This window comes from Paenibacillus sp. FSL R7-0189 (genome assembly GCF_037969925.1).
Classification (GTDB): domain Bacteria; phylum Bacillota; class Bacilli; order Paenibacillales; family Paenibacillaceae; genus Paenibacillus_AQ; species Paenibacillus_AQ odorifer.
Genome location: NZ_CP150223.1, coordinates 1,211,100 through 1,268,770, shown reverse-complemented (window position 1 = coordinate 1,268,770; position 57,671 = coordinate 1,211,100). Strand labels below are relative to the sequence as shown.

At 44.9% G+C, this 57,671-nt stretch carries 58 protein-coding genes, 1 pseudogene and 2 other annotated features (2 of these 61 cut by a window edge); of the genes and pseudogenes, 39 read left to right on the top strand and 20 right to left on the bottom strand.

Annotated elements, in window-relative coordinates:
* Positions 1–257, bottom strand: partial view of a non-homologous end-joining DNA ligase gene (gene ligD, locus MKY63_RS05520; RefSeq protein WP_036676536.1) — the start only. Its footprint begins 628 nt before the window's first position; the window shows 257 of its 885 coding nt (coding positions 1–257); its start codon is at positions 255–257; the stop codon falls past the left edge of the window.
* Positions 258–380: 123 nt separating this feature from the next.
* Here ligD and MKY63_RS05515 point away from each other — a divergent pair, with 123 nt between their 5' ends.
* From MKY63_RS05515 to MKY63_RS05500, 4 genes are all read left to right on the top strand, one after another.
* Positions 381–983: a sigma-70 family RNA polymerase sigma factor gene (locus MKY63_RS05515; RefSeq protein ID WP_254857077.1), complete on the top strand. Its 603-nt coding sequence runs from the start codon at positions 381–383 to the stop codon at positions 981–983.
* Entirely contained in the window at positions 947–2,131 is a 1,185-nt protein-coding gene (locus MKY63_RS05510; RefSeq protein ID WP_339811909.1) for a hypothetical protein, read from the top strand. Before MKY63_RS05515 ends, MKY63_RS05510 begins: the two co-directional genes overlap by 37 nt.
* Before the next feature lie 690 nt (positions 2,132–2,821).
* Positions 2,822–3,637 (top strand): hypothetical protein, encoded by an 816-nt coding sequence (locus tag MKY63_RS05505; protein WP_076214102.1) that lies wholly within the window; start codon positions 2,822–2,824, stop codon positions 3,635–3,637.
* Between the two features lie 26 nt (positions 3,638–3,663).
* A complete protein-coding gene (locus MKY63_RS05500) occupies positions 3,664–4,470 on the top strand; it encodes a hypothetical protein (RefSeq protein WP_076104239.1) in 807 nt (268 codons plus the stop codon).
* Positions 4,471–4,515: 45 nt separating this feature from the next.
* Here MKY63_RS05500 and MKY63_RS05495 read toward each other — a convergent pair whose 3' ends face one another.
* Entirely contained in the window at positions 4,516–5,463 is a 948-nt protein-coding gene (locus tag MKY63_RS05495; protein WP_038568937.1) for an RNA ligase family protein, read from the bottom strand.
* A gap of 12 nt (positions 5,464–5,475) precedes the next feature.
* Positions 5,476–6,447 carry a Ku protein gene (locus MKY63_RS05490; protein ID WP_038568938.1) on the bottom strand — a complete coding sequence of 324 codons (972 nt, stop codon included), beginning with the start codon at positions 6,445–6,447 and terminating at the stop codon, positions 5,476–5,478.
* A gap of 139 nt (positions 6,448–6,586) precedes the next feature.
* Here MKY63_RS05490 and MKY63_RS05485 point away from each other — a divergent pair, with 139 nt between their 5' ends.
* From MKY63_RS05485 to MKY63_RS05450, 8 genes and pseudogenes are all read left to right on the top strand, one after another.
* Positions 6,587–6,757, top strand: coding sequence for a hypothetical protein (locus MKY63_RS05485; protein ID WP_155288087.1), 171 nt, complete (start codon positions 6,587–6,589; stop codon positions 6,755–6,757).
* Between the two features lie 31 nt (positions 6,758–6,788).
* Complete coding sequence (locus MKY63_RS05480; RefSeq protein WP_036676525.1) at positions 6,789–6,974, top strand: H-type small acid-soluble spore protein; 186 nt, start codon at positions 6,789–6,791, stop codon at positions 6,972–6,974.
* A 159-nt stretch (positions 6,975–7,133) separates the two neighbouring features.
* Positions 7,134–7,444: pseudogene (locus MKY63_RS05475) on the top strand (multidrug resistance efflux transporter family protein); the annotation flags it as partial.
* A gap of 119 nt (positions 7,445–7,563) precedes the next feature.
* Positions 7,564–8,025, top strand: a complete 462-nt coding sequence (tsaE, locus tag MKY63_RS05470; protein ID WP_235219385.1) for a tRNA (adenosine(37)-N6)-threonylcarbamoyltransferase complex ATPase subunit type 1 TsaE — start codon at positions 7,564–7,566, stop codon at positions 8,023–8,025.
* A 5-nt stretch (positions 8,026–8,030) separates the two neighbouring features.
* Complete coding sequence (gene tsaB, locus MKY63_RS05465) at positions 8,031–8,861, top strand: tRNA (adenosine(37)-N6)-threonylcarbamoyltransferase complex dimerization subunit type 1 TsaB (RefSeq protein WP_076274401.1); 831 nt, start codon at positions 8,031–8,033, stop codon at positions 8,859–8,861.
* Positions 8,858–9,382 carry a ribosomal protein S18-alanine N-acetyltransferase gene (gene rimI, locus MKY63_RS05460; protein ID WP_036676521.1) on the top strand — a complete coding sequence of 175 codons (525 nt, stop codon included), beginning with the start codon at positions 8,858–8,860 and terminating at the stop codon, positions 9,380–9,382. Before tsaB ends, rimI begins: the two co-directional genes overlap by 4 nt.
* Positions 9,379–10,428, top strand: coding sequence for a tRNA (adenosine(37)-N6)-threonylcarbamoyltransferase complex transferase subunit TsaD (tsaD, locus tag MKY63_RS05455; RefSeq protein ID WP_339811904.1), 1,050 nt, complete (start codon positions 9,379–9,381; stop codon positions 10,426–10,428). The genes rimI and tsaD overlap by 4 nt, the downstream gene beginning before the upstream one ends.
* 42 nt (positions 10,429–10,470) lie before the next feature.
* Positions 10,471–10,765: a binding site (T-box leader), on the top strand.
* 52 nt (positions 10,766–10,817) lie between these two features.
* Positions 10,818–11,098: a binding site (T-box leader), on the top strand.
* A 235-nt stretch (positions 11,099–11,333) separates the two neighbouring features.
* On the top strand, positions 11,334–12,869 hold the full coding sequence (locus MKY63_RS05450; protein WP_036676518.1) for a 2-isopropylmalate synthase: 1,536 nt from the start codon (positions 11,334–11,336) through the stop codon (positions 12,867–12,869).
* 406 nt (positions 12,870–13,275) lie between these two features.
* On the opposite strand, the gene MKY63_RS05445 is transcribed toward MKY63_RS05450, so the two are convergent.
* Positions 13,276–15,216: an ABC-F family ATP-binding cassette domain-containing protein gene (locus MKY63_RS05445; protein ID WP_036676516.1), complete on the bottom strand. Its 1,941-nt coding sequence runs from the start codon at positions 15,214–15,216 to the stop codon at positions 13,276–13,278.
* A gap of 244 nt (positions 15,217–15,460) precedes the next feature.
* Here MKY63_RS05445 and MKY63_RS05440 point away from each other — a divergent pair, with 244 nt between their 5' ends.
* The 7 genes from MKY63_RS05440 to groL all read left to right on the top strand — a co-directional run bounded on the left by MKY63_RS05440 (position 15,461) and on the right by groL (position 20,938).
* The gene (locus tag MKY63_RS05440) at positions 15,461–16,096 is read left to right on the top strand and encodes a 5-formyltetrahydrofolate cyclo-ligase (RefSeq protein WP_076274398.1); all 636 of its coding nucleotides are present in this window, start codon (positions 15,461–15,463) and stop codon (positions 16,094–16,096) included.
* A 3-nt stretch (positions 16,097–16,099) separates the two neighbouring features.
* Entirely contained in the window at positions 16,100–16,570 is a 471-nt protein-coding gene (gene moaC, locus MKY63_RS05435; protein WP_036676513.1) for a cyclic pyranopterin monophosphate synthase MoaC, read from the top strand.
* Between the two features lie 85 nt (positions 16,571–16,655).
* On the top strand, positions 16,656–17,141 hold the full coding sequence (locus tag MKY63_RS05430) for a MogA/MoaB family molybdenum cofactor biosynthesis protein (RefSeq protein ID WP_036676512.1): 486 nt from the start codon (positions 16,656–16,658) through the stop codon (positions 17,139–17,141).
* A gap of 139 nt (positions 17,142–17,280) precedes the next feature.
* Entirely contained in the window at positions 17,281–17,523 is a 243-nt protein-coding gene (locus MKY63_RS05425; RefSeq protein ID WP_036676510.1) for a twin-arginine translocase TatA/TatE family subunit, read from the top strand.
* 143 nt (positions 17,524–17,666) lie between these two features.
* Positions 17,667–18,434, top strand: coding sequence for a twin-arginine translocase subunit TatC (gene tatC, locus MKY63_RS05420; RefSeq protein ID WP_339811898.1), 768 nt, complete (start codon positions 17,667–17,669; stop codon positions 18,432–18,434).
* Positions 18,435–18,946: 512 nt separating this feature from the next.
* Positions 18,947–19,228, top strand: a complete 282-nt coding sequence (gene groES, locus MKY63_RS05415) for a co-chaperone GroES (RefSeq protein WP_036676506.1) — start codon at positions 18,947–18,949, stop codon at positions 19,226–19,228.
* A gap of 78 nt (positions 19,229–19,306) precedes the next feature.
* Positions 19,307–20,938, top strand: coding sequence for a chaperonin GroEL (gene groL / locus MKY63_RS05410; RefSeq protein WP_076129222.1), 1,632 nt, complete (start codon positions 19,307–19,309; stop codon positions 20,936–20,938).
* 137 nt (positions 20,939–21,075) lie between these two features.
* Here groL and MKY63_RS05405 read toward each other — a convergent pair whose 3' ends face one another.
* Positions 21,076–22,053, bottom strand: a complete 978-nt coding sequence (locus MKY63_RS05405) for a tRNA-dihydrouridine synthase (RefSeq protein ID WP_076147082.1) — start codon at positions 22,051–22,053, stop codon at positions 21,076–21,078.
* 264 nt (positions 22,054–22,317) lie between these two features.
* On the opposite strand from MKY63_RS05405, the gene MKY63_RS05400 reads away from it, so the two are divergent.
* The 4 genes from MKY63_RS05400 to MKY63_RS05385 all read left to right on the top strand — a co-directional run bounded on the left by MKY63_RS05400 (position 22,318) and on the right by MKY63_RS05385 (position 28,148).
* Positions 22,318–24,900: an S-layer homology domain-containing protein gene (locus MKY63_RS05400; protein WP_339811893.1), complete on the top strand. Its 2,583-nt coding sequence runs from the start codon at positions 22,318–22,320 to the stop codon at positions 24,898–24,900.
* A gap of 141 nt (positions 24,901–25,041) precedes the next feature.
* Entirely contained in the window at positions 25,042–26,250 is a 1,209-nt protein-coding gene (locus tag MKY63_RS05395; RefSeq protein ID WP_036676501.1) for an MFS transporter, read from the top strand.
* Positions 26,251–26,547: 297 nt separating this feature from the next.
* Positions 26,548–27,525: a ring-cleaving dioxygenase gene (locus MKY63_RS05390; protein WP_339811890.1), complete on the top strand. Its 978-nt coding sequence runs from the start codon at positions 26,548–26,550 to the stop codon at positions 27,523–27,525.
* 17 nt (positions 27,526–27,542) lie between these two features.
* A complete protein-coding gene (locus MKY63_RS05385; protein WP_038568951.1) occupies positions 27,543–28,148 on the top strand; it encodes a flavin reductase family protein in 606 nt (201 codons plus the stop codon).
* Positions 28,149–28,215: 67 nt separating this feature from the next.
* Here the strand turns inward: MKY63_RS05385 and MKY63_RS05380 are convergent, their stop codons facing one another.
* Together MKY63_RS05380 and MKY63_RS05375 are read right to left on the bottom strand one after the other, a co-directional pair.
* Positions 28,216–29,124 carry an EamA family transporter gene (locus MKY63_RS05380; protein WP_339811887.1) on the bottom strand — a complete coding sequence of 303 codons (909 nt, stop codon included), beginning with the start codon at positions 29,122–29,124 and terminating at the stop codon, positions 28,216–28,218.
* Between the two features lie 188 nt (positions 29,125–29,312).
* Positions 29,313–29,852: an NADPH-dependent FMN reductase gene (locus MKY63_RS05375; protein ID WP_036676495.1), complete on the bottom strand. Its 540-nt coding sequence runs from the start codon at positions 29,850–29,852 to the stop codon at positions 29,313–29,315.
* Positions 29,853–30,132: 280 nt separating this feature from the next.
* On the opposite strand from MKY63_RS05375, the gene MKY63_RS05370 reads away from it, so the two are divergent.
* The 3 genes from MKY63_RS05370 to MKY63_RS05360 all read left to right on the top strand — a co-directional run bounded on the left by MKY63_RS05370 (position 30,133) and on the right by MKY63_RS05360 (position 33,802).
* Entirely contained in the window at positions 30,133–30,585 is a 453-nt protein-coding gene (locus MKY63_RS05370) for a MarR family transcriptional regulator (protein ID WP_036676493.1), read from the top strand.
* Between the two features lie 11 nt (positions 30,586–30,596).
* Positions 30,597–31,808, top strand: coding sequence for an MFS transporter (locus MKY63_RS05365; protein WP_339811882.1), 1,212 nt, complete (start codon positions 30,597–30,599; stop codon positions 31,806–31,808).
* Positions 31,809–32,032: 224 nt separating this feature from the next.
* A complete protein-coding gene (locus tag MKY63_RS05360) occupies positions 32,033–33,802 on the top strand; it encodes a M3 family oligoendopeptidase (protein WP_339811879.1) in 1,770 nt (589 codons plus the stop codon).
* On the opposite strand, the gene MKY63_RS05355 is transcribed toward MKY63_RS05360, so the two are convergent.
* Complete coding sequence (locus tag MKY63_RS05355) at positions 33,799–35,376, bottom strand: bifunctional metallophosphatase/5'-nucleotidase (protein ID WP_339811877.1); 1,578 nt, start codon at positions 35,374–35,376, stop codon at positions 33,799–33,801. The two genes, MKY63_RS05360 and MKY63_RS05355, sit on opposite strands and share 4 nt — an antisense overlap.
* A gap of 177 nt (positions 35,377–35,553) precedes the next feature.
* Between MKY63_RS05355 and MKY63_RS05350 the strand changes: the two genes are divergently transcribed.
* The 4 genes from MKY63_RS05350 (at position 35,554) to phnE (MKY63_RS05335) (ending at position 39,036) form a co-directional block, all read left to right on the top strand.
* Positions 35,554–36,531, top strand: coding sequence for a phosphate/phosphite/phosphonate ABC transporter substrate-binding protein (locus MKY63_RS05350; RefSeq protein WP_038568963.1), 978 nt, complete (start codon positions 35,554–35,556; stop codon positions 36,529–36,531).
* A gap of 129 nt (positions 36,532–36,660) precedes the next feature.
* Positions 36,661–37,443, top strand: a complete 783-nt coding sequence (gene phnC, locus MKY63_RS05345) for a phosphonate ABC transporter ATP-binding protein (protein WP_038568965.1) — start codon at positions 36,661–36,663, stop codon at positions 37,441–37,443.
* A gap of 1 nt (position 37,444) precedes the next feature.
* A complete protein-coding gene (gene phnE / locus MKY63_RS05340) occupies positions 37,445–38,236 on the top strand; it encodes a phosphonate ABC transporter, permease protein PhnE (protein WP_036676482.1) in 792 nt (263 codons plus the stop codon).
* Positions 38,233–39,036, top strand: a complete 804-nt coding sequence (gene phnE, locus MKY63_RS05335) for a phosphonate ABC transporter, permease protein PhnE (RefSeq protein WP_339811874.1) — start codon at positions 38,233–38,235, stop codon at positions 39,034–39,036. Before phnE (MKY63_RS05340) ends, phnE (MKY63_RS05335) begins: the two co-directional genes overlap by 4 nt.
* A gap of 1,212 nt (positions 39,037–40,248) precedes the next feature.
* On the opposite strand, the gene MKY63_RS05330 is transcribed toward phnE (MKY63_RS05335), so the two are convergent.
* Positions 40,249–40,617: a hypothetical protein gene (locus MKY63_RS05330; protein WP_339811873.1), complete on the bottom strand. Its 369-nt coding sequence runs from the start codon at positions 40,615–40,617 to the stop codon at positions 40,249–40,251.
* Positions 40,618–40,642: 25 nt separating this feature from the next.
* Positions 40,643–40,900 (bottom strand): hypothetical protein, encoded by a 258-nt coding sequence (locus MKY63_RS05325; protein ID WP_076100476.1) that lies wholly within the window; start codon positions 40,898–40,900, stop codon positions 40,643–40,645.
* A gap of 389 nt (positions 40,901–41,289) precedes the next feature.
* On the opposite strand from MKY63_RS05325, the gene MKY63_RS05320 reads away from it, so the two are divergent.
* The 5 genes from MKY63_RS05320 (at position 41,290) to MKY63_RS05300 (ending at position 44,886) form a co-directional block, all read left to right on the top strand.
* Positions 41,290–41,454 carry a hypothetical protein gene (locus MKY63_RS05320; RefSeq protein ID WP_178420344.1) on the top strand — a complete coding sequence of 55 codons (165 nt, stop codon included), beginning with the start codon at positions 41,290–41,292 and terminating at the stop codon, positions 41,452–41,454.
* Positions 41,430–41,687, top strand: a complete 258-nt coding sequence (locus tag MKY63_RS05315; RefSeq protein WP_235219389.1) for a hypothetical protein — start codon at positions 41,430–41,432, stop codon at positions 41,685–41,687. The genes MKY63_RS05320 and MKY63_RS05315 overlap by 25 nt, the downstream gene beginning before the upstream one ends.
* Positions 41,603–42,439 carry an IS3 family transposase gene (locus MKY63_RS05310; protein WP_339813442.1) on the top strand — a complete coding sequence of 279 codons (837 nt, stop codon included), beginning with the start codon at positions 41,603–41,605 and terminating at the stop codon, positions 42,437–42,439. Before MKY63_RS05315 ends, MKY63_RS05310 begins: the two co-directional genes overlap by 85 nt.
* Before the next feature lie 155 nt (positions 42,440–42,594).
* Positions 42,595–43,326 (top strand): ZIP family metal transporter, encoded by a 732-nt coding sequence (locus tag MKY63_RS05305; protein ID WP_036676473.1) that lies wholly within the window; start codon positions 42,595–42,597, stop codon positions 43,324–43,326.
* A gap of 693 nt (positions 43,327–44,019) precedes the next feature.
* Complete coding sequence (locus tag MKY63_RS05300; protein WP_339811870.1) at positions 44,020–44,886, top strand: hypothetical protein; 867 nt, start codon at positions 44,020–44,022, stop codon at positions 44,884–44,886.
* Positions 44,887–45,116: 230 nt separating this feature from the next.
* On the opposite strand, the gene MKY63_RS05295 is transcribed toward MKY63_RS05300, so the two are convergent.
* Both MKY63_RS05295 and MKY63_RS05290 read right to left on the bottom strand, forming a co-directional pair.
* Positions 45,117–46,109, bottom strand: a complete 993-nt coding sequence (locus tag MKY63_RS05295; RefSeq protein ID WP_036676471.1) for an aldo/keto reductase — start codon at positions 46,107–46,109, stop codon at positions 45,117–45,119.
* 91 nt (positions 46,110–46,200) lie between these two features.
* Positions 46,201–47,049, bottom strand: a complete 849-nt coding sequence (locus tag MKY63_RS05290) for an AraC family transcriptional regulator (protein WP_036676452.1) — start codon at positions 47,047–47,049, stop codon at positions 46,201–46,203.
* Positions 47,050–47,250: 201 nt separating this feature from the next.
* Between MKY63_RS05290 and MKY63_RS05285 the strand changes: the two genes are divergently transcribed.
* Entirely contained in the window at positions 47,251–47,802 is a 552-nt protein-coding gene (locus MKY63_RS05285) for a general stress protein (protein ID WP_076100480.1), read from the top strand.
* An 87-nt stretch (positions 47,803–47,889) separates the two neighbouring features.
* Here MKY63_RS05285 and glpX read toward each other — a convergent pair whose 3' ends face one another.
* The 4 genes from glpX to MKY63_RS05265 form a co-directional block, all read right to left on the bottom strand.
* Positions 47,890–48,885 carry a class II fructose-bisphosphatase gene (gene glpX / locus MKY63_RS05280; RefSeq protein WP_076274196.1) on the bottom strand — a complete coding sequence of 332 codons (996 nt, stop codon included), beginning with the start codon at positions 48,883–48,885 and terminating at the stop codon, positions 47,890–47,892.
* A gap of 44 nt (positions 48,886–48,929) precedes the next feature.
* Entirely contained in the window at positions 48,930–49,730 is an 801-nt protein-coding gene (locus tag MKY63_RS05275) for a pyruvate, water dikinase regulatory protein (RefSeq protein WP_080742671.1), read from the bottom strand.
* A gap of 18 nt (positions 49,731–49,748) precedes the next feature.
* Positions 49,749–50,393 carry a helix-turn-helix transcriptional regulator gene (locus MKY63_RS05270; RefSeq protein ID WP_081383827.1) on the bottom strand — a complete coding sequence of 215 codons (645 nt, stop codon included), beginning with the start codon at positions 50,391–50,393 and terminating at the stop codon, positions 49,749–49,751.
* Positions 50,394–50,548: 155 nt separating this feature from the next.
* Entirely contained in the window at positions 50,549–51,481 is a 933-nt protein-coding gene (locus tag MKY63_RS05265) for an EamA family transporter (protein WP_036676439.1), read from the bottom strand.
* A gap of 166 nt (positions 51,482–51,647) precedes the next feature.
* Here MKY63_RS05265 and MKY63_RS05260 point away from each other — a divergent pair, with 166 nt between their 5' ends.
* The 3 genes from MKY63_RS05260 (at position 51,648) to MKY63_RS05250 (ending at position 54,260) form a co-directional block, all read left to right on the top strand.
* Positions 51,648–53,057 carry a PLP-dependent aminotransferase family protein gene (locus MKY63_RS05260; protein WP_339811864.1) on the top strand — a complete coding sequence of 470 codons (1,410 nt, stop codon included), beginning with the start codon at positions 51,648–51,650 and terminating at the stop codon, positions 53,055–53,057.
* Positions 53,058–53,263: 206 nt separating this feature from the next.
* Positions 53,264–53,959, top strand: a complete 696-nt coding sequence (locus tag MKY63_RS05255; RefSeq protein WP_339811861.1) for a hypothetical protein — start codon at positions 53,264–53,266, stop codon at positions 53,957–53,959.
* Between the two features lie 115 nt (positions 53,960–54,074).
* Positions 54,075–54,260 (top strand): hypothetical protein, encoded by a 186-nt coding sequence (locus MKY63_RS05250; RefSeq protein ID WP_339811859.1) that lies wholly within the window; start codon positions 54,075–54,077, stop codon positions 54,258–54,260.
* A 487-nt stretch (positions 54,261–54,747) separates the two neighbouring features.
* On the opposite strand, the gene MKY63_RS05245 is transcribed toward MKY63_RS05250, so the two are convergent.
* The 4 genes from MKY63_RS05245 to MKY63_RS05230 all read right to left on the bottom strand — a co-directional run.
* Positions 54,748–56,157: a nucleoside recognition domain-containing protein gene (locus tag MKY63_RS05245; protein WP_339811857.1), complete on the bottom strand. Its 1,410-nt coding sequence runs from the start codon at positions 56,155–56,157 to the stop codon at positions 54,748–54,750.
* Positions 56,135–56,866: a FeoB small GTPase domain-containing protein gene (locus MKY63_RS05240; RefSeq protein ID WP_038568974.1), complete on the bottom strand. Its 732-nt coding sequence runs from the start codon at positions 56,864–56,866 to the stop codon at positions 56,135–56,137. The genes MKY63_RS05245 and MKY63_RS05240 overlap by 23 nt, the downstream gene beginning before the upstream one ends.
* Positions 56,863–57,117, bottom strand: coding sequence for a FeoA family protein (locus MKY63_RS05235; protein WP_036679839.1), 255 nt, complete (start codon positions 57,115–57,117; stop codon positions 56,863–56,865). Before MKY63_RS05235 ends, MKY63_RS05240 begins: the two co-directional genes overlap by 4 nt.
* Positions 57,118–57,342: 225 nt before the next feature.
* A protein-coding gene (locus tag MKY63_RS05230; RefSeq protein ID WP_339811852.1) for an SRPBCC domain-containing protein crosses the window boundary here: on the bottom strand, positions 57,343–57,671 show its 3' portion. Its footprint extends 130 nt past the window's final position; 329 of the gene's 459 nt are visible here — the last part of the coding sequence; the start codon falls outside the window, past its right edge; the stop codon is at positions 57,343–57,345.

Genomic DNA, 57,671 nt, shown 5'->3' with positions numbered 1-57,671 from the left:
GCGGTTTGGACAAAGGCCGGAAGCGGATCAGGTGCATTTTTTTGATAAAAGGACATTCCAGAGATGCCGTGCGGATAACGAATGACGGTAAGCAGCCGGTCTCGGCAATAACGCAGCAGATAGGGAGAGAGTGCAGCGAGCTTTTGCAGATAAATCCGTTTGGTAATGCCACATTCGGGCCACAGCAGCTTCTCTGGGTTAGTGATGATGATTTCTTCTCCGTCTATGGTAATTGTACCTTTGATCGCTGCCGGCATCGGGGAAACTCCTTTCTGTGATAGGAATGAAGGTATTATGTGTCAGTCTGCTCCTTTTCATGAAAAAAATATTCCCATAGTGTCCCTTTTGGATGATCATAAGACTTATAAGGATATACGTTTATGAGAAAGGGGAGTTTGCTGATTTTGGACGGGATCGAGCACACCGTTGTTCGGGTACAGGCAGGCGAGGTGGATTCCTATGCCTTGATCGTCGAGGCTTTTCAAAAGCCGATTTACCGCTATTGCTGTCGGCTGCTTGGGAGCCGTACTGAAGCGGAGGATGCAGTACAGGAAATTCTGGTAAAGGCATATCAGCATATAGGCACATACCGCCCTATCGCGAGCTTCTCTTCATGGCTATATAAAATTGCCTACCATCATTGCCTCAGTCTGATCCGCAAACGTCAAAGCCAAATAAAGTTTATGGCGCTTTTTCAACCAGATCCGCCTGCAGAAAGCCCGGAACAGTTGATGGACCGTTACATATTTAACGAACATCTGACTTTTGCCCTCGCGAAGCTGAAGACAGAGGAGCGAAACCTGTTAGTACTTAGAATCTTTGAGGAACAGAGCTTTCCGGAGATTGCGGAGATTCTGGATAAGAATACTGATGCTGTGAAGAAGAAATACAGGCGAACGATTACGAAACTTGGTAAAATGCTGAATGCTCAGAAAGGGGGAACGGAATGGTGCGGCAACGAAGCTTTGTTGAAGAGAAAATGATCAAGAAAATGGATGCGGTAGGGAGCTGCGAAGAGCTGGATGTAAAAGCAGCTGTTATGAAGCGGGTAAGAGCAATTCATGAACAACAGAATAGGATTGACGGTGAAAGGACGAGCATGGTTAGCGAGCTGAAGCCGTTCCCAGAACCGGAAGATCCTATAATGCAGAAGCAAAAGGAGATGCCCCAACACCCGTCTAGGTTTAGAAAAAGAGTGCTCACTGGAGTCTCCGCGGCTGTATTGCTGGGGATTATCGGGTTGGGTGCTCTGCAGCTGTCTGAACATGGAAAGTTATCGGAACAAGGTAGCCAGTTTACAATTGATATCACAAAATCCCAAGGTGGTATTATTACACTAGTGAACAGCGGAGGGAAGGCAGTTGTGAAGACGGTGCATAATAATACGCCTGATCCGACAACCTCGCCTGCGATAGAGAAGTATCAGAGCTTATCTATGACTTATAAAGAGCAAGTGCTTGCTCGTTTAAACACTGGGGAAATGGCTGCTTATTATGTGAAGGATGCTGAATTAAATAAGCTGGAGTTAGGGTTAGGCTATGGAAATCAATTGCAGTTTGCTTTTATTTCGCCGGTGTATTCGAAATATCAAGACTTCGTAAAAGAATTAAAAAATGTTGGCGATTTCTGGCCAGGGTTGCCTTCCTCGTTAGCTGATGGTTATGAATTCGAGCAAGGAACTTTTAATGCAGCTCCCCTATACAGGTCGCTAGACACAGAATATGAAGAAATCCTTGAACAATTTCAAAAAAAGGCTACAACCGATAAAACTGGCCAAAAGTTGTTTATGGAGAAGATAGCTGTAAATTCCATAGATAATGCTGAAGTTACCTACCACAAGGGACATGAAAGAATAACACTATCCTTAAGGCAGAGTGCCTTTAGGGGTTATACCATGCAAGTGTCTATCTTGGAAGGCCAGACTGCTGAAAAATGGTCTGTGACAGGCACGGGGAAAGAGGCAGTTTTTATCGCGGCGGGTACTGGAAAAGGGAAGAAAGCTTGGTCTTCTCAGAATCGATTGTATTGGTATGATGAAGCCACCCAGATGGTTCTTTCTCTAAGCGACAAGCAGGAGAGTAAATTGACCCGTGAGCAATGGCAAAAGATTGCCACCAGTTTTATTCGCTAGCTACTTTTGTTCTAACTGTACAATATGAGAAGCTGTCTCAAAAGTAGTGAATTCTACTTGGGAGGCAGCTTTTTTTATGGAATAGGAAAAGTAATGGATATTACTGTGCCATGTGACGATATGCCACGCGTAGTGTTCTATGCTACTGATTGGGGCGGTGGGCGATGTGCTATGTGTGATTTTCGTGCGGCTTGCAGTAGATGATTTTGTGGAATTAGTGGTATATGTGACGGTGGACTATGGGCGTTACGTTCTGTGTTTGTGCAATGTATAGAGTGCTTTAAACTAATTAGGGAAAAACTCCCTGAAAATAGCCGCTATTTGCTCTAAATGAACGAAATCAGGGAATTTCTCCCTAATAATCATGGGAATTTCTTTATTCGTTGCCGAATTGGCTGAATTTCAGGGAAGTTTTCCCTAATTATAAGTCCGATGAATAGAAATCTCTGAATTTTAGGGAGAAATTCCCCAATTATTCTATAAATGCTTTACTTATTGCATCACTTGGTGCGTCACTTGTAATGTTAAGAACAAAAAAGAGGCTGTCCCCAAAGTCGTGAACTAGTTGCTTGGGACGACCTCTTTTTTTGTGAGAAAATGTCCCTTTTTCTAATGATGGATTGTTATAGAAGTGTAGTTAAAAAAAGTGGTGAAAATACATTACCATTTTGAAGGAGAGGATGTTAGAAATTGAAGCTTCATTATGATTTCAAAAAAACACTGATCGCACTCTCTGCAGCAATCTTGCTGGGAACAGGAGTGGCCGGGGGTGTGGATGTACCTGGCTTGTCCCTTACAATTGCGGTGGCATCAGGACAGCAGGCTGCATCACAAACTGATCAGAAGACTCAAAAGGAATTGCAGGCACTCGTAGCTGGAGTGAAGGAAGGTTCGCTTTTGGCCTACTACGTACGGGATAAAGTCTCCAATCCACAGGATACGATCAGCTTCTCTGGTAAAGGGTTTGTTTTTAAAGACTATAAATCCTTTGCAGCTAAGTTTAAAGCGCTAAAGGGTCCGTCTTCTCCGCAGCCCGGAAATCTTCCCAAAGGCTTCACTCTGGCGACAGCCATCATCTATCCACCGGCTGTAGCTAATGATTCAGAGCTGTACTTGCAACTAGAGCAGGAATTGAAAGCAGCAGCAGCTGCTGGTAATTCTAATAAACAGTTGTTTAGTAAAATCATCAGCTGGAACCAGACGAATTTGTCTATGCAGCTGTATGCCAAAGGAAAAGCTAATTTTAGCATTGTAACTGGGTCGCCGCCCGCCAAACTTCCAGAAGGAGCGGTACCTTTTGTACGAGCTTCGGAAACTAAGAAAGAATTAACGGTCAACGGCAGGAAAGTAGTACTTACAACTGATTCCGCTAAAGACGCAAGCTTTAACACAAAGCTAGTGTGGCTGGATAACTCAGGCACGATACAATATACCCTTTCAGACAATCGGGCTAGTACGCTGACGACAAATGAAATGTTGGCGGTAGCTAAAACCATGATCAAATAACCAAGGGGCTAAAGGAGGATATTATAATGACGATTAAGAAAAGCGCGGCGATTACAGCCTTAAGCTTATTAGTATTGATGAGTGCGGTGAGTGGAACAGCAGGCGCAGTGCCTGCGGGGAGTAATAATAAAAGTAAAGCTACCGCACCCGTTGAGCAGAATACGCCCGTATCTTCAACGATTGAAGCTTTGATTGCCAAAGAAAATACGGTTCCCTTACAAGCAGGCGAACTTAAGGTTCTGTATGTAAATGATAAGAAATCTAATCCACATGAAACCTTGAGTATAAGCTATATGCCATATAGATTCAGTTCTATAAACGAAGCGGCGCAGAAGTTTTTTTCCTTAAGCGGGAAGTCACTCCTGATACCCACTTCTCTACCAGAGGATTATAAGTTACAGGATGTCGTTTTAAATCCAGTGATTCCAATGTTTTTTAGCTCAGAGTATAAGACCCTCAGGGATCAGTTAAAAGCTAAAGCCCAAGCTGGGGGTAAAAAGGTGATTTCGCAAAGCTTGAAGTGGAGCAATACAGAAACTTCTATCACCTATCTACGAAATGGAGAGAGGGTGAATTTAAGATCTGCACCTGCATACACGCTACCGGAAGGGGTGACTTTGGCCCAGCTGCCTGGCGACCAAGATGAGAATTTGAACATCAACGGAGTTGAGGCGGTTTACACAGTTTTTGGGCCTCATCACGGAGATCTTAAAGTCCAGCTGGTATGGTCCAGTGCTGATGGAAGTGTCGATTATACGCTTACGAGTACAAAAAATACTGCGCAGACAAAGGCAGAGCTGGAGGCCCATGTAACAAGACTTACAGTGCAATAAGAAACGTCCTCCCACTTCAGATTGGGAGGACGTTTCTTTATTAATTTATCCTTTTTGCTCCATTGTGCATGACTCCGGGGGAAGATCCACTTTAGCTTGAGTAACAGGCTGACGCAGAGTGCCTGAGGTGTTCCATTCCAGAAAATGAACTTTGAAGACGAGCTCCGGCTTTATCCAAAAAGCACCCTTGCCTCGCTGTGGAACATCAGCAAAGGGCATCCGATCCAGCTTAAGGCGGTGTGCCTCCGCAGTTAAGTCGCGTTTATCCTGTACAGTCAATTTGCCCGGACCGGCATGTCCGATATAATGCAAATTTCCTTTATCATCATAAAGACCAAGAAGTAGTGCGTTGACGATACCGTCACGGAACGTCACACCCCCGGCTACAGCTGTAATGTCAGAACTGATTTTGCGTTTCTGCCAACGTTTATCTTTTCCGCCCGGAGCATAAGTACTGTTGATGTCCTTGCAGACGATTCCTTCCAAACGCTGGTTCTGAGTGGCGGCGAACAGTTCTGTAGGATCGGTATAACTTGGCACAGCTTGAACATGGGGATGGGGCAGCAGAATATCACTTAACAGCTGCTGCCGCAAGAATAATGGTTGATCCATCGTCGATTGGCCATTATAAAACAGAATATCAAAAATCATATAAATGACAGGAACCTGATGCCTAACGACGGAAATCGTGGAACCATTTTTTAAACTGTCCCTCCGCATCACCTCGTGAAATGAGGGTTTGCCGTCCTTGAGTGCGATGATCTCACCATCAAGAATAACGGAGCCAGCCTTGCAGTAAGCAGATACATCAGTAAGCTCCGGGTATTGCATGGTACGGTAATTGCCACGTCTGTTAATAAGCTGAGTAGTGCTTCCATCGTAATAGGACAACATCCGCACACCGTCCCATTTAATTTGTGCGATCCACTGGTCACCTGCTGGAAGCTGCCCAGCCAGTATAGGTTCAAAAGGAATAATGGGCTGAAGCTTCATCCGCAGAGCCTCCTAAGATACGGTTGTTTTGCTTTTTGTGCTGCGGCGTTTCGGTTTCGGCGTAATAACAGGAGTCGGCCCGGAGACCTCGTTTTGCTGCTCCGCAGGTTCCGCGGCGGTTGTTTTGGTCTTGGTTGTTTTTCTTTTGGCAGCAGGAGCCGCTTTAGTTTTGGTTTTTGTGGTGCCTGTTAATGAAGGACCAGGGTCTGAAGGAATATGCTGCACAGCTTGAATACTGGCCTGCAAGGCAGCCATTAGATCAATCACATTGCTTTCCTGTTTAGCAGGAGCGATATGAAATTCCTCGCCTGCAATTTTATGTGAAATCAGATCAAGCATACGCTGGCGATAATCATCGGTATATTTTGCCGGATCAAAAGGAGTGGATAGCTGTGAGATCAGCAGCTTAGCCATTTCCAGCTCTTTATCGTTCACTGTCCCTGCTTCGGGCAGACCGGGCACTTGTGAGATCGGCCGCACCTCATCGGGATAAAAAATGGTCTCAATCGCAAGGCAATCCTCAAGCACACGGATCGCTGCCAGACTGCTTTTTGAGCGAATTGAAATTTTGGCGATGCCAATTTTACCTGTCTGCTTCATGGCCTCCATAAGAAGTCGATAAGCATTTGATCCTGCCTGATCCGGGGATAAATAATAGGTTTTTTGAAAATAAATCGGATCGATTTCCGTCAGGTCTACAAAGTCGAGAATGGAGATGCTTTTACTGGTCTCGTCGGATAGTTGATCCAATTCCTCTTTGTCGAAGAGCACAAACTTCCCTTTTTCATACTCATATCCTTTACCGATCTCTTCCCAAGCTACTTCTTTGTCACATACCGGGCATTTGCGTACATACGACAGTGGGCTGCCACATTCCTTATGGATATAACGCAGAGAAATGTCCTTGTCTTCCGTAGCGGAGAACATTTTAACCGGAACATGCACAAGCCCGAAGCTGATGGCTCCTTTCCAAACGGTATGCATGAGAAACACCTCCTGATCTAAGTTGATTTGCTTTGGGTTAGTATGAGGCAGGAAAGGCTTTTCTAGCCGGGTGCATTTTTTGAGAAGCTTGGGAAAAAATAAATTCGGACCTGTGAAGTTGAGGAGGAGAATCTAAGGTATGGAACCAAGAGATAACGAATGGAGCGATGCGCTGAGCGAGCAGGATATTCCGGCCACAGTTGTGGATTGGGAGAGCATTATTGCGCCCACGGAGGCCAGTCAGGTATCCGATTCGGAAAAGCTGGATGCAGAACGAACCCTCGAAGATACGTCACCCTTAGAATCGTAAACTTTAGGAAAGATAAAGGAGGAGAACAGTTGTGGACGTCAAACGGGCACAGGATATTTATGCTTCTAAAGAGACTGTAAGTGTACATTTGGATGGGGAGCCTGTCTGGATTGAACATGTGGATGAAGAGAACGGAATGGCTACGGTACAAGTTGGCTCTCGACCAACCAATACGCACACTGTGGGTGTTGAACGACTCGAAGAGCAAGAGCACTAACAAAGGTCTACTTAGAGCGTACGTTAAAGCTGAATTATAGTTTTTAAAAAAAGAGACTTTTTATGCTTAAGTTTGCGTAAAGGTCTCTTTTTTGATTTGGAGCATAACTGACATCAAGGTTGACGGTGTAAGATTTAAACCAATATATTGGGTCAGGCAGGAAAGTCCATTATTGTTGCGCTGAGTTCAGGAGTTATTGCGACAGTATTATTTTTTCAAGCTACGGATATGGTAAGGAGCAGTATGAGCGGATTAGCGGTAGTCGAAGCCACTCAATCTCTGGAGGTATTATTCGCATTATTAGGTAAAATGCTGATCCTGTCTTCGCCTTCACCCTCTTTATTGTCATGGTCGGAATCTTAGTGATTATCCCTGGAATGATTCTACATAGCCTTTTCTCGCAGTGTTCATTATCGAAATCCAGCTTAACCACGCAAGCGAAGAAGAGGGCTGTACCTCCTTCGGCTTAAACAATGGGCAGGGACAGTTGTTGCGGTGGATGGACCATACCGATATAATTGAATGTAATGGTTTTCGACAGGGATATTTTAAAAGGTGGTAGTTATAGTTGGACAAAACAGTCGAAACGGTGTTCACTTACCGTTCTTACAATCTGCAGGATACGGAGCAACTGGCAAGTGCAATAGCTGCTGCTTCAACGGCAGGCATGGTTATCGGTTTGGACGGTGATCTAGGCGCAGGAAAAACGGCCTTCTCGCAAGGTTACGCTCGCCATCTTGGAGTGAAAGGGATCGTAAACAGTCCTACTTTTACTATTATTAAAGAGTACGAAGGTCGTCTGCCGTTATATCACATGGATGTATATCGAATTTCACTTCAGGAAGCAGATGAGCTTGGATTGGATGAGTATTTCTATGGTCAGGGTGTTTGTTTGGTAGAATGGAGCAGTATTATTACGGAGTTAATGCCGCCGCGGCATATGCATATATACATGGAAACAGTTGGACCGGAGGAACGAATCATTACGGTGACCGGAATCGGGGCACCTTATGGTGAGCTTTGCCGGGAGCTGATCCAGAAGTGGGGTTAATAAAAATGACGAACGAGAATACAGAGCCGCGCAAGCGGCTTTTAGCGCTGGATACATCAACTGCCGTATTGGGGGTTGCAGTGACCGAGAATGGAGAATTATTGCATGAAATTAATGCTTCCGGTGAACGGAATCATTCGGTGCATTTGCTGCCGATTATAGAGCAGGCGCTGCAAGCTTCGGGAACAAACGTTGCTAATCTGGGCGGGATTGCGGTTGGTGTGGGCCCGGGATCTTATACGGGAACACGGATCGCGGTTACGGCTGCCAAAACACTGGCTTGGGCATGGAATGTCCCGGTAGTTGGTATTTCGAGCTTGCATGCTGTGGCATGGGGTGGGTATGAAACAGCCCTTAAGAATAAGACGACAGCAGAGTCAGGACAAGCCACTGCGAACAGTGGCTACGGTCCAGACTGGATCATTCCACTGATGGATGCGCGCCGGGGACAGGTCTACACAGGATTATTCGCAGCGGATGGGAATAGTTCTCTTAGCCGCCTTGAACCAGATGCCATCCGGTTGATGGCCGACTGGGTGGAGTACTTGGCAGAACGTTTACAACAGGCTTCAGCCGAAGGAACTAAACCAGCTATTCTATGGTTTGTTGGAGAAACCGCTGTACATGGCAGCGAAGAATCACTACATCCGCTGGCGGAACTCGGCACTTCTGTAGCTGTTCCATATGAGCTGGAGGGCCGCTGGACAGGCTTCCTTGGTGAAGCCCGGCTGCAAGTAGAGAATGATGATATTCATAGCTTGATCCCTAACTATACTCAGATTTCGGAAGCGGAGGCCAATCTGCGGTTAAGTAGTAAAGGAGGCTTAAAACGATGACGGAAGTGGAATCATTGAGAGCACAAGAGGCTGACCTTGTTTTTCGTCTGATGAAGCTGGAGGATATTCCGGACATTCTTATTATTGAGCGCGAAGCCTTTACCATGCCGTGGACGGAGGAAGCTTTCCGGAATGAGCTGACGCATAATCATTTTGCTAAATACATGGTCATGGAGCTGGCAGGTCATATCATTGGCTATGCTGGAATGTGGGCTATCGTGGATGAGGCACATGTGACGAATATTGCCTTACTCGAAGCTTATCGTGGACGTAAATGGGGGGAGCGCCTGTTGGAGGAGTTAATGAATACTGCCTCTTACGTAGGCATGAAATCCATTACGCTTGAGGTGCGGGTATCCAACGAGGTAGCTCAGAATTTATATCGTAAAAAAGGCTTTCGTTCTGCCGGTACGCGCAAAGGATATTATTCCGATAATCGCGAGGATGCACTCATTATGTGGGCGGATCTACCGGAGTATAAGGAGCATGGCTATTTGGAAGGAAGCGTGGACTTGAAATGAAGACAGAAACGGGCGCAGCTCAACCTGTACTAATACTTGCTATAGAGACCAGTTGTGATGAAACCTCGGTGGCCGTGGTCAAAAACGGATCAGAAGTGTTATCCAACATCATCTCGAGTCAAATAGAGACACATCGTGCTTTTGGGGGCGTGGTGCCAGAAGTGGCTTCCCGTAAACATGTGGAGGTAATTACGCTCGTAATCGAGGAAGCGCTCGCCAAGGCAGGCGTTACACCCGAACAATTGACTGCGGTAGCGGTGACTCAAGGCCCGGGTTTGGTGGGAGCTTTACTGGTCGGGGTAGTAGCAGCTAAAAGCCTTGCTCTTGCATGGGGCAAGCCGTTAATTGGCACACATCATATTGCAGGTCACATCTATGCTAACCGCCTGGTTGCAGAGTTGCAGTATCCATGTATGACACTAGTGGTGTCAGGTGGACATACTGAACTGGTTCATATGGAGCGTGAGGGTGAGTTTCGAATTATCGGCCGCACGCGTGATGATGCTGTAGGTGAAGCATATGATAAAGTGGCTCGGGCGCTTGGGTTCCCTTATCCCGGTGGCCCCCATGTAGACCGCCTGGCACGCGAAGCGACGGAAGTTGTTGCATTGCCGCGGGTATGGCTGGAGCCGAACTCTTATGATTTCAGCTTCAGCGGTCTAAAATCGGCGGTGCTGAATGTGGTGAATCAGAGCAAAATGAAAGGTCTTGAACCCAATGTCGCAGGCATCGCCCGGGGGTTTCAAGAATCCGTAGTTGAAGTGCTGGTGGAAAAGGCGATACGCGCCGTTAAAGCCACTAACTCCAGACAGTTATTGCTCTGTGGGGGGGTCGCTGCTAATGGTGGACTCCGCTCGGCATTAATTTCGCGCTGTGAAACTGAGGGCATTGAACTTATTATTCCTCCACCGGTGTATTGCACGGATAATGCGGCGATGATTGGAGCGGCTGCATACGTGAAGTGGCAGCATGACGGTGGAATACCGCTGGATATGGTTGCTGACCCTGGATTCTCACTGGAACAATGGTCTGTATCTGCCTATTGACATCATTTGGAGCTAACGAGTATAATCAGTTCAATTAAACAAGCAAACGCGATGAGCGGAAGTAGTAAGGATACTCTGGGATAAGAGAACTGCGGGTGGGTGCAACGCAGTCGAAGGAGTCCTGAACTCGTCTGGGAGCGGAGCGGTGGAAGCATTACTGGCAATTGTCGCCGGAACGTTTGTACACCGTTTACGGGTAACCTCCGTGATAGGGTGGTCTAGTACTTAACATACTGGACCGTAGAGTGGATGTTCAATTGGAATCGGCAGTAACTTAGCCGATACAGAGCATCAACAAGAGTGGTACCGCGAAGGTTAACAGCCTGTCGTCTCTTGAATGAGATGGCAGGCTTTTTTGTATGGATTTAGAGTGGTGAATAATTTATATTACACACGCTAAGAACGGGAGTAGTAGAGTTTGACGGTGAACAGAGAGCTGCGGGTTGGTGCGACGCAGTCACCGGATTTCTTGAAGCTCGCCCGGGAGCGGAGCGGCGGAACAAGAGTACGCTGCCTACGGCTGTCCTCGTTATCGGACCTTTCCGGATTTAAGCTGGCACGCCAGATTGAACCGGGGAGAAGAGCTGGACGCAGCTTTAAGGCTTGTTATTAAGACAGCCCATGCGTCAAAAAGAGTGGTACCGCGGAGGGGTAACCCGCCGTCTCTTTATTAGAGACGGCGGGTTTTTGCGTTCTTGTAGAAGAAGTCCGGGGAATGGACTCATCGCTACATAAGACGCCAAAATTGAACGCTCTGCACATTGTGCAGAGATTCATTTGTATCAGCTGCCGGCAGCAGTGGGTGGGAAATGGGCAGAACCGCAAGTCGACGTGTGGTTCTGCGCTGAAGCATAGGATAGAGATAAGGCATCCAATTACATGAAAACAAACTAGGAGGAATTCAGATGATTATTCCAGTTAAGAAACGTATACAAATTTTCGATACGACTCTGCGCGATGGTGAGCAAGCCCCTGGGGCGAGTCTGACTCCTGAGCAAAAAATATTGCTGGCCTATAAGCTTGCTGATCTGGGTGTTGATGTAATGGAGCCGGGGTTCCCGGTATCGAGTCCTGGAGATTTTGCAGCGGTGCAGACGATTTCGCGCAAGGTGCGCAACGTGGAGATTTGTGGTTTCGCGCGGGCCGTAAAAGGAGACATCGATGCTGCAGTCCGGGCCACTCAAGACGCTGAACGTCGGCGGATTCACTTGTTTATTTCTTCTTCTGATATTCATTTGCAGCATCAACTGCGTATGAGCAGAGCTGAAGTCGTAGCTAAAGCGCGCGAGATGACGGCTTATGCGCGACAATTCTGTGATGTAGTTGAATTCACGGCCATGGACGCTGCACGGACAGGGATTGATGATCTGATTGAAATGGTTGAGGCAGTTATAGAGGAAGGGGCCTCCATTATTAACCTGCCGGATACAGTAGGATACGCATTGCCACATGAATATGGCGAGATGTTCCGGAGAGTGCGGCAGGGAGCAAGAGGTGGCGGCAAGGTCAGCTATAGTGCCCACTGTCATAATGACTTGGGGCTGGCTGTAGCTAACAGTCTGGCAGCGATTGATGGAGGGGCGACTCAGATAGAAGTCACCGTGAATGGTGTAGGCGAGCGCACAGGGAACTGCGCGCTGGAAGAGCTTGTTATGGCGCTCGAAACCCGCGGCGATGCAATCGGTGCAGAAACAGGTATCGTGCTTGATAAACTGTATGATACTTCCCGGCTGATTAGTGGAGCGATGCATTTCCCAATCGCCTATAATAAGCCGGTCGTCGGAAGAAATGCCTTCCAGCATGAATCCGGGATTCATCAGGATGGCCTGCTCAAGGATCGTAGTACCTATGAGATTATGGATCCCGAACGGCTGGGCATCCCCCGCAGCATGATCATTCTGGGCAAACATTCTGGCAGACATGCGCTGAAGGATCGGGCTGCGAAGTATGGAATAACGCTGGAGCCTGCGGAGCTGGATGCACTTTATGAGTCCTTTAAAGAGACCGCTGACCGTCAAAAGGTCGTAAGTGATGACCAGCTGCTGCAAATGGTAAGCAGTACAACCGGACAACAAGCTCAGGTCTATGAGCTGGGTGAGGTTCAGGTATTGGCGGGCAGTGCCCAGCGCCGTGTAGCCGCAGTTACGGTACGCCATCTGCAGACTGGCCGGGAAACGTCACATACCAGCACTGGCGAAGGCCCGCTTGAAGCGATTATCGCCGCTATTGGGCAAGGGATTGCTGAGGAGATAGACTTTGCAGGACTCGAGCTTCATTCGCTTGGAAGCGGAGAGAATGCTCAAGCAGAAGCAGCGGTGATGGTGGAGTGGGAGGGCCTAAAATTCAGAGGCACGGCCACTCACCAAGATATAATTATGGCGGCTGGCATCGCTTATATCGCAGCCTGTAATGCTGCCCTGCTCTCTACACAGATTGTCTAAAATACGACGTGCCCGCTGTCAGTTTAGGAGATAGCGGGTTCTTTTTTAGCATAAATTCGGTCTTGTAAAATGGGGTTACGTCTTTTGTCAAGTTGTGGACAACGTTATCCACATATTCTGCCTGAGTTGTGTAAAAAGTGCGTAAAATCAGCAATAACGGCTTTTTTCAAAATGCTCTAATAAACAATTTTGTTGGCAATGAAACACTGTGAGAATTGTGGATAATGTGGATAGATCCGTGGATAATAATTCCTTTTCCTTGAAAATACCGATTTAACGCATAAAAAAGACCCCGAAGGGTCTTTTAAAGTAGGGAGTTATACACGAAACCTGTGTATAGAGCTGTGGATAACTATTTATGAACAAATCTAGAACGATGAAAAAATATTTATAAGGAGGATTTACATTATTCGTCAGCAAGGATTTCCCATTCGCTAAAGAAATCTGCCAGCTGAGATTTTTTGTTCTTTAGGTCCTCTTCATAACCTTGAAGTGCTAAATAATCCTGATAAACTTCAGGTTTAGTCATTTCATGCTCTATAAATACGATCGATTCTTCGAGTGTGGCGATGTTCTCCTCAAGCTCTGCGATACGCCGTTTGCGGTTACGCTCTTCACGCTTAGCCTGCTTGTCTGCTTCAAAAGAGGTTACAGCGCTTTTTTCAGGTACAGCAGTGTCCTTATTGACGTTTTTAGTAGCTAGTTCAGCGGCATCTTTTGCAATCTCTTCTAATTCTCGTTTCTTCTCGACATAGTCATCGTAGTTGCCGAGGTATTGGTCGATCCCTTCGGGATGCAGCTCCAGTACGCGTTCAGCCATTTTGTTCAAAAAATAACGGTCATGGGAGATGAACAGCAGGGTGCCTTCGAAATCAATTAAAGCAGATTCCAGAACCTCACGGCTGACCAGATCCAAATGGTTGGTAGGTTCATCGAGAATTAGCATATTTGCACCGCGGAGCATTAGTTTAGATAACGAAACCCGAGCTTTTTCGCCGCCGCTGAGTGCGGAAATTTTCTTAAGAACATCCTCTCCGCTAAAAAGAAAATTGCCAAGGATCGTACGAATTCTGGCTTCCTCGATCATTGGATATTCACTCCACAGTTCTTCCATAACCGTATTTTGTGGATTAAGTCGGGTTTGTTCCTGATCATAATAAGCAATTTTTACTTTAGTGCCCCAATTCACCGTTCCGGCAGAAGGCTCACGGGTTCCGGTCATACACTGCAGCAGCGTGGATTTACCGATACCATTGGGACCAATCAGGGCAGCAGTCTCCCCGCGACGAAGCTCAAAAGAGGCGTCCTTGAATAAAGGTGAACCTTCATTAAAGGCAACCGCAACATTGCGCACTTGAAGCACCTCTTTTCCAGACATGAAGTCTGGCTCAAAGGAGAAGCTAGCTTTCTTCAGATCGCCCATTGGGCGATCTAGACGATCCATCTTTTCAAGCGCTTTGCGTCTGCTCTGTGCACGTTTTGTGGTGGATGCCCGGACAATATTTTTCTGAACGAAATCCTCCATCCGCGAAATTTCATCCTGTTGCTTCTCATATTGCTTCATCCGTGCTTCATATTCGGCAGCCTTCAAATCTACATACCGACTGTAGTTACCTGTATAACGCCGGGACTGGTGCCGCTCGATCTCTACAATAGTAGTCACGAGCCGGTCTAGGAAATAACGGTCATGGGATACAACCAGAATCCCGCCAGCATAGCTGCGGAGGTAATCCTCCAGCCACGTTAACGTTTCGATATCCAGATGGTTAGTAGGCTCATCCAGCATCAGAAGATCCGGAGCCTGAAGCAAAATACGGGCCAGCGCGAGCCGGGTCTTTTGGCCTCCACTAAGGGTAGAAATGGGTGTATCCGGTGGAAAATCACTGAAGCCCATGCCGTGTAGGACACTGCGAATCCGTGTATTCATTTCATAGCCGCCGTGGTCCTTGAACCAATCCGAACGCCGCGCATATCGTTCAAGCAGTTCTTCGTACCGCTTGGGATCTTCCGCGAGCTTAGGATCAGCAATACTTACTTCTAACTCTCTCAGCTCAGTTTCGGCTTCGATCAGCGGAGCGAAGACCGCCATCATTTCTTCATGAATGGTTTTGTCAGATTGCAGTCCGCTATTCTGAGCTAAATATCCGATTGTTGTTTCTTTTGATTTATGAATTTGACCGCTGTCATAAGACATCTCACCGGCCAGAATTTGTAGAAAAGTCGATTTGCCGGCACCATTCACACCCACTAGCCCGACACGTTCCTTTTCATTTACCTGTAGGCTTATGCCATCCAGTACGTTCTGTATACCATATGATTTAGTAATTCCTGTCGCTTGAAGAAGCATAACGATGAAACCTCCACCCTTGCATATTTCGCCTTGGTATTTATCCCTCAGCCGTATGAACAACTTATTCTATAGTTTACATGAAAAGCGTTTCCCAAGCGAGGGTTCGATCTAATGTAAGGAGGGAATAACGACCTAGTCCGATAACACAGTTCTATCCACCTTGGCGAACCGGGGAGAAGAGTGGTAAACTGGATTTACAAACAAGGATAAGCTAGGGATGAATAAGAGGGGGAAGCCGACAATGTCCAGCAAGGAGTCGGAGATCTCCAAAGTAAAGCAACAACTACGAGCGGAGAAGACCATCGCCCGAAACGAGCTGTCTTCGGACCAGAGAAGTAAACTATCATTTCAAGTCTGCCACTATGCATTGGAGTGGCTGGACACGAAGGATATAACTTCACTAATGGCCTATGTGTCTTTTCGTTCAGAGCTTGAAACCCGCCCACTTATCACACAGGCGTGGAAGGATCAGCGTAAGGTGCTGTTGCCGCGTGTAATTCCAGCAAGCGGTGAAATGAGTGTCCACGTGGTGAATGCATGGAGCGATTTAGAGCCGGGGACTTATGGTATCCATGAACCTATCGTCTCCAGCAGAGATTTATTAGAGGTTGAAGAGATTAAGCTACCTGCTGTTGTTTTCGTACCAGGGCTAGCATTTGATCTTCAAGGCGGCAGGATTGGCTACGGTCGAGGATACTATGACCGGCTACGTGCGTCTTGGGAGAACGCCGGGTACGTTAGCGCACAGCCTCCGATATGGATCGGGTTAGCTTACAGCATGCAGTTGGTTCCAAGAGTGCCGATGGATGAGCATGACGCTTTAATGGACATGCTGATTACTGAAAATGGTATAGTGCACTGCCGAAAAGGAGAGTGAGCCATGGAATTGACCCATTTCAACGAGCAGGGAAGAGCTCGTATGGTGGATGTGAGTGAGAAGGAGATCACGAAGCGGACAGCTGTCGCGCGGAGTATGATCAAGATGGCCGCTGGAACGCTGAGCGCCATTAAGAGTGGCAAGATCAGCAAAGGTGATGTCCTTGCTGTTGCACAGATTGCCGGAATTATGGCGGCTAAGAAGACGTCAGACTGGATTCCGATGTGCCACCCGCTGCCACTTACCGGTATTGATATCAGCTTCTCCGATAACAGCGAAGATGAACTTTATATAGAAGCAACAGTCCATACTACAGGAAAAACCGGAGTAGAGATGGAGGCTTTAACCGCTGTTTCTGCCTCAGCACTAACGGTGTACGACATGTGTAAGGCTATTCAGAAGGATATGATTATCGGACCGACGCTACTGGTATCTAAGAGCGGGGGCAAGAACGGAGATTACACGCTCGAATAAGTATCAGTTGCTTATGTTCGAAGCGCTGATGCGAGCAGGCTGAACTGTACAGCCAACTATACATATAGAGAGGAAGGACAAACCTATGGCGTGGAAGACAGCAATCCTAACGGCCAGTGATAAAGGGGCCAGGGGCGAACGGGAAGACACGAGCGCCCAGGTTATTCGGGAGCTGGTGGAAGAGGAACTAGGTGGCGAGATCATTGAATATCGAATCGTTCCCGATGAACAAGATGAGATTATCGCAGCATTGATTGAACTGACGGACTATTTTCAGGCAGATTTGGTACTGACCACCGGAGGCACAGATCTGGCAATTCGTGATGTGACCCCGGACGCTACTCGGCGAGTGGTAGAACGGGAAGTGCCTGGGCTCTCAGAAGCTATGCGCAGCACAGTGATGCAAAAAAACCGTGCAGCTATGCTTTTCCGTGGGATATGCGGCATTCGTGGACGCACGTTGATTGTCAATTTACCTGGAACGCCGAAGGGTGTTCATGAGAATTTGGCAGCTATTATGGATCAATTGCCGGAAGCGCTGCTCATGGTAACTGGCCAATACCGCCAATAACCCTTTGTCATCTTCTTGTCACGTCACAACGATAATCTATTTATAGAAGAAAGTGGATGTAACTGTGACATAAGTTATGGTATTATTAAATTAAAGTAAACGATACCATGAACGGACAGGTGGACAAGGAGGAATAATAATGTTTAGTGGAATTGGAACTCCTGGTATTATTTTGTTGGTCATACTGGCACTTCTGCTCTTTGGCCCAAATAAACTGCCAGAGCTAGGCCGTGCAGTTGGACGAACCTTCCGTGAATTTAAGGAAGGCGCGCGTGAAATCATCGGGGATAATGAACCGGTGAAGAAGAGCGAAGCTCCTGTGCCGACGGCCCCGCAAACGGTCGCTGCAGATATTCCTCAGGACAAACGCCTGCCGGAATAATAGAAGATCTTTCAATGGGGCAATCTCAGGAGTCTACTAGACTTGAGGAGACGCCCCTTTTTCTTTGCTTTCCGGAGCAACGGACACTGCTTTGAAGAAAGTTAGTGTTATCTTTTTTACTCTTGTCATGGGATGGTGTCTGGATGTCTCTGAAATCGGAAGAAATGTCGGTGGTGGATCATCTCACCGAGCTGCGCAAACGGATTATTTATGTGTTAATCGTATTTGTCCTTGGATTAATAGGCGGTTTATTTTGTGCAAAGCCCATTTACGATTATCTGATTAGCACGGAACTGGCGCAAGGTTTTGTTCTGCATGCATTCTCATTCTGGGATGGCATTGGGATGTACATGAAGATCGCGATGGCCGTTTCGCTAGTGATTTCTGTCCCGTTTATTGCCTACCAATTGTGGGCATTTATCAGTCCGGGCCTGCGGCCGGAGGAGCGAAGTGCGACACTGCGTTATGTTCCTTATGTGTTTGTTCTTTTTCTTATCGGTCTTTCTTTTGCTTATTATATTGTTTTTCCAATGGCACTTTCGTTCACAATCTCAATTACCCGGAGTATGGGACTGGAAGAGACCTACGGGATTGCACAGTATTTTAACTTCATGTTCAGCCTGGTATTGCCGCTGGCATTGCTGTTTGAACTTCCATTGCTGGTGATGTTTCTGACCAAACTAAGAGTTCTCAACCCGCTACGCTTGCGTAAAATGCGTCGGTATGCCTATTTCACGCTTGTATTTATCGCCGTGGTTATCACACCCCCGGATTTTATCTCAGATTTTCTGGTGACGATTCCACTGCTCATCCTGTATGAGTTCAGTGTATTTTTATCTGCATTTGTCTATCGCAAGCAACTTGCTGCGGACGCGGCACGGGATGAACGCTATGTTCAGAAGCAGGAGTGAGGAGAGAGGCTGCCGCTTAGTAGATTTTCTACGAATGTGGTAGCTTTTTTGCTATAAGTTGATTTCATTAGTTGGATTGAATACACTTAATAAGTAATTGTTATCGATCGATCAGGATCATTAGATGCAAAGGTCTAACCATTCTAGCAACGTTCATATCTATAAGGGGTGAGAGGAAAGCGCTGGAATCCTACGCATATTTTCAAAACCCGTGGATACAATGTAATAGAGTGTGTGCTTGGACAAGCATTGAAACGTATTTTTTTGCGAAAACTAATACGAATTTGTGTAAAAAGACTTGAAATCCGGGCTCAAGTTGAGTATCATAAAAATTGTTGTTAGCACTGCACGCTGTTGAGTGCTAACGCTCTTGAAAAATAGGAGATGGGCTGGAGATTAGCAGGGTTCCATTGATATTTTTCAAGAACATCACAGAATTCTAAGTTTGGCCCGTAAGTTCTAAACTATGTTTTGAAGCAAAATAACATAATTTTAAAGGAGGCTATTTTTTCATGATCAAACCATTAGGTGAACGCGTATTGGTGCTACCGAGCGAGCAGGAGGAAACAACTTCATTCGGGATTGTGCTTCCGGACTCCTCGAAAGAAAAGCCACAAGAAGGAACGATTATCGCAGTAGGCAGCGGAGCTTTGAAAGATGGAGTACGTGTAGCGCTTGAAGTTAAAGAAGGCGACCGTGTTCTTTTCTCTAAATATGCAGGAACAGAAATCAAATATGAAGGTAAAGAATATTTGATTATGAAAGAAAGCGACATTCACGCGATTCTTGACTAAGCAGGAGTCGATCATAAGCTAAATCTAAACTACTTAAAGTAATAGGATATACAAAAAATTCTAGGAGGTAATTACACAATGGCTAAAGAAATTAAATTCAGTGAAGAAGCTCGCCGCTCTATGCTTCGTGGTGTAGATGCTCTGGCAAACGCGGTAAAAGTTACACTTGGACCAAAAGGCCGCAACGTGGTGCTTGAGAAGAAATTTGGTAGCCCACTCATCACTAACGATGGTGTAACGATCGCTAAAGAAATCGAACTTGAAGATGCATTCGAGAACATGGGTGCTCAACTGGTTAAAGAAGTTGCTACTAAGACTAATGATGTAGCCGGTGACGGTACTACAACTGCAACGGTTCTGGCTCAAGCTATGATCCGCGAAGGTCTGAAGAACGTAACTGCTGGTGCTAACCCAATGGTTATCCGCAAAGGTATCGACAAAGCGGTTCGTGCAGCTGTTGAAGAATTGCAAAAAATCGCTAAGCCTATCGAAGATTCCCAAGCTATCGCTCAAGTAGCTGCTATCTCTGCTGCTGACGATGAAGTGGGTCAATTGATCGCTGAAGCTATGGAAAAAGTAGGTAAAGACGGTGTTATCACTGTTGAAGAATCCCGTGGATTCGCTACTGAGCTTGAAGTAGTAGAAGGTATGCAATTCGACCGTGGTTACATTTCCCCGTACATGATTACTGATACAGACAAAATGGAAGCTGTTCTGGAGAACCCATACATCTTGATTACTGATAAAAAAATCAGCAGCACTCAAGAAATCCTTCCATTGCTTGAAAAAATCGTTCAACAAGCTAGACCGCTTGTTATTATCGCTGAAGATATCGAAGGCGAAGCACAAGCTATGCTGATCGTGAACAAACTGCGTGGAACATTCAACGCTGTTGCTGTTAAAGCTCCTGGCTTTGGCGACCGCCGCGAAGCTATGCTGCAAGATATCGCTGCCCTGACTGGCGGCCAAGTGATCACTGAGAAGCTCGGTCTTGATCTGAAGAGCACTTCCATTGAACAACTGGGTAACGCACGTCAAGTACGCGTAACTAAAGAAAACACAACAATCGTAGACGGAAGCGGCGACAAAGCGGACATCAATGCACGCGTAAGCCAAATCCGTGCTCAACTGGAAGAAACAACTTCCGAGTTCGACAAAGAGAAATTGCAAGAGCGTCTGGCTAAATTGGCTGGCGGCGTAGCCGTTGTCAAAGTTGGCGCTGCAACTGAAACTGAACTTAAAGAGCGCAAACTTCGCATCGAAGATGCCCTGAACGCAACTCGCGCAGCGGTTGAAGAAGGTATCGTATCCGGTGGGGGTACAGCTCTTGTGAACGTATATAACGCTGTTGCTGCTGTAGACGTAACTGGCGACGAGAAAACAGGCGTTAACATCGTGCTTCGCGCGTTGGAAGAGCCAATTCGCACCATCGCAGCTAACGCTGGTCAAGAAGGTTCCGTAATCGTGGACCGCTTGAAAAAAGAAGAAGTAGGTATCGGCTACAACGCTGCTACTGGTGAATGGGTGAACATGTTCGAAGCGGGTATCGTTGACCCTGCTAAAGTAACTCGTTCCGCTCTGCAAAATGCTGCATCCGTAGCGGCTATGTTCTTGACTACTGAAGCTGTTATCGCTGACAAGCCTGAGCCTGAAAAAGGCGGCGGCATGCCAGATATGGGCGGCATGGGTGGAATGGGCGGCATGATGTAAGGAAATCATTATCGAAGCAATTCGATGATGAGTTTCCTTGAGAGGAAACACCATTTGACCACATAGTACAAAAATGAGAGACCTTTCATAAGTTCATTGAACTTTTGAGAGGTCTCTCATTTTTTTATGGGTATAATTTAATCTAAATCTTGCTCTAAAACAGTTTTTACTAAACGACGTACTTCATCAGTTGATCTTGTATCCATTAATTGGTTTCTTAGTTCACCTGCGCCTCTAAATCCACGAACATAGATTTTGAAAAAGCGAAGAAGTGGTTTAAATAAACGTGGCTCAAGTTCATTTGAATATTTATCGTGAAGATCCAGCTGTAAAAGAAGTAAATTGAGAAAATCCTTCGCGCTGTGTTCTTTAGGTTCTTTTTCAAAGGCAAATGGATTGGTGAAAATACCGCGGCCAATCATGACTCCATCAACGCCGTATTGTTCTACTAATTTTAATCCTGTTGCGCGGTCAGGAATATCTCCATTAATAGTTAACAACGTATTTGGAGCAATTTCATCGCGTAATTTTTTTATTTCAGGGATTAGTTCCCAGTGTGCCTCTACTTTACTCATCTCTTTTTTTGTACGAAGGTGAATGGAAAGGTTCGCAATATCTTGTTTCAATATATGTCCTAGCCAATCGCGCCACTCGTCAACATCAGAGTAACCCAATCTTGTTTTAACACTAACCGGCAATCCACCTGCTTTTGCTGCTTGAATAATTTCTGCTGCTACTTCAGGATGTTTTATTAATCCAGCACCTTTTCCATTCGAAGCGACGTTTTGTGCTGGGCATCCCATGTTTAAATCGATACCACGAAAACCAAGTTTTTTCATATCAATGCTCATCTGTTCAAAAAATACGGGTTTATCACCCCAAATATGAGCGACAATCGGTTGCTCATCTTCTGTGAACGTTAATCGACCACGTACGCTGTCTTTTCCTACAGGGTGACAATAGCTTTCTGTATTTGTGAATTCTGTGAAAAATACGTCGGGTTTCGCAGCTTCACTAACGACGTGACGAAATACAACATCTGTGACATCTTCCATGGGTGCTAATATAAAAAACGGCTTCGGTAAATCAAGCCAAAAGTTTTGTTCGTTACTCATATTATCTCCTCTTGTTGTAATATATAAAAACGATATAAGGATAGCAAAGTCCTATACCCATCATACATAGTATCATTTTTTCTCGTTTGATGCACAGAATCAATGATATGAGAATGTTCGTCCATGGCTATTTGTTTATAATCTGTTTATTGATACTTGTTATAATCCTGTAGATGAAAAGTTTGTAATATAAAGTCGAATCGTGTTAACGAATCGATTATAGACAAACGACATAACGCATCCAAAGAACAGGGGGATAAGCAAGTGAACAAAAAGCAATGGATAAGCTCTATATTGGCTGCTGCTGTATTATCAAGCCCTATCATTATGCCGACCAAAGGATCGGCAGCTGCTTCCTTTATTGATATTGATGGCTCATATGCAAAGAAAGCGATTGTTGAGCTATTCGATCAGGGGATAGTGACCGGTGTTGGAGAGAGTAAGTTCTATCCTACGTCGAATATTACAAGGCAGGATTTTGCAATTATTTTAGCAAAGACATTAAAGCTGGATGTTTCGAACCCTCCTGCACTGCCAACCTTTCTGGACGTTCCCACAAGTAACTACGCATACAGCTATGTGGAGGCAGCTGTCAAAGCCGGATTGATTAAGGGTACAGGCAGTAATCTTTTCGGTACGGGGCAAAATTTATCACGTCAGGATATGGTCGTCATGTTCGTGAGAGCATTGGGAGTCAATCCTACGGGTAAAGCTGGAACTTTGCAATTTGCTGATAGTAGCCAAATTGCTGATTATTCTAAGGATTTTATAGCTGCCGCTGTGGAATATGGATTGATTACCGGATATAATAATTTTTTTAATCCTGATGCCAAAGTAGATCGTCAGGCCGTAGCTCTAGTAGCTTCTAAGTTTCTGAAGTTTAAGGAGAACGGAAACACTGAGCAGCCCGCTTCCACCCCAACTGCTCAACCGAGTAAAGAGCCGGTAACAGTGCCTACTCCTGTTGTTGGAGGTTCTTCGTCTTCGCAAAGTGAGCATAGCAGTAATTCAGATACAAATGCACCTGTGGTTGAAAGTACCAAGTTCGAGGCGATCGACAACTACAACGGGACACAAGATCAGCTTCGCGGGTTAGCGGGAGCCATCGGCGAGCAAGGAGCAGCAATACAAGCCTACTTGTGGACGGATGCGAATGAGAACGGTGAAGTAGATGCCGATGAATTAGGAACAGCCATCGCATTAGGCACCAGTGCAGCAGACGGATCTGTAAGTGCGGCCAATATTGGGGATCTGAACGCAGGAACGTATCATTTCGTGATTACTGCTAAGGATTCATCCAATAATGAATCAACGAAGAACGCTGCACATGCGGTTACGGTGACCTTAAGCAAAAACGAAGTTCCGGATACGAGTGCACCGGTAGTGGACGCCGCCAAGTTCGAGGCGATCGACAACTACAACGGGACACAAGATCAGCTTCGCGGGTTAGCGGGAGCCATTGGCGAGCAAGAAGCAGCGGTACAAGCCTACCTGTGGACGGATGCGAATGAGAACGGTGAAGTAGATGCCGATGAGTTAGGAACAGCCATTGCATTAGGCACTAGTGGAGCAGAGGGATCTGTGAGTGCGGCCAATATTGGGGATCTGAACGCAGGAACGTATCGTTTCGTGATTACCGCTAAGGATTCATTCAATAATGAATCAGCGAAGAATGCTGCCCATGCGGTTACGGTGACCTTAAGCAAAAACGAAGTTCCGGATACGAGTGCACCGGTAGTGGACGCAACCAAGTTCGAGGCGATCGACAACTACAACGGGACACAAGATCAGCTTCGCGGGTTAGCGGGAGCCATTGGCGAGCAAGGAGCAGCAGTACAAGCCTACCTGTGGACGGATGCGAATGAGAACGGTGAAGTAGATGCCGATGAGTTAGGAACAGCCATCGCATTAGGCACCAGCGAAGCAGACGGATCTGTGAGTGCGGCCAATATTGGGGATCTGACCGTAGGAACGTATCGTTTCGTGATTACCGCTAAGGATTCATCCAATAATGAATCAGCGAAGAACGCTGCCCATGCGGTTACGGGAACCTTAAGCAAAAACGAAGTTCCGGATACGACTGCACCGGTAGTGGACGCAGCCAAGTTCGAGGCGATCGACAACTACAACGGGACACAAGATCAGCTTCGCGGGTTAGCGGGAGCCATTGGCGAGCAAGGAGCAGCGGTACAAGCCTACCTGTGGACGGATGCGAATGAGAATGGTGAAGTAGATGCCGACGAATTAGGAACAGCCATCGCTTTAGGCACTAGTGCAGCAGATGGATCTGTGAGTGCGGCCAATATTGGGGAACTGACCGCAGGAACGTATACTTTCGTGATTACCGCTAAGGATTCATCCAATAATGAATCGGCGAAGGACGCTGCACATGTGGTTACGATTGAGCTTGTTAATGGTGTTCTGACCACACCTACGGTTACTAGCTCTATATATGGCTTTGACGGAGGCGGCGGTTCAAAAACAAAACAACTGATAACGGGTTCTACACAATCGCGCATTCGCTTCGACTTTTTCTCCGGAGAAAGCTTTACGAATGCTGAAATTCAGGTAACGATGGAAGGCATTACCTTTACCACAAACGACTATTATACCATTAGTGGATGGACACATCCGACGAGTGATCAAATTAGCAATAATGGGCATACGTTAACTTTCACAGGAAGTAACATAGGTGTTTCGGATATTGCTTTTGAACTTCACAATAAAGTGATGCCGGCACCCGGGACCTATCTCATTAAGTTCAAAGCAGATGCGGATGGACCTGAAACAGCCAGATCTTATTCCGAGGAACAAGTCATTACCTTAATTATTTTGCCACCGGCTTAAACTAGAAGCTTCTCATGAGTTCTTTGAACTAGTGGGAAGCTTCTTTTTTATGAAAAATAGGATTGCTCAATATAGTCTAAATGAGTATTATGAGTAAGGTATGTTCATATAAAAATAGAGATAAACAGGATGGAGAGCACCATGAAAACAACACGTCAGAACGCATTGATTTTCTCGTTCACTTTTATGGCTTTTATTCTGGGTACGACGGAGTATATTATTGTTGGTTTACTCTCTGAAATATCCTCAAGCCTCGGAGTTACGCTTGCGACAGCCGGGGGATTGGTATCTGGCTTCGCGATTTCTTATGCCATTGGCACACCAATTATGATGTCCTTGTGCAGCCGTGTTCCAAAACGGATTACGATTCTTGTATCACTTGTATTGATTTTACTGCTAAATTTGTGGAGTGCTGTAACTGGAACTTACAGTATGCTGCTGGTGACTAGAATAGTTACTGCCATACTATGTGGCTTTGTTCTTTCTGTAGCCATTACTGTAGCGAATGAAGCGGTTGATCAGGAGAAGAGAGGCAAAGCGATTGCTACAATTTTGAGTGGTTTTGCTATTGCGAATGTTTTTGGTGTGCCGATCGGTACTTTTGTCGGGCAGTTTTTTAATTGGCCAGCAGCGTTTGTTCTGAATGGGATATTAGCTGGAGTTGCCATAGTCCTAAATTATATCTATATTCCACGCCAATTACCGAAACCTGTGCCTAGCTCACTCAAGGATCAGATCGGATTGCTCACAAACGGCCGCATTATTCTTGCATTTCTCATTCCGGTTACGGCAGTGGGAGCCGTATTTGTGATGTACACTTACATTACGCCTATTCTGGAGCAAGTCATGAACGTTCCTAAAAGCTCGGTTAGCGGTGTGCTGTTTGTATACGGAATTGCCACGATTGTCAGCAACTGGATTGGTGGCAAGGTTGCGACCGGGAATGCGGTTAGTAAGCTGAGATTCGTGTTCCTTATCCAAGCTGTGGTCTATGTTATCTTTAGTATGACCGCATCTGTTTCCATTCTAGGAATGATTGTGCTAATGGCTCTAGCCATGATGTCGAGTATTGTGAGCGCCCCTGCGCAGCTCTATTTGATTGACTTAGCTAAGCAGTTCTCACCAAAAACGAAGGATCTTGCTGCCTCATTGAATCCAGTAGCCTCAAACCTGGGAATTGCAGGCGGGTCCGCGATCGGTGGAGTGGTTGCCGGGCATGGAGGATTAATCTCTCTTCCTGTAGCTGCTGCCATCCTGGCGATATTGGCCTGTGTGATTACGTTGATATGTTATAAGATGGATCATCAAAGCCAAGCAGCGGTCATCACTCAGCATCATAACTTAACCTAATGAGATGATATAAAATATCCCGGCTTCATACGAGTTCATTGAACTTGTGTGGAGCTTTTTTTATATGGAAAGCTTCAAAGTGTTGACTTCCTACAGATTCAGTGCTAAACTTATCTTAAGTTAAAGATATTTAAAGTGAAGATAAAAAATCTCGATACTATCTAACAAAGAGCTTGTACAGTAGAAAAAGATTTTTTTTGAGTGATATCTTAACATTAAGATAATTAAACTAAACCTTCTTGTTCTTGGGAATTATATTAGGAGTCAAAATCAACTAAACATTAGGAGTGTATAACAATGAGAAACTTAAAAGGGATTCACCACGTTACAGCCATCACAAGCAGCGCAGAGAAAAATTACGAGTTTTTTACTTACGTGTTAGGTATGCGTTTAGTGAAGAAAACAGTTAATCAAGATGATATTCAGACGTATCATTTGTTTTTTGCAGATGATAAGGGCAGCGCCGGAACAGATATGACCTTCTTTGATTTTCCTAACATCCCTAAAGGGGTTCATGGAACTAACGAGATTGCGAAGACATCCTTCCGGGTACCAACAGATGCTGCATTAGACTACTGGGTTAAGCGTTTTGATCGGCTTGCAGTGAAGCATACCGGCATTAAAGAGCAATTCGGCAAAAAGACATTATCCTTCGTAGATTTCGATGATCAACAGTATCAACTTATTTCAGATGAATTGAATAAAGGTGTCGTATCAGGTACACCGTGGCAAAAAGGACCTATCCCTTTGGAGTATGCAATAACTGGCTTGGGACCGATCTTTGTACGAATTGCTGATTTCAACTACTTCAAAGAAGTATTGGAGAAAGTGATGTTGTTTAGAGAAATTGCTCAGGAAGAGACGTATCATTTATTTGAAGTTGGCGAAGGCGGAAACGGTGCACAAATTATTGTAGAGCATAACGAGTTCTTACCGAATTCACGCCAAGGTTTTGGGACTGTTCACCATGCTGCTTTCCGAGTAGAGGATCGTGCGATGCTGGACGAGTGGACAGAGCGTTTTGAAGGCTTTGGATTCCAAACTTCAGGATATGTAGATCGTCACTTCTTCGAGTCGTTGTATACACGTGTTGCACCACAAATATTGTTTGAGCTTGCCACTGACGGGCCAGGATTTATGGGAGATGAGGAATATGAAACCGTTGGCGAGAAGCTTTCTTTGCCACCTTTCTTGGAACCTAAACGTGAGCAAATTGAGAAGTTAGTCCGTCCTATTGATACCGTTAGAAGTACGATCGACTTTGTGAAAGAGTGAAGAAGGGGCTGAGGAAATTGATTTCAATTGATCCAAAGCACAACAGTGAGCGGGAAAATTACAAATTATTAATTGGCACTATTATTCCTAGACCTATAGCCTTTGTCACAACACAATCAGAAGAGGGTCTCTTAAATGGTGCACCTTTTAGCTATTTTAATATCGTTTCGTCTAATCCTCCAATGGTTTCATTGGCTATTCAAAGACCGGCAGGCCGTTTAAAAGATACAGCCCGTAATATTTACGATAATCAACAGTTTGTTGTGCATATTGTAGATGAGGAGAATGTTGCGAAGATCAATCAGACTGCAGCCACATTACCTGCATCTGAAAGTGAAATTGAATTGGCGAATCTTACACCGATTCAAAGTACAAGTGTAGCTGTTCCTGGCGTTTTGGAAGCGAAGGTGCGGATGGAGTGCAAGCTTGTTCAAGCAATCCCTCTAGGGGGTGAAGAACCTGGGAGTGACTTGTTTATTGGCGAAATTGTTCAATTCCATATCGATGAATCGATCTATCAGGAGGGGCACATTGACCCGAGAGTTCTAAACGCTGTGAGCCGCTTGGCGGGAAATAATTACGCAACCCTTGGAGAGATTTTTACAATAGATAGGCCGGAATAAGCAACTATAGAATAGACCTGCTAGTAAGCAATGAAGCCTACTTAGCAGGTCTTTTTGTGTACCGAAGCTACAGCTCGTCCGCAACCCCCAACAAAGCAATCCCTAGAATCACAACGATAATAACGGCATATTGTGCCTTGCTTAGTTTTTCTTTGAGGAAGATTCGCGATAATATTACGGAAAAAATGCTGTATGAAGCAATAAGTGGTGCCGCGATAATCGCGTTGCTGGACATAGCAAATACGTAGAAGAATTGTCCGGTCGTTTCCAGAATGGCTGCGAAGCCCTTATCCCGTTCTTTAAATAGGTTGAACTTTACCTTTTTAAAAAATTTCAGGTATGTAAAAGACAAGATGGCACATATAAAGAAGGTGTATTCATACGCGAGCAGAGCTGCTTTTTCGCTAATCAGGCTAAGTTCATCCAAATAAATAGCATCGGCAAAGGTGCCAAGTCCATCGATTAGGCAGTATAGGATTGGAAAAATGATGGCGATCACGCCAATCTGATATTTTTTATCAATCTGTGCGGCACTTTTTTGAAGCGCTTGGTGTTCTGCTTTCTTTTCCAAGATGGCGATCCCGATAATGCCCAAGGTGATAACGGCAACACCAACGATTTCAAGCGCCCCTAGCTCATGGGTGAAAAAGATAAATAATAATATCGTCGTTACAGCGCCTGATGAATTTTGTACGGGGGAGGCAATGGATAACTCAATATATCTAAATCCAATATAACCGACTGCCATCGACAGGATATAGAGTGCAGACACAGGGAAATATCGGATTAAGTCTATAGGATCAAAGGTTAATCCTTGAATGAGCATATAAGCTGTTGCGTGAATACCCATGACTATCCCCACGATAATGACAATCTTAATATGGCTATACCGATCCTGACTATCGGTCCCCTTTTTATAAAATAAGTCAGCCCCTCCCCAAGCGAAGGCTGTTAATAATGCAAACATAAACCACATAATCATAGCTCCTTGCTGTAGATTGAAATCCCCGCCGATTATACCAGATTAGATTCTACACAGGGTGCTCAATTCGTCACACATAAAAAATACACCCTCTAGAAGCGACCGGACAAACCATAGGTTTATCGAAAGTCTATTCTAAAGGGTGTACTTCATAACATAACAGAGGGGGAAGGCGTTCTATCTTAACGTAGAGTTTTCAATGCGCCACTCCAAGCCAAGACTTGATCCAGCATCCCATTAAGATTGGTAAGATGAAGATCCGCTGGTTTGAACACAGTTCCGTTCTCGAAATCAGTGAACAGTGACAACGCAGGGTGTACACGAACGTCTGCTACCGATAGTTCTCCCAAGATTCCGCGTAGATGTTCAGCTGCCCGAGCGCCCCCTACGGAACCATAACTTACGATACCTGCTGCTTTATTATTCCAAGCTTCACGGGCATAATCGAGCGCATTTTTCAGTGATGCAGAAATACTGTGATTATATTCTTGTACGATAAATACGAAACCGTCTAGTGTAGCAAGTTTAGTGTTCCAAGCTGTTGCTTGTTCAGTTGCATCAGCCTCACCCAATAGTGGAAGCTTGAAGTCTGCAATATCTATGATCTCATAATTAGCATCCCCGCGTGCATCCGCAATCTTTTTAACCCATTCTCCTACTTGCGGGCTTAAACGACCTTGACGAGTACTTCCGAGAATAATACCGATGTTTAATTTTGACATTGTTTGTTCCTCCTCAATTTTTGTTCTACCAAATAGTTTGTCTAGGAATCCCATCAATTACACAACCTTTAAAAATTATTATCTCAAGAGTAGTAAACTCTGGTTGTCTTTAAGTTAAGTATCTTTAAGATGAGATAATAATACCGCACATAGTGTGCTTTGTCAAGCAACTTTATAATAGTTAGTGTATAGCTTTGCTTCACCTTTACAAAATTAGTTGTTAGGAATATAATTGTTTAAGCAACTATTAAAACAGTGTTAATTGAGAAGGGATACGATCATGACGACAAAGCATAACCAATCCGAGCTTACGTTAGGATTTATGATGGGCACGACTTATCGTAAATTAAGCATGTTATTTCAAAGTGGGCTGAAAGAACATGATATAACACCGGAGCAATGGTCAGTCCTTTTTCATATTGACAGAACGGAAGGTCTGATTCAGAAGGACATCGCTAAGCGCTCTGGTAAGGATAAGCCAACTACAACGCGAATTCTGGATCATTTGGAGGGAAAGGGACTGATCTACAAAAGAACCGGTGAGAACGATCGGCGTTCTTTTAAAGTCTATATTACGGAAAAAGGAAGGTCTCTGGTGAAGGAAACCGTTCCTATTGAAGATAAGGTGACAGAAGAGATTATGAACTGTATTTCTAGTAAGGAATATGAGTTGCTCATGGAACTGCTGCTAAGAATAAACAATCATGTAGATCAAATAACAGATGGAGAGTAGGAAGGCAAGTTATGTTAGAACAACAAGAACTACGTACGAAATTATGGACCAAATCTTTTATTGCTTTAACGATTAGTGCTTTATTTTTATTTATGAATTTACAGATGTTGTTATCTTCATTTCCGTCTTACGTAAAAAGCGAATTTCAGGCCGGAGATATTATGGTCAGCCTCGTTACCAGCGTCTTTGCATTAACTGCGATCGCTTCACGTTTTATGACCGCTTTTCTGATGCGGAAGGTTAGCCGCAATGTATTATTATATATTGGCTTAGCAATTGCCGCCGCTATAACCGGCCTTTATGTTGTAGCAGATTCCATTGGCTCGCTGCTGCTGATGCGTGTGGGCTATGGGATTGGATTCGGGATTGCCAGCACGATTATTCCAACGATTGTTTCGCAGATTATTCCGAGCAAAAGAATGGGGGAAGGGATAGGTTATTTCGGTTTATCTACCAGCCTGGCGATGTCGATCGGTCCAATGATTGGCTTGAATGTGATGAAACAATCAGGTTTTGGAACACTGGCTATGATCGGTATGGTAACCTTACTTCTTGCTTTTCCAGTACTTTTATTTTCTCGTTCACTTCCTGCACAACCGAAAAAACAGCCAACCCCAACTCAAAGCGAATCTACCAAACCTCTCAAGGTTCCGTTTAATACAAAGTTAGTATTGCCTGCCATTCTAAATGTCATGTTGGCAATTACCTACGGGGGATTGCTAAGCTTTATCGCTTTATTCGGCGAATCAGTTCATCTGGAGCAAGTGGGTTTGTTCTTTTTATTTAATGCGGTTACGATCATCATTATAAGACCTATCTCCGGCAGATTATTTGATAAAAGAGGACCAGCTTCTGTCCTAATCCCGGCGGCGGTTTGCGTTGTTGCAAGCTTAACTGTGCTTTCTTATACGACCTCTATGCCAATGCTCATCGTTTCCGCTTTGCTATATGGACTTGGTTTCGGCGCTATTCAGCCAACGATCCAGGCTTGGATGCTTCGCACCTCAACACCTGCACAATATGGTATGGCCAACAGTATGTTTTATAACTCAACGGATTTGGGTGTAGCCAGCGGAGCCATTATTCTGGGGGCAATCTCGGCAGCAACTGATTATGGGATAATGTATCGTTATTCGGCTGGGTTTATGGTGTTGTTCCTTATCGTGTATGTGGGGATTCAGATTAACAAGGCTAAAGTGAATCCTTCAACCTTAAGTCAATAGGGTTCGGAGATTAAGCCAATCTTTATCTACTATTCATATTATTTTAAGCTAAGAGGGTTATAGTAATCACATAACCCCCTTATAATATAGACTTTGACCCTGCCGGACGTTGGCAGGGTCCTTTTTTTGTGTATGAAGAGAAGAAGTACATTATGTCGATGCACTTTTCTGGCAGGATGGATTATGCTTAGAAGAATAGGAATCGAAGGGGGAGAGATTTGCGGATGAATATGACATGGAACTTAGATAGTTTATATCCTTCCTTTGAATCGGAGCAGTTAAAAAGGGATCGCAAGCTACTGGGCCAGCATGTACAAGATTTAAAGCGGTGGGCTGAGCACCATTTGAATGTAAAAGACGTTACAGCCATGCCTGTGGAGGGCTTTTTAAGAATTTATAATGATTATAAAAGCAAATATGTATGCTTGTTAGCTTATGCAGAGTTAACACTCAGCGCAGATCGTGGCTGCGAGGAAGCCATGAATCTTGCTGATGATATTGAGGAGGCCAATTCAGAAATCATTGGGGTAGTTGTGGCTTTTAAGCGCTGGTTTAGCACTTGTGATCATATGGATGAGCTTATCGTTAGCTCCCCTTATCTAATGGAGCATCAATTTTATTTGCGAGAACTCCTGTTACAATCCCGCTATGAGTTAAGCGAAGAACTTGAAATGGCTATAGCCAAAATGCAGAGTACAGGATCCAAAGCATGGAGCAGACTGTATATGGAGAGGACTTCAAGTACACTTGCAGATTTAGTGGTGGATGGGGAAACTAGACAAGTGACGCTTGCGGAGCTAAGAAGTATGGCTTATGAGAATAATGCCAGCTTAAGAAAAGCTGCTTATGAAGCAGAGGCAGAAGCCTGTAGTCTTATTGCTGAGGTCTGCGCAGCCAGCTTAAATGGCATTAGTGGTGAGGCGCTGACGATTTATGGCATGCGGGGTTATCAATCTTCGCTGGAAAAAGTGTTAATCGCTTCGAGAATGGACAGTGAGACTTTAGCCGCTATGCTCACTGCTCTTCGGGAGAGCCTGCCAGCCTTTCATACCTATTATCAAAAGAAAGCCGAGCTGCTGGGACATCCGGCAAAGCTGCCTTTTTACGATATTTTTGCACCAGTCGGTGTAGAAAACGGGAAAATTACATACGCTAACGCCAAAGATACAATCATCTCGAGCTTCGCAACCTTTAGTGAGGAACTGGCTTGTTTTGCTCAGAAGGCTTTTGATCAGCAATGGATTGATGCAGAACCTAGATCAGGCAAAGGGGGTTATGGACTTTGCATCGATATTTTTCCGATTGGCGAGAGCAGAATTATGACCCAGTTCACCGGAAATGCCATAGATATTAGTATCCTTGCCCATGAGCTCGGCCATGCCTATCATAGCTCCTGTCTGGCTAATGAAACGATGCTGAATACGGATTACCCGATTCCGATTGCTGAAACGGCTTCGATTTTTTGTGAGACGATAGTGAACCATGCCATAATTACAAATTCAACGGAGAAGGAAGCTCTGCTTATTCTGGAGAGAAGTATTTCTGATGCCGGTTATTATCTTGTAGACTTTTATGCCCGTTATTTATTTGAGATCAAATTATATGAGAGAAGAGCATTAGGCCCGCTGTCTGTTCAAGAGCTAAATGAATTGATGATTGCCTGTATGGTGGAAGCCTATGGTGAGGGCATTGACCCGGGTACAATCCATCCGTACATGTGGATGAACAAAGCTGGATATTTTATGGCTAGTAATGAATTTTTGAATTTCCCGTATTCCTTTGGTTTGTTATTCTCTAAAGGACTGTACGCGGAATATTTAAAGAGGGGCGAAGAGTTCGCCCCTAAGTATCGCCAGTTCCTTAGGGATACCAGCAAACATAATATTGTTGATGTAGCAAAAACAATGGATCTAGATGTTCACTCCGTCGACTTCTGGAGAAGTGCGTTGAAGCTGATAGAGAGCGACATTGAGGTGTTCATCGCTAAAGCCTAAACAACTCTCCAATTATGGTCACAGGTAGCTTCAATTTGGCCATGCTTTTCAATGTAGTCCGTGACAATTTCAGATATGTCGATCATAATTTCTTGAACAATCGGCTTACCCTTATACATCTCATAATCTCCGCCACCACTGGCTCTATAATTGTTCATAACAACCTCATATTCTTTAGAGTCCTCTATAGGCTGTCCTCGGTACAGCAGATGGAGGACTCTTTCGCCTGCAGGTCTAGCGGTATCAAGCTCGTATTGTATTCCTTCCCACATATCATAATTGTAATGCTGCGGTTTAGGCTCGATATAGGCGGGGTTAACGACTATTATTCCGTTCTCGTCTTGTTGGAAATAGTTAGCGGTTTGTTCTAAGGCCTCTCTAATATCTTGTCCTGTCAGTCTTAGGACGGTTAAGGTGTTGGGATATATGAAGTTGGATAAAATGTCTCTGCGTGTGATGGTATCGCTGAAACCCTTACAATCGTTACTGAGTAAGGCTGCTGTAGAAATATCTACGCCAGTAGCCTCCATTTGTACCTTATTCATAAATTCTATAAAAGGGTGGTCAGCTAAGCGGCATTCATCAGCACTGGAAATAGACAGATCCCCGATAACCGTTCCTATTCTCTCATCCAGCCAGGTTTGTGTTTCTGATTCAAGAGTACTGTTCAGCTCTAGGATTATATCATCTCCAGCTGTTGTCTCATTAACGTTAAGGAGCTCGGCATGTTTACGCTGAATCTTCCAGTGTGTATTTTCTTTTTGGAAAATAACCGAAATTTTACCGAGGGAAAGTCCATTACAACCAGGTTGTATGATTGTAACACCGTTCAACTCCCCAGCTATGGAGCGGTGCTGATGTCCGGTAATTAGCACATCTATGCCCTCTACCTCTGTACACATGGCGTAGGCTTGATTCTCCCCCGTTAGTCTCTCTACAGGTTCTCCACTGCTTAGATCGCGTTCGAATCCGCCGTGGTAAGCTACAACGAGCAGATCAGGCTGCTCTTCTGCCCGTATAATGGCACACCAATGCTTTACAGTCTCTAGCGAATCCTCAAATTGAAGCCCTTCAATATGGCTAGGGTTCTCCCAGTGGGGGATGTAATGCGTTGTAACCCCTAGAACGGCTACTTTGATTTTATCTACCCATTTGATGATATAGGGTTTACCAAAGGCGGGTTGATTTGTCGTGTTATCTATAATTCCAGCTGATAACCAAGGAAAGCGGGAATCCTGAACGGCTTTATTCAGCAGAGTTTTGCCAAAATTGAATTCATGGTTGCCAATAATTGCAGCGTCATATTTCAATTCATTTAGTGCAGCTATGCCCGGATTCAGCTCATTACTATAATGTGTAGCTGCATAATAAGTTAATGGTGTGCCTTGAATAAGATCGCCGTTATCTATAAGGATCAGCTCAGGAGTATGGGATCTTTCTTGTTTAATGAGGGTAGCAATTGTTGCTAAGCCTGCTGGTCGTTTCTCCCCCGTGCGGTAATCGACGGGCCCAAAATGTCCATGTAGATCACTTGTTACGAGGATTTCACAGGTTATTGAATTCTCTTTATTCATAGGTAGCCCCTCCTGATAATAAGTTCAGACCTCATTCTAGCAGATAATTGGCTAACTTTAAGAGATTGGAATAAATTTTACATATATTTGATGCTTGGTTGCTATTGATTTAATAAAACACATCTATAGTTTAGAAGTACTCAAAAATAAAAATAGAAAACAGTGGAGGTCTTTCGTTTGAGAAAAATCAGTAAATTCGTATTGCCGCTAATGATGTCTATTACATTGCTTAGTGGTTGTGGCGCTAACAACACTACAAATAATGCAAACCAAGGATCGACGGACGGGGCAAATGCACCGAAGGAAACGGCAGCTCCTGTAGCAGAGGGTTATGTTCCAGAGAAGCTTACTGTACAATTTGTTCCTTCTCAAAATGCAGATACGCTCGAAGCTAAAGCGAAACCTCTTGAAAAATTACTGGGTGACAAGCTCGGTATTCCTGTAGAAGTAAGTGTCTCTACTGATTACAACACCGTTATCGAAGCTATGGCCTCTAAAAAAGTGGATGTAGGTTTCCTTCCTCCAACTGCTTACGTGTTAGCTAAAGAAAAAGGAGCAGCTGAGGTTATTCTTCAGGCTCAACGTTTTGGTGTAAATGATGAAACCGGTGGTCCAACAGATGAATTAGCGGATTTCTATAAATCTATGATTATCGTCAAGAAAGATTCTGCGATCAAATCGGTTGCCGATTTGAAAGGTAAAAAAATTGCCTATCAAAACGTTACATCCTCTGCAGGATTTGTATGGCCGGCTGCAACGCTTATGGATGCGGGACTTGATCCGCTGAAGGATGTACAAGCCATTACGGTTAAAGGTCATGATCAAGGCGTGCTTGCTGTGCTGAATGGTGACGTAGATGCAGCAGCTATTTTCCAAGATGCCCGGAACACGGTCGTTAAGGATTATCCAAAAGTATTTGAAGATACTCAAGTTCTCGCCTTTACTGATAAAATTCCTAACGATACGATTTCGGTCCGTTCAGATATGAATAAAGAATGGATTGAAAAAATCCAGCAGGCATTCATTGATATCGCAGCTGACACAGAAGGCCATGAGATTATCAAAGACATTTATTCTCATGAAGGTTATGTGAAATCACAAGACAGCAACTTTGACATTGTTCGCGAATACAACAGTAAAGTAAAAACAGAGTAGAACAGGCCGTTCAAGGATACAACGATGTTGGTGTATAACAGGCATTAAGGATAGCCAGCTCCGGATTCCCCCCCGGATCTGGCTATCTCTTTTATACGAATATACGAAAACACATAAAGGGATGATTTCATGATAGAGCTTCGTAATGTATCCAAAACGTATCTAAACGGAACCAAAGGATTAAACAACATTAACCTGACCATTCCAGCCGGAGAATTTGTAGCTATTGTTGGTCTTTCGGGAGCAGGGAAGTCGACCTTGCTGCGTTCCATTAACCGGCTTCATGATATTTCCGAAGGTAATATTCTTATTAACGGACAGTCCATTACGAATGCAAAAGGAAGCCGGCTACGAATGATCCGTAGGAATATCGGAATGATCTTCCAAAGCTTCAACTTAGTGAAACGTACGACGGTGCTTCGTAATGTTTTGGCAGGACGGGTGGGCTATCATTCCACACTGCGGACGATACTTGGCAGATTCCCACAAAAGGATATCGATTTAGCCTTCGAATCGCTTGATCGGGTAAATATCGCCGAGAAGGCCTATACACGTGCAGATCAGCTATCTGGAGGTCAGCAGCAACGTGTAGCTATTGCCCGTGTTCTTGCGCAGGAGGCACAGATTATCCTCGCAGATGAACCTGTAGCTTCACTAGATCCGCTCACAACCAAGCAGGTTATGGATGATCTAAAGAAGATTAATATGGAACTCGGGATTACGACCATTGTGAATTTGCATTTTATTGATCTGGCTAGAGAATACGCTACCCGGATTATCGGGCTCCGGGCAGGAGAGGTTGTCTTCGATGGTCCTGTATCAGAGGCAACCGATGAGAGGTTTGCTGAGATTTACGGCAGACCGATTCATCAGGATGAGTTGTTGGGTGAGCCTGTACTCGGAGGCGTGTGAGATGAGTGTGAATGCAGAGAAGCTACATCCCAAACCGCCAAGAAAGATAAAACATTATTTTACAGCCATTATATTAGTAGTATTACTGTGGAGAAGTGCTGTCTTAACCGATTCATCCTTCGGAGAGCTGATTTCCGGTCTGCCGAATATGCTTGATTTGCTTAAGGAAATGTTTCCCCCGAACTGGGGGTATTTTGACAACATTATAGATGCGATGCTGGAGACGATCCGGATGGCGCTGGTTGGCACAACGTTTGGTGCCATTCTTGCGGTTCCGGTTGCGCTGTTGTGTGCAAGCAATATTACGCAAAGCCGTTGGCTTCATTATCCGGTCCGTATGCTGCTGAACCTGATCCGCACGATTCCCGATCTGCTGTTGGCTTCTATCTTTGTGGCCATTTTCGGCCTCGGTGCGCTTCCTGGGATATTTGCTTTGACGATATTTTCGTTGGGGCTGATCGCCAAGCTTACCTATGAAACGATGGAGACGATTGATCAAGGACCTTTGGAAGCAATGACTTCAGTGGGGGCTAATAAGATTCAACGCATTATGTTCGGAGTCATTCCACAGGTACAGGCTCATTTTATGTCTTATGTCCTATATGCCTTCGAGATTAATGTTCGTGCTGCGGCGGTTTTAGGTCTGGTAGGAGCGGGTGGGATCGGCCACTATTATGAAGTCACCCTAGGCTTTTTGGAATACGATAAGACTTGCACCATCATCTTGTTCACATTAGCAGTAGTACTGATTATTGATTATGTAAGCACTAAGCTGCGGGAGAAATTAATATGAGTAAATCATGGAATACCCTTGTCCCTAAACCCCGTAAAAATCGTTTTCGTTGGCTGATTTATGTAGCCCTAGCTGTGTTATATATTTGGGCTTTTTCGGGAGTGCCGTTTAATGGATTCAAAGAAACCGCCGGGATCATTACTAAAGCAATTTTTGCCGGGATATTCTCACCTGACTGGGCCTTCGTTTATTTACCAGATGGGGAGGATCTCCTGCGGGGATTGCTCGAGACGTTAGCTATTTCAATCCTAGGCACTTTTATCTCGACCTTTTTATGTATTCCTTTTGCATTTTGGGCTGCAGTTAACATGAGCAAGGGAAAGGTAATTTCAGGTTCCGGCAAGCTGATGTTGAGCTTTATACGAACCTTCCCTGAGATTATTATGGCTTTGTTATTCATCAAGGCTGTTGGACCGGGTTCTTTTGCAGGTGTGCTGGCTCTGGGACTACATTCGGTGGGCATGCTCGGCAAATTGTTCGCGGATGAGATTGAGAATATCGACAACGGTCCACTCGAAGCTTTAATTTCTTCTGGCGCCAGCCGCATGCAGGTATTGTGGTTTGCGGTGTTACCGCAGGTGCTGCCGGGATTCTTATCCTATACCTTATATAGATTCGAAATTAACGTTCGTTCGGCTACGATTTTAGGTGTGATTGGAGCAGGGGGGATCGGCACACCGTTAATCTTCGCGCTCAGTTCACGGAATTGGGACCGCGTGGGGATTATACTGCTAGGTATCATTGCGATGATCACAATTATTGATTTGATTTCCGGCAAGATCCGGAAGAAGCTGGTGTAATCGAGTTGCATAATGATATGTGAGACAAAGACCTCCTTAGGGTATGAACCGAACCTGAAGTGCACCCCTTAGAATAGACATTGGATAAACCCCCTGGTTTGTCCGATGAAATTCTAGGGGGTGCGTTTTTATGGCGATTAAAGGACAGTAGTACTACGCTCGGGCATCTTTAATACCACATACTGGCGTGTCTTCCATTCGATAAAGGTTGCGACACGCGCCTTGCTTTTCCCCACGACTAGATACACAGCAAATTCTTTACCTCGGTTAGTCGTCGCTGTTTGAAATGTGTCGTTCGGGTACTGACTAGCCACAACCTCAAACGCAATCTCCATCGAGTGTGCCGTTTGAGACGGTATCGAGTCCCCAATGGCCAAAGGTTGTACGTTTGCGAACTTCTTTCGGTCGCTTACTGATGGGAGTCCCGATGAGGAAGCGACCACGTGTTTCGACAGGATTTTGTCGCTTGCCTTTATGTCGCAGCGTTTAAACGTTACCTTCGGCAAGACGTCCTTTGTAGAGCCAACGATAGATTGTTACGAAGCACACAAAGGTTTAGCCGTCTGATCGGCGCTTCTCTGCAATTTGTTCAGGGGACCACGTTTCCTTTAGTTTTTGGTCGATCTCTTTGCCAAGAGCTGCAGTGTATTTACCGACAGGAACGCTCAACTCTCTTCTTTTGCAGTGCCGTTGCTGAGCGATTTGAGCGCACCGTCCTGCTCACAACCGCGACCTAGATCTCGAGCGATGGTTGAGGGATGTTGGCCTAGTTCACGCCCAATTTTCCGGCACGACCAAACTAATCGATGAAGTACTTCTAGTTTGTCCTCGTTCAATTATGTTAAGATAGGAATAGCTCATATTGGGTTCTCCTGTACAAAATGGTATGTTGTGGTGACTTCCATTTAACACGAAGCCTACATGGGCCTTATTTGTTTTTTCTAGGTGTCGCGTTTCATATTACAATTCGTCTAATAAAAATAAAATATTTTTTTTGTATATGGTTTAATATCCTAAGTTTCAACTTTATTCTAAAGGTAATTTAATAGGTCTATAGCTAATAAATTGCAGCGCACGTACCAGTCAGAAAATGCATAACATAATAATAAAAAGCCGCTTCACAGCGACTATTATTGTGTTTGAATTATAATAATGGTAAGTGGTTGTGTGTAGATCCTGTTTCGAATATTATTCCACCCTATTCTTCTTGTACTACAAACGGTACTGTTCAAGAGCGTAAGGTATATCGGTTACATGGTCCGCTTTTAAGAGATCATAATTTGACATAAGAACATCGTAATATTCGATGAGCCATTCATCTGGGCTATACCCTTGCAATATATAAATCTTGTCAAGCTTATCTCCATCTACAATACCTATCTGTTGGCCTTTTAATAATCCAACCCCTGAACCAAACAATGAATAAGTAATCGCACCTCGTTTAATTTTAGCAATAGATTGATCTGGATTAGTTATTCGGGAAAGACGTTCAAGAGGTTCCGAATGAGAGTCCGTTAAAAACAATGATTTAATTATAAAGAGTCCCATTACTATTCCAACAACTGAAAGAGCAATGATCATTTTTTTTATTTCATTTCCCCTTTATCTACAAGGTTTTGTTAGTATAGGGCTCTTCTAGCCCATTTACCATATCTTTAAAGGCAACTATCCGGTTATCCGGGCTAGTCAAATCCTGATGTGGATAGATACCACTGTCCAAAACTGCGACCGTAATAGGAGGATGTTTATTCTTTTGTTTTTCTTCTAAAATATTTTCAACTCCGATCATTTTCTTAACATCATCGAGTGTTGAAAAATCATTGTTATCCGAGGTGTATTTCGAATCAGCTTCTTTTTTAACCATTTCATTCCCTAACCTCAACGGAGTATGATTTCGGAAAAAAGATTTAATTTTAAAATGATTACAAAATTTAACAAATATGGCTTTTGGGATCATCATATTAGAATATTCTTAAATTAACAACCCACAATATTACATTTTTTATTTAGGTTTACGAAGGGGGGGCGAGGAATTCATCGAAATCTGAATTATATTACCATCAAACTAAGGATAACCTAATTAGTATTATCGTATATTTCAATATTTTTCTAATCAAAAAATCGGTAACCTTAAGAAAATAACGGTCTATAGTTACAGAAAAAAACCTGCACTCATAATGAAGTGCACCCCTTAGAATAGACATTGGATAAAACCCCTGGTTTGTCCGATGAAATTCTAGGGGGTGTATTTTTATGGCGATTAAAGGACAGAAGTTTAAATCATACTCGGATGAAATCAAAAAGGAGGCTATTCGATTACATGTCGAGGAAAAATGGACTTATCGTAAGATTACGGAGCATTTTCAGTTTCAAGACCAAGGGCGAGTAAAGAAATGGATAAGAGATACCGAGAGCTAGGGGAATTTGGGCTACTAGATCAACGAGGGCGTCGTGAAGAATATATCGATCAAGATAGATATGTTCAAAAGCTCAAACGAGACAATGAAATGCTAAAAAAGTGTTTGGAAATCTGGATGCAGGAGGTGAAACGTGCAAATATAGAGTCATTGAGAGCGCAGCAAAAGAATATGCCGTTAGCGACTTATGTAAACTCTTTAGGGTCTCCAGAAGTGGATACTACGCTTTCTTGAAATGTAAAGGAGTAGAACGGGATCAGGCGGCGAAAGAACTCATTCAGAAGGTGTATGAACGGTATAACGGCATCTACGGTTATTGCCAAATTCAATTGTTCCTGCTACAAGACCACGGAGTTTGGATGAATCATAAGAAGGTACTCAGAATCATGCAGGATCTAGGCATCCGTTCGAGGATCCGCCGAAAGCATCGTTGTAATTATGCTTCTTCCGAAGGAGATCGTGTGGCGAAAAATATATTGAAACGGGATTTCAAAACGGATGCTCCCAACCAAAAATGGGTGACAGACATTACGCAATATCGCGTAGGCGAAAAGTGGCTCTATCTCTCTGCTATTATAGATTTATTCAACAACGAAATTATTGCTTATCAAATGAGCGCTAGGAACGACAATGAACTGGTTCTCCGAACCTTTCAGCAAGCGTGGTCTCAGCAAAAAGACGTGACTGGACTGATCGTTCACAGCGATCAGGGACTCCAATACACATCTCATGCATACCACGACATGCTGCCAAAGGTTGGCGCCCGAATCAGCATGTCTCGCCGAGGCAATTGTTATGACAACGCCTCTATGGAGAGCTTCTTCTCACATCTCAAAACGGAAGGACTCTATCCTTATGATATCCGAAATATGGATGAGGCACAAAGAAAAATTGAAGATTACATTCGATTTTATAACCAACATCGGCCACAACGAAGGTTAAATAAGCTGCCCCCGGTAGAATACCGGAAGCAGCTTATAGTCTAGGGTCTTTTTTCAGTGTCTATAAAATGGGGTCTTGATCAACCTAGGGAATATGATCCATACTATATTGGACCATTCGAAAATGTATGAAAAAGTAATAATTATTTTTTCTGAAACATATGTTGGTCTATCCGACTTGTACCAAAGGAGTTGAAGGTTTGGAATCTGCGCTTATTGGCAGCTTTGTATCGGCAATGGCTACCGTTCTTGGAGCATTTCCGATCCTGTTCGTGAAGAGGTTATCCGAGAAGTGGAAAGATATCCTCGTAGCCTTCACTGCGGGGATTATGGTGTCCGCCTCCACGTTTGGACTCATGCCGCAATCGATCAAAGAATCGGGGATTATCGCTTTAACCTTGGGCTTGATTACCGGAGTGCTGCTGCTTGATTTAATTGAAAATAACATCCCGCATATCGATGTGGAGAATAAGCCCGGTTATACCAATATGGATTCAAAAGCGCTGCTTGTTATGATTGCGCTGTTCATCCACAACATACCAGAAGGCCTCAGTACAGGTTTCAGTTATGCCAGCGAACAGGCCAGTTTAGGTCCTACCGTGGCGATTGCCATTGGCGCACAGAATATGCCGGAAGGTTTGATTCTTGCAGTCTTTCTAATGAATTCGCGAACAAGCAAGCTAAAAGCCTTAGGAATCGTTACGCTTACCGGTTTGATGGAGATGGTATCTGCGGTGATCGGGTATTTTACTGCCAGTTACCTGCATAATGTTGTGGGTTATGGTCTCGCTTTTGCAGCCGGGGCTATGCTCTTTATCGTCTACAAGGAGCTGATTCCGGAGAGTCATGGCCATGGTTATGAGCGGCCTTCGACGTATTCGTTTATTTTTGGATTATTGATCATGGTGTACATCACGCAGATATTTGGGTGAGCAAATATAAGGATTTTCCTTGAGTCTTGTCGAACAAGATTAATTATGTGACGACACATAAACTTGAAAAACTACCATTTTACACTTTACTTATTTTTATCGTTGCTGGATCTATAGGAGCGGGGTGATTTTATCCTCGTTCCTTTTTGGCGTTGATGGCAGTGCTCCATGGAGTAACGGCTGCGCTGATCCTGATTGTGATTGGAACCATTGCTTTTGTGTTCATTAATAGAAGCAGTAAGTGCATTTTGTTGGTGGTGGTTTTTCGTTTCTATACCCTTCTGTATATGTAAAATACGTACATTACATAGTTTGCAGATTGCACTGGATGTCGGAGTGATCGGGGTGTTGGTGTTCATCGCAATGATGGGTATGTTGAATAAAGTGGATGATAGTCGAAAATAACACGGTGTATATTAAAAAATACATTGTGATTTGTTAGATTATGTCTTAATATAGGTAAGTATTTCCATAGAATACATATTTAATGAGGAGAAGATTATCTGCGGTTTTCTTTCTACTACAGGAGCTCCTATTTTTGAAGAAGGTTGTGGGAGGTATTCAGCGAAAGGTATGAAAAAGTTATTTGGTTCAGAAGAATCTTACTGAGATAATCCATTAGTAACCCAACGAGTAACCTAATGTTTTACATACTAAGGGATGCATCAATTACATCTAGGGGGGAATATGTTTATGCAAGTGAAGAAGTCTGTATTTATCAGTTCATTAGTAGTATGCAGCTTAGTGTTCGGGGTAGTTGGAGCAGGAGCAGCAAATGGTATCACAAAGATTCAAGCTGCTTTAAATTCAAATATCAAGTTTAAAGTTGATGGCAATTCATGGCAACCAAAAGATGGTAATGGAAAGAATCTCTCCGCGCTTGTCTACAACGGTACTACCTATCTACCATTACGTTCTACAGCAGAGGCTCTTGGTGTCAACTTGTCGTTGAACAGCGCAACACAAGTGATTTCACTGGATAGTGGTTCTGCAAACGGGATTCCTTATAATGATGCGACGACTTCAGTCGCAGCTCCGAGTACAAGCACATCATCGACTCCAGTCACATCTCCAAGTACAAGCACATCATCGACTTCTAGTGATATCAAGGTACTTTCTGGAACTACATCACAAATGACTAGCAAATTAAAGGAACAAGCTGTGATTCTTCTTAAAATGTACGGAGATTCCCTATTAAGTGGAGATACTTCCAACTACGCCGCTTATTTATCGAAAAATGTATCTACTTCTCGTGAAAATTCGGGAACTTCTTTGGGGGATGACTACTTTATAGATAATTATTCTGATTTGGTAACAGGCACAAAGAAAGCGAATTCGGCATCAACTCTCAAGTCTTTTGCAAAGGCTTTACAGGATGTTAAACTTTCTGATATTGAGGTTGGGCTTATCAGTGATAAAAATGAGTACTTCCAACGTTTCAGCTTCTCTTTTCAGCCGAAAGACTTTAATGCTCTCAGTACTGTTAACGTCTATTTTTCATATGATGTAGAGACCTATAACAGTAGCACTTATATATTGTCCGAAGCCTACGTAGACTAGGAACTCGAACAAAAATATCTTTCAATCAAGCCTATTCCTCAGAATAGGCTTTAAAGTTGACTTCATTCTAATGAGTGCAATTGATCTCCAAGCTTTAATCTAAAATGTTAAAAAAACGGCCAATGAAGTGCCAGAGCAGCATAAGCTGCCTGACCTCATTGGCCGTATTGCAGAAACGGCTTCCGCCTCTAAAAGTACGGTAATGCCGTTTCCTCTTGTTTAGTCCACAATTATCCCCGCAGAATTGCCTCAATTTGCTCTAACTCTTCAGCGCTAAGCTCTGGGGCATTTAAGGAAGCGACGGCATCTTCAATCTGGCTTACCTTACTTGCGCCGATCAATGCAGAAGTTACTTTGCCTCCACGGAGTACCCAAGATAACGCTAATTGAGACATTTTTTGTCCACGTGCAGCAGCAATCTCGTTCAGTTTGCGAACCTTGCCGATCGCCTCTTCGGTAATGGCATTCTCAGACAGGAATACACTTGGACCAGCGGCACGGGAATCAGGAGCGATTCCGTTTAGATAGCGATCGGTCAGTATGCCACCTTGTAACGGGGAAAACACAATGGAGCCGATGCCTTCTTCAGACAATACATCCTGCAAGCCATCTTCAATCCAGCGGGACATCATGGAATAGTTTGGCTGATGAATCAGGCATGGCGTGCCAAGTCGACGCAGAATTTGTGCCGCTTCGCGTGTTTGTTCAGGTCCGTAATTCGAAATCCCGACATACAGCGCTTTACCTTGGCGTACCACGAGGTCCAGCGCTGCCATGGTTTCTTCCAGCGGTGTATTTGGATCTGGGCGGTGGTGATAAAAAATATCAACATAATCCAGTCCCATACGTTTTAAGCTTTGATCTAGGCTGGAGACGAGATATTTTTTGGAGCCCCATTCACCATAAGGACCAGCCCACATATAATAACCAGCTTTAGTCGAGATAACCATCTCATCACGATAAGGGGTCAGATCCTTTTTAAGAATTTGGCCAAAGCTTTCTTCGGCGGAGCCTGCGGGTGGACCGTAATTATTGGCAAGGTCAAAATGAGTGATTCCAAGATCAAAAGCTCTTCTTACCATGGCGCGGCCATTCTCAAATAAGTCGTTGCCGCCAAAGTTATGCCATAGACCAAGCGAGATCGCTGGCAGGAGTAGACCGCTCTTTCCGGTGCGATTATATTTCATATTGTCATATCTGGTAGCGCTTGCGTTATACATGATTTATTCCTCCTATAAACACTTATTACTTAGTAAGTTACGTCCTTATTGTAGCGAAAGATCGCGGACAAACGTATGTCAGCAAGGAAGGAGTTTATAGTACAATGTCATTTTCGAGATGACGGCTACGGTATTCTTTTGGCGAACAACCTTTCACCTTCTTGAACATCCGCGAAAAGAGTAAGGGGTCCTGATAGCCTACAGAACGTGAGATTTCACCAATCGTGCATAGGGTCTCTGTCAGCAGCTCGCACGCCTTAGCGATGCGAAAATTTAATAAATACTGCTGTGGTGGCATACCTATTGTCCGTTTGAACAAGGAGGATAAATATTTGCGATCCAGCTTGAGCGAAGAGGACATCATCTCAACCGAAATATTTTCACAATAATGTGTATGCAAAAAGTGCAGGCATTGCTCGACGTAAATACTTTTTTGACGTGGTAAAGGAAGTACATCTGGAACTGCTGGCACCGCTCGAAGTAACAGAGAAAAGAACTCATACATAATTGCTTTTAGAGGTAGATCCAGGCTGTCCGAAGCTTCAGCTGCTTGTGTCAGGAGCTCGTATAGTTTCGGCATAAGCTGTTCATCCATTGGAAAGATCGGGTGCTCAGGTGACAAGGCGGTTTTGGCCAAAATATAATCAACCTGCTCCCCGGTAAAAGCTACCCAAGAATAGGTCCATGGATTTGCTATGTCTGCTGTGTAGGCAGTTACGATATGCGGATAGGTGAGAAAAGCTTGTCCTGGTTTAAGATAATGGGTCTGTTCACCCACAGTAACTTCACCTGTTCCTGCATGGATAAAATGTATCTTATATACGTCACGAACCCCAGGCCCAAAAAAATGCCCGGGAAGACACTGCTCCCGCCCCCAGTAATGGAGATGCAAGTCGGGATTGCCTCGGAAGGGACGCTCAGAATTATAGTTAAATATCGCCATGGATGATTCCTTCTCTTTCTTTTATAGAGTTGATCTAGGGTAGTTGTACCCGCTTACTTTTATTATACAGCATATTTTAGAAGGAATATGAACTCGGAATTGTTGCGAATTTAAATATCGTAGTTTATCCTTGTCCAGTTTGGTTAAGTAAGCTATGAAGCTGAACGTATGAGCTAACTACATCAATAGGAGGTAATGGAGATGAATAAGAGAATAGTGGGTGTCTTTGCTGCCGAATACGAAGCTTCGCGAGCTATTGAGGAGTTGAAGCGTCAGGGCTGTAGGACAGAGGATATTTCGATTATCGCGAGAAATAAAGCGGATGAGGAAACGCTTAGAGACGAGTCGGGAACCGTGGCCCCGGAAGGTATGGCTACAGGTGCAGCTACTGGTGGTCTGCTGGGTGGAGTAACGGGGCTGCTGATGGGAATTGGCGCTTTGGCTATTCCTGGTATTGGACCTATTATTGCAGCCGGACCTCTTGCGGCAACACTAGCCGGAGCGGCGATAGGCGCAGGCAGTGGCGGTTTAGTCGGCGGACTTATTGGCCTTGGTATCCCTGAAGAGGAAGCAGAAAGCTACGATAACTACGTGGATGAAGGTCATATTCTAGTAATGGTGGATGTGGAAGGCGAGCAGAAGGAGCAAGAAGTGAAACAAATCTTCACAAAGTATAACAGCCTGAACGCAGAACGCTTTGAGAAAGTTGCTAATATAGATCCATTAGCGAGTGAGCGTATTGGAAATAAATAAGAAGCAATTAGCATTCAGTGTAAAAAAAAAACAGGCTATCTCACTAGCAATGGATACTGTTAGTGAGATAGCCTGTTTTTTGTGGTTTTATAGAGAGACAGCATTTTGTCTAACGGTCAGCGCTTCTGGTATTTCTTTTCCTGGTAGGAAATGAATGCTGCGGATATAGCGGATCGTGCGGCTCTGTGCGCGCATGATTACCGAATGTGTCTCCGCGCGTTCTTTGCCGATGAAACGGACACCGTTCAGGAATTCACCTGACGTTACACCCGTGGCGGCAAAGAGGACGTCGCCCGTGCCAACCATATCTTCCATGTATAGCACTCGCGTAGGATTGGCAATTCCCATGCGTACACAGCGCTGCAGCTCTATGGGTCCATCCGGGAGCAATCTGCCCTGCATTTCACCACCAAGGCATTTCAGTGCAGCGGCAGCAAGAACACCTTCGGGTGCTCCACCGGAACCCATATACAAATCGACATCGCTGTCTGGCAGTGCAGCCGCAATAGCGCCAGCAACATCTCCGTGACCAAGCAGCTTAATTCGTACCCCGGCTTCACGCAGGCTATTAATCAGCTGCTCATGCCGTTTGCGATCCAGCACCATTACGGTTAACTCGGAGAGGGATTTGCCAGTGAAATGGCAGGCTTTTTGCAGAGTGATCTCTACAGGGTCCTCGAGTCTAAGCTTCCCGGCAAGTTCGGGCCCGCAGGCTAGCTTCTCCATATAAATGTCCGGGGCATGCAGCAGGCTGCCTTTATCTGCTATAGCAATAACAGATTGCGCATTATGCAGGCCGCAGGCAACAACCTCAGTTCCTTCGAGTGGATCGACGGCTACATCGACAGAGGGACCTTTTTGGTTCCCGACTTTCTCACCAATATAGAGCATTGGAGCATCATCCATCTCTCCTTCACCAATCACAACAGTTCCGTCGATGGACACAGAATCGAACATGGAACGGATCGCAGTCGTGGCTGCATCATCTGCCGCATTTTTATCGCCCCGCCCAATCCAGCGAGCCGAGGATAAAGCACCTAGTTCAGTTACCCGTACAATCTCAAGGGCCAGTTCGCGCTCCATTCTAATTCCCTCCAGTGCATTCTATATATTTTGTAAACTGAAATTTAGATATAACCCATAATAATCCCAGCGGTTTCTTCTATAGCCTTGTCAGTAATATCAATTACAGGACAGCCCAGCTTGTTGAACAATGAAGCGGCGTATTCCATCTCTTCGGTGATCCGTTCCAGACTTGCATATTGGGAGCCTGTCGGTAATCCCAGAACCTTAAGCCGCTCAGAGCGGACCTTCAGCATGTACTCGGGTTTCATGGTTAATCCGATAAGCCGGTTCGGCGGCAAGCTTAATAGTTCTTGTGGAGGACCAATCTCCGGGATAATCGGATAGTTAACGACTTTTTTTCCTCTATGGGCCAAAAAGATGCTAAGCGGTGTCTTTGAAGTACGGGACATGCCCAGCAGAACGATATCGGCTTTGAGCATGGCACCCAGATCACGGCCGTCATCACAGGCGACGGTGAATTCTATAGCTTCTATGCGGCGGAAATAATTCTCGTCGAGCTGGTGGAGAAGACCTGGCCGCTGCTGAGGAGCATCGTCGAAGGTATCAATGAAGGCCTGCATCATAGGGCCCATGATATCAACGATCCGCAAATCAAGACGTACCGCTTCCTCGCGGATCATTTCTCTTAATTCTGGCTGCACTAATGTATAGGCGACAAAACCTTGATGCTGAGCTGCTTCTTCCATAAGCTTGCGTAGCTCGTCTTCATGCCTAATATTGCCGTATCTTTTAATGGTGACCTGCTGATTCTGAAATTGGTGAATAACGGCCTGCACGACAGCCTCTGCCGTATCTCCTATAGAATCCGAGCATATCGTTATTAAGTTGGAAGATTGCTCGATGCTCATGGGTTCCTCCTGTTATCCTTTGGCTTCAAGTTCGAGGAGAAGTTTGATGATGGAGGTTTTTGTTAAACGTCCTACCACATCCAGTTTTGTACCGCCGTCTTCAGCGGCGCTGGGAACAACCACCGGCAAACTGTCTACCTCGTGAAAAATCATCTTATGTGCAGCTTCAAGCACCGGCTCATCCGGTGAAGTTGTGACCACTTTGGGCTGGCGCGTCATAACCATGCTTACGGGCATGGAGACTGCACCGGGGTTGCCCAAGGTTACCTTTAGGAAATCCTTACGTGAAGCAACGCCCGTGAGTTTACCCTCTTCGTCACAGATAATAAGAGTGCCTACATCTTGTAGAAAAAGCGTAACTACGGCATCTTGAATAGTTGTGGTCTCACGGATAACTATAGGTACACTTTGAATTTCTTTGACCATCGTTTCCTGCAGCAGATAACCGCTTCCCTGACGACTGGATGATTTCAATCCTGGGAAGTACCCGACCTTCGGCTTGGCGTCGATATATTTGAGCATAACCAAAACAGACAGATCCGAGCGAATTGTTGGCCGGGTAAGGTTCAAACTTTCGGCAATCTGTTCGCCGGTAATCGGAGCTCTTTTGTTAACGATATCGATAATCTCTATTTGACGTGATGTCAGTTCGATCACAATTCCCTCCACTTCCGATAAAAAAGGCATTCCTCTTTAGAAAAGAAGAGCCGTTAAGCGAATCCTCCTTTCATATATGAGTCATATTTAGCTGTGTTTAATTTAACTTGTTTATATAATACGCAATAGTGGTCATAAATGCAATATATAGTACGTCATATATTTGATTTTTTTAACGCAACAGTGTTGATCTTCTTTTTTTGCAGTAATTGCTTTAAAGCATCAGCATTCACTAGGATTGTTCCGGCAATGATGGTGAACACTCCGAGAATCGTAATCCAAGATACGGACTCATTGTAAAAGAAAAAGCCTACACCCACGGCAATCGGTGGAGAAATATAAAGCCAGGTAGAAGGAAACACTGGGTTGGTCTTAGCTACGAGCCAGTAGAACAAGGTATGGCCGACCATGGAGCCGATAACTGTGAGATAGAGCAGTGAACCTGCTGTCTCGAATGAGAAGAGAAATGCAGGATGTACTTTTTCCGTGGCAAAAGAAAGAATGAATAACAGTGCACCGCCATACATCATTTGAGCCGCATTCAGTGCGATCGGTGAGACTTCAGGCATACTGTTAATTACTTTTTTGGAGTAAATCGCACCTACAGCATAGCAACACTCTCCAATTAGGACTACAGCGCAACCGATGAGCCACAGTGGTGAAATATCAACGGCGAGATTGGGGAGAACCAGCAGCAGTACGCCAGTGAAGCCGATGATGCAGCCATATAGGGAGATGGCGGGTGCTTTTTGCCGAAGAATAGAGGTTTGGAGCAGCAGGATCATGATCGGTCCAGTGGCAGAGAGTACAGCTGCAAGCCCTGAAGAAACATATTGTTCAGCCCAGTAGAGACCCGCGAAGGTGCCGAAGGTTAGTGCAGACCCGGTGAACAACATTTCTTTGCGCAACAGTAAGGAGAAGCTGGCTTTACGTTTCCAGACCATCCATAGGAATAGAACAGCGCCCGCGACAAAAAATCTTAAGCCCGCTGAAAAAAAAGGAGGCGCACCGGCATCTACGCCGATTTTGATAGCTAGAAAGGTCGTGCCGAAGATCAGACATACAAGTGCATAAGCAAATAAGATCATTTTGAAAGTCCCCTTTTGTGTGCTTTATAAAATATAAGAATTTATAAGCTGGCATTTTGTTAATCATATAGGGGAGTGGACAGAACAGATTACCTTGAGTAGAACAGATTAATTCAGAAATCGTGTACAATATGATTACTAGGTTGTTCGGAGAGGAGTTGGTCAGATGAAAAAAGTTGTAGGAGCGGAGCATAATCATCCCTTGTTTCGACAGGTCTATGAATTTCTATTAAATCGCATGGAGCGAGGGGAGTGGGTTGCATATGATAAGCTTCCTTCTATACGGCTGCTGGCGGAGGAGCTTAAGGTACATCGACTGACCGTATTCAAAGCGTACAGACGGTTGACGGAGGATGGAAAGGTTTATGTAAAAGATAAATCAGGATATTACGTGGCACCCATAATCTCGCTTCCTGCTATTGAAGTAGGAGCCGCAGTATCGGCTTATGCGCTCACTAACCCGCTGTCTGATATTCAGAGAGTGCCAGTTAAGTATCAGTTCTCGCAGGCACTGATTGATCCGGGGCTGCTGCCGAATCTTTTTCTATCTGACTATGTCAAAAAAGTGTTCGATCTATATCCCAAGGTAATGGGAACGTATGCCTCGGTCCAGGGGGATAACGAGCTGCGTGAGACGTTAAGCCACCACTTTCGGAAGCAACATCGGCTGCAGTTAACTTCGGAAGAGCTGCTTATTACCTCGGGTGCGCAGCAGGCGATCAATCTGATTGCCCGGATTGTGCTTGGTCCTCTGGATACGGTGCTTGTGGAGCGGCCTACTTATAGTGTTGCTATGGATATTTTTCGCCGGGAGGGGGCACGGTTGGTTCCGGTAGAGATCACTCCGGAGGGATATGATCTGGAGGAAGTAGAAGCTTTGATGAAAAAGCATAAGCCGCGTATGTTCTACATTAATCCAACGCATCACAATCCAACTGGATACACGGTGCCTGTGCAACAGCGCAAGCTGTTGGTAGAACTGGCCGAGCGTTATCGCTGTTTACTGGTGGAGGATGACCCGTTCCGTGATATGTATTTTGATGAGGAGCCACCGCCGCCCTTTTTTGCTTATGATACGGAGGGCTGGGTGATTTATATCAGCAGCTTCAGTAAATATGTAGCCCCTGGCTTACGAATCTGTGCGGTGGCCTGCCGATATCCATTTATGGAGCGTCTGATCACGGCCAAATCACTCGCGGACAATGGCACTCCGCTGCTGAATCAAAAAATATTTCTACATTACTACACCTCCCCACGCTTGCAACAGCATCTCGGTAAGCTGCGCATTGCGCTTCAAGTGCATAAGGAAATTGTAGAAGAGGAGCTGGAGGGGACTGGCTGGGAATGGACGACTCCGCAAGGAGGATTAAATCTATGGGTGAAACTACCGGAGCATCTTACGATGGATCGCCTGTTTACTTCAAGTATGGCGCAGTCGATCGCTTTTGTTCCTGGGGAGTTATTTGATCCACTGGGGGAAATGAAGTCAAGGCTTCGCCTAAGTTATTCCTTTGCGAGCGAAGGGGTGCTACGCGAAGGAATACAGCGTTTGATTGGGATCGCGCACAGTTTGTGAGTGGGTACAGCAGGTATGGGGGATTAATGAAGAGGATATGAGGAGTTAAAGAAGATCAGGGGAATTAAAGAAGAGGATTAGAGGAATTAAAAAGAGGATTAGAGGAATTGCTCCCGGATAAACTTGTATTGTATCACTTGTTTGGGAATTCTTGTAACACTTTCCACGTTTGCTCCGTCTGTAAGGTAAAGAAGGGGGTTATCAAAGTGCGAAAGATCAATTTCCGAAAGATCAATTTCCGAAGTCCAATGATGATATTTCTAGGTGTCCTATTAATATTTACGGCTTTGCTGACGGTGCGGCCCTCAGTCACTTACGCCTGTTCCTGTGTTATGCCTGCGGAGCCACTGGAAGCTCTTGAGAAAAGTACAGCTGTCTTTGTCGGGAAAGTAGTGGACATGAAGGAGCCGTCACAGGGGAACATAATTTCTTCTGCTGATCCAGTAAAGGTAACCTTTGAGGTGGATTCCAGCTGGAAAGGGGTCGAGGGGAATCAAGTTACATTGACTACGGCTTTATCTTCTGCAAGCTGCGGCTTTGAGTTTGTGGAAGGGGAAAGTTACATTGTCTATGCTTATGCTAGAGACGGTGGAGACTCTGGTAATCTGGAGGCTAGTTTATGCAGTCGAACTAAGCGGCTAACCGCTGACTCAGTGGATCTGAAAGAACTGGGGCCCGGTATTTCGGCAACGACACCTACCGCTTCTCCGGAGGTAACCCCGAATAATTCACCGGAGTCAGGAGCTGGGAGTAATGAGTCTGATTTAACGGGGAATTCTTCTGGGGACAGTGATTCCTTTCCTCTTGTTAATGTGGGGATTAGTGGAATAATTATCGTTCTAGTAGCTATCGCTGGGGCTGTTCTATACCGTCGTAGAAATGATGGAACGCGCAAAAAATGACTCTACCTGTAGAGTCACGTCATGTAATGGTGAGATCAAAGTAGGCAGTAAGAGTATATAAGGTGTTGTGCTGAAATAAGCGGTCGCTCGGGATAACATCCGAGCGACCGCTTATTTGTTTGAGATGACCTTGAGTAACTGGTGGGCTTGTTGGTGGCTGCTGGTGCTGGTGGTTGTGCTGGTGCTGGTGCTGGTGGTTGTGCTGATGCTGGTGCTGATGCTGATGCTGGTGCTGGTGCTGGTGCTGGTGCTGGTGCTAGTGCTCAATTGTAGCTCGGAACCATCTAGAATCAATAATTAGGGAAATCCTCCCTGATTTTATCGTGTTTTACTCAATATTAGCGATAATTGGGGAATTCCTCCCTAAAATTCTGCGGAAATTGCCCTTTTTTCCTAAAATCGGCTAATTATTAGGGAGAAATTCCGCAAAAAGTTCAATGTGTGCTTATAAAGTTCGATTATTAGGGAGAAATTCCGCAAAAAGTTCAACGTGCGCTTATGAAGTTCGATTTTTAGAGAGAAATTCCCTAAATATGAGTTCAAGGAGGGCAGAATTCTGTGAAGCAAGATGAACTCTAGATATTGTAGGGTGTTACAAAGTGTAGCAAGGTTAATTTGGGTGATGTGATTAAGGTGAATTTAATGAGTTAATGATGAATTTTTGCGATGTAAGTTGAAATCAGTTGAAGTTAGTTGTGAAGTTACTTGAAGCTAGTTGAAGTCAGATAAAGTTAGTTAAAGTTAGACGATGTCACTTGAGTTTAGATCGCAAACCTACCTCACCCTCGTCACACCCACCCAAATAACCGGGCAAGCTGAGCGACAGCAAAGGTTACTCCGATGGCGATACCCAGCGGAATGACTGCTGAGAGAACGGCCCATTTCATGCTTTTTGTTTCCTTGTAAATGTTCACGAGTGTCGTACCACAAGGATAGTGGAGCAGGGAGAACAGCATCATGTTGAGTGCGGTCAGCCAGGTCCAGCCATGTGAGAGAAAGACATCTTTGATACTGCCTAAACTGTCGATATCAACCATAGCGCCTGAGGACATATAGCCCATAAGCAAGATAGGCAATACGATTTCATTCGCAGGAAGTCCAAGAATAAAGGCCATGATGATAAAGCCGTCCATGCCGAGCATATGTGCAAACGGATCAAAGAATGCAGCCATATGATTCAGTACAGAATCGCCGCCAATAAACAGATTGCCTAGAATCCAAGTGATAATCCCGGCAGGGGCAGCAACGACGATAGCCCGAGTAAGTACGTTAAGGGACTTATCTTTGGAGGAAATAAGTATGGTCTTCCAGATTTGTGGACGGCGGTAGGGAGGAAGCTCCAATGTGTAATGTGTGGGAACCCCACGCAGCGCAGTTTTGGACATGACCCAGGAAACGGTTAAGGTAACAATGATGCCGATTAGAACCATTCCCATTAGGACGGAGGCAGTGGTGAATGTACGAAGCGCACCTGTCGTAGCGGCTCCTGCCATAAATAAGGAAGACAATAAAATCAGCGTGGGCCAGCGGCCGTTGCAAGGGACAAAATTGTTGGTCAGTATAGCCAGCATTCGTTCACGCGGCGATTCAATGATTCGTGTGGAGAGTATAGCAGCCGCATTACAACCGAAGCCCATGGACATGGTTAAAGCTTGCTTGCCATGACCACCTGATTTTTTGAACAGTCGGTCCATGTTAAAAGCAACGCGTGGCAGATACCCGAAATTCTCAAGCAGAGCGAATACGGGGAAAAAGATCATCATTGGTGGCAGCATGACACTGATTACCCATGAGGTGCCTCGATACAAGCCAAGCACAAGCACGCCGTGCAGCCAAGCCGGGGCATGGAGAGCCTTAAATCCCGCTGTCAGATATCCTTCGATGAAGCCAAAGAAGGAAGCGAGCCAGCTAGAAGGGTAGTTAGCCCCGGCAATCGTAATCCAGAATACGACACCGAGAATGGCGAGCATGATGGGAAAACCCCAGATTTTGGAGGTCACGATATTATCCAGCTTATAAGTGCTGTTCAGTTTCTTCTTATCCCGATAAGTAACTGCATCCCCGCAGATGCCTGCAGATACCCCGTAAATACCACTGACAATCTCATCCCGAATGGCTCCGCCGTCAGCGAGCTTTTTTGCGGTAGACAATAGGGAATCTAGAGCGTCAGATCCCTTAGTGATAGGCAGTGACTCCATGGCCGATGACCTCCTTTGCTTCGGGTAAATCCTTGCTTTTCATATGCTCTTTGAGTGAAGTAAGCAGGCTGTCATCACCGTCCAATAAGCGCAGTGCAATCCAGCGAGCGGGATATTTGGTGCCGATGGTTTGCTCTACCAATGGTGTAAGCTCGGCAATTCCCCGTTCGATCTCTTCGTTGTAACTAATGCGCAACGGCTGCGCTGTGAATGCGCCTGTAGCCACTCGCTCCACTTGATCCAATAAGGCATCGATCCCGATTTTATTGCGTGCCGATATCGCAACGACGGGTACGCCGAGACGTTTGGAGATACTCTTCAGGTTGATGTCGATGCCCAGCTTACGTGCTTCATCAATGAGGTTGATGCAGACAACCGCCCGTCCGGTAATCTCCAGCACTTGCAAGGCAAGATTGAGATTACGTTCCAGCGAAGTAGCGTCAAGCACTACAAGTGTCACGTCTGGCTGTTCAAAAATAATATAATCTCTAGCCGCTTCTTCATCCGCGGAATTTGAGTATAGGGAGTACGTTCCTGGTAAATCTACCGCGAGGTATGAATGGTTATTGTGTTTGAATTCGCCTTCGGCAGTAATGACGGTTTTACCTGCCCAGTTTCCAGTATGCTGTCGCATGCCGGTTAGCAGGTTGAATAGTGTGCTTTTTCCAGTGTTAGGATTGCCTGCAAAAGCGACGGTGAACTGACTCATGCTTCTACACCTCCAATTAATTCTCCGAATATTAAAGAACTTTCTTCTCTACGCAGTGCAATGGTCGTATTGCTTACCCGAAAAGCTATAGGATCTCCTAATGGACTACGCCGCAACACCTCTACGATATTCCCGACTACGAACCCGAGGTCCAGTAATCTTCTTCTAAGCACACCTTGGACTTCAATGTCGCTGATGCGCAGCGTGCTACCCTTTGCAGCTTCTGATAAAGGAATAGTTGTTCCAGTCATGAGATCCCTTCTTTCATTTATATTTTTACCGCCTATGGTTTTTATTTTGTGTATTAGAACATTTCTTGTGGTCTGGCACAACATTAGTATATGGCAACAACTTTGTCCCTGCAACAAGAATGTTTCCCTTAGGCAAAATAAAATTAAGCAAAAAAAAACCTGACGAAAGAGGGCTTGTACGCTCTTTTCCGCAGGGTTGAGCTTAATTCCTAATTAACATTAAAATTACGACCAGCTGCCAAAATCAAGTGTACGTCCGGTCTCGACCAAGGTTTTAATATTACTCAGAACCTGCCACCAGGCGCTGATACTGCCAGTATATGAAGGATCATCAGGATGCCATTCATCGTGGATAAGCGTAAGCTTAGTAGTTCCACCCACCGGTTCAAGCAGCCAAGATATACGCGATTCATATCTTTCTGTACCCTTATGATAGGAGGGGCCGACCTTATGCGTGAAACGAAACGCTTTTTGTGGAGTGAACTCCAGCAGAGTCCCATATACATGTATCGTTTCATCGCCATCTTCACCGGGACCAACATATTCCAGCAATT

Bases quoted from the DNA above. Each gene is read 5' to 3' on its own strand.
- MKY63_RS05390 (WP_339811890.1), top strand. From the start codon at position 26,548: ATGAGAAACTTAAAAGGGATTCACCACGTTACAGCCATCACAAGCAGC.
- MKY63_RS05240 (WP_038568974.1), bottom strand. From the start codon at position 56,866: ATGAGTCAGTTCACCGTCGCTTTTGCAGGCAATCCTAACACTGGAAAA.
- MKY63_RS05485 (WP_155288087.1), top strand. From the start codon at position 6,587: ATGGAACCAAGAGATAACGAATGGAGCGATGCGCTGAGCGAGCAGGAT.
- tsaD (WP_339811904.1), top strand. From the start codon at position 9,379: ATGAAGACAGAAACGGGCGCAGCTCAACCTGTACTAATACTTGCTATA.
- phnC (WP_038568965.1), top strand. From the start codon at position 36,661: ATGATAGAGCTTCGTAATGTATCCAAAACGTATCTAAACGGAACCAAA.
- MKY63_RS05355 (WP_339811877.1), bottom strand. From the start codon at position 35,376: ATGAATAAAGAGAATTCAATAACCTGTGAAATCCTCGTAACAAGTGAT.
- MKY63_RS05365 (WP_339811882.1), top strand. From the start codon at position 30,597: ATGTTAGAACAACAAGAACTACGTACGAAATTATGGACCAAATCTTTT.
- rimI (WP_036676521.1), top strand. From the start codon at position 8,858: ATGACGGAAGTGGAATCATTGAGAGCACAAGAGGCTGACCTTGTTTTT.
- MKY63_RS05490 (WP_038568938.1), bottom strand. From the start codon at position 6,447: ATGCATACCGTTTGGAAAGGAGCCATCAGCTTCGGGCTTGTGCATGTT.
- groES (WP_036676506.1), top strand. From the start codon at position 18,947: ATGATCAAACCATTAGGTGAACGCGTATTGGTGCTACCGAGCGAGCAG.
- MKY63_RS05285 (WP_076100480.1), top strand. From the start codon at position 47,251: ATGAATAAGAGAATAGTGGGTGTCTTTGCTGCCGAATACGAAGCTTCG.
- MKY63_RS05265 (WP_036676439.1), bottom strand. From the start codon at position 51,481: ATGATCTTATTTGCTTATGCACTTGTATGTCTGATCTTCGGCACGACC.
- MKY63_RS05300 (WP_339811870.1), top strand. From the start codon at position 44,020: ATGCAAGTGAAGAAGTCTGTATTTATCAGTTCATTAGTAGTATGCAGC.
- MKY63_RS05315 (WP_235219389.1), top strand. From the start codon at position 41,430: ATGGATAAGAGATACCGAGAGCTAGGGGAATTTGGGCTACTAGATCAA.
- MKY63_RS05510 (WP_339811909.1), top strand. From the start codon at position 947: ATGGTGCGGCAACGAAGCTTTGTTGAAGAGAAAATGATCAAGAAAATG.
- groL (WP_076129222.1), top strand. From the start codon at position 19,307: ATGGCTAAAGAAATTAAATTCAGTGAAGAAGCTCGCCGCTCTATGCTT.
- MKY63_RS05245 (WP_339811857.1), bottom strand. From the start codon at position 56,157: ATGGAGTCACTGCCTATCACTAAGGGATCTGACGCTCTAGATTCCCTA.
- MKY63_RS05495 (WP_038568937.1), bottom strand. From the start codon at position 5,463: ATGAAGCTTCAGCCCATTATTCCTTTTGAACCTATACTGGCTGGGCAG.
- MKY63_RS05325 (WP_076100476.1), bottom strand. From the start codon at position 40,900: ATGGTTAAAAAAGAAGCTGATTCGAAATACACCTCGGATAACAATGAT.
- tatC (WP_339811898.1), top strand. From the start codon at position 17,667: ATGTCTCTGAAATCGGAAGAAATGTCGGTGGTGGATCATCTCACCGAG.
- MKY63_RS05330 (WP_339811873.1), bottom strand. From the start codon at position 40,617: ATGATCATTGCTCTTTCAGTTGTTGGAATAGTAATGGGACTCTTTATA.
- MKY63_RS05235 (WP_036679839.1), bottom strand. From the start codon at position 57,117: ATGACTGGAACAACTATTCCTTTATCAGAAGCTGCAAAGGGTAGCACG.
- phnE (WP_036676482.1), top strand. From the start codon at position 37,445: ATGAGTGTGAATGCAGAGAAGCTACATCCCAAACCGCCAAGAAAGATA.
- MKY63_RS05450 (WP_036676518.1), top strand. From the start codon at position 11,334: ATGATTATTCCAGTTAAGAAACGTATACAAATTTTCGATACGACTCTG.
- MKY63_RS05425 (WP_036676510.1), top strand. From the start codon at position 17,281: ATGTTTAGTGGAATTGGAACTCCTGGTATTATTTTGTTGGTCATACTG.
- MKY63_RS05430 (WP_036676512.1), top strand. From the start codon at position 16,656: ATGGCGTGGAAGACAGCAATCCTAACGGCCAGTGATAAAGGGGCCAGG.
- MKY63_RS05445 (WP_036676516.1), bottom strand. From the start codon at position 15,216: ATGCTTCTTCAAGCGACAGGAATTACTAAATCATATGGTATACAGAAC.
- phnE (WP_339811874.1), top strand. From the start codon at position 38,233: ATGAGTAAATCATGGAATACCCTTGTCCCTAAACCCCGTAAAAATCGT.
- MKY63_RS05515 (WP_254857077.1), top strand. From the start codon at position 381: ATGAGAAAGGGGAGTTTGCTGATTTTGGACGGGATCGAGCACACCGTT.
- MKY63_RS05395 (WP_036676501.1), top strand. From the start codon at position 25,042: ATGAAAACAACACGTCAGAACGCATTGATTTTCTCGTTCACTTTTATG.
- glpX (WP_076274196.1), bottom strand. From the start codon at position 48,885: ATGGAGCGCGAACTGGCCCTTGAGATTGTACGGGTAACTGAACTAGGT.
- MKY63_RS05440 (WP_076274398.1), top strand. From the start codon at position 15,461: ATGTCCAGCAAGGAGTCGGAGATCTCCAAAGTAAAGCAACAACTACGA.
- MKY63_RS05290 (WP_036676452.1), bottom strand. From the start codon at position 47,049: ATGGCGATATTTAACTATAATTCTGAGCGTCCCTTCCGAGGCAATCCC.
- MKY63_RS05370 (WP_036676493.1), top strand. From the start codon at position 30,133: ATGACGACAAAGCATAACCAATCCGAGCTTACGTTAGGATTTATGATG.
- moaC (WP_036676513.1), top strand. From the start codon at position 16,100: ATGGAATTGACCCATTTCAACGAGCAGGGAAGAGCTCGTATGGTGGAT.
- MKY63_RS05320 (WP_178420344.1), top strand. From the start codon at position 41,290: ATGGCGATTAAAGGACAGAAGTTTAAATCATACTCGGATGAAATCAAA.
- MKY63_RS05405 (WP_076147082.1), bottom strand. From the start codon at position 22,053: ATGAGTAACGAACAAAACTTTTGGCTTGATTTACCGAAGCCGTTTTTT.
- MKY63_RS05500 (WP_076104239.1), top strand. From the start codon at position 3,664: ATGACGATTAAGAAAAGCGCGGCGATTACAGCCTTAAGCTTATTAGTA.
- MKY63_RS05375 (WP_036676495.1), bottom strand. From the start codon at position 29,852: ATGTCAAAATTAAACATCGGTATTATTCTCGGAAGTACTCGTCAAGGT.
- MKY63_RS05260 (WP_339811864.1), top strand. From the start codon at position 51,648: ATGAAAAAAGTTGTAGGAGCGGAGCATAATCATCCCTTGTTTCGACAG.
- tsaB (WP_076274401.1), top strand. From the start codon at position 8,031: ATGACGAACGAGAATACAGAGCCGCGCAAGCGGCTTTTAGCGCTGGAT.
- MKY63_RS05380 (WP_339811887.1), bottom strand. From the start codon at position 29,124: ATGTGGTTTATGTTTGCATTATTAACAGCCTTCGCTTGGGGAGGGGCT.
- MKY63_RS05360 (WP_339811879.1), top strand. From the start codon at position 32,033: ATGAATATGACATGGAACTTAGATAGTTTATATCCTTCCTTTGAATCG.